We start from the raw sequence: 57,671 nt of genomic DNA, 5'->3' as shown, positions 1-57,671 counted from the left end.
TTATCCTGAAGAAGTTGAATCTATTTTATCCCGAATACCCAATGTGAATGTGGCTACGGTTGTTGGTTTTTCTTTCCATGAAAATGGTGTTGCTATTGATCAACCGGTTGCCTGCATGAGTGGCGAGATATCGAAGAAATCATTACCTGAAATTGAAGATATTATTTCATCATTTTTAAGTCGTAAACTCAGTAGAGAAAAATGGCCGGATTGGTTCTATGTTACTGATGAATACTTTCCAAAAAGCCATAATGATAAGATATTGAAAGCAGAGTTAATTAAGTCAATCGATCCTAAAAAACTATTTACATTGAGGAATCAATAATGAATTATGTAGAATCACATTCAATTATTTGTAATGCTCAGATAGAAGATGTATATGAAATTATTATTAATTCTGATAAATGGCCAGGAATGTTTGAACCTTGCCAGGAAGTAAAAACTCTCTTTAGGGATAAAGAAGGTGAAAAAATAGAAATTAAAGCCTTAATTAACGGTATATTAATGCAGTGGGAATCAAATCGTAAATTTTATCCAGAAACATTCAGTATAAAATCAAAACTGAATCCCCCAATGACATTAGTTAAAGAAATGGAAACGTCATGGCGCGTAATTAAAATCAATTCTCAGCAATGTGTACTGTTGTTGGAGCATTTATATGATCTTGAGTCTGAAGTAGCCGGGTTAATTGATGGTGTTGAAACAATAGAGCAGGCGCACCAATTTATTAGTAAAGCTATTGATACCAATTCAGTTAAAGAGCTCAATAATATAAAAAATATCGTCGAATCAACGGAGGGATCGGAAAAAGTATTAACAGGAACGATTACTCATTCAGTCGTATGTGAGGCGCCGGCACAGCAGGTTTATACTTTAGTTAAAGATGTCTCTTGTTGGACAGATATTTTTTCATTCTGTGATGGTGCAGAAGTTTTAAAGAGATCAGGTAATGAAGAATTAGTTGAAATCAAAGCAAAACAAAATAATAAAGCAGTAAGTTGGCAAACACAGCGATATTATTTTGATACTATTTACCGGGTTGATTATGTTATGCCTACACCGATGCCATTATTAAAAACAATGAATGGCAGATGGCAAATTATTCCTATTAATGATCAACGCTGTATTCTAACGGTACAAAGGAACTGGGGTTTATTAGAAGATGTCAGTGGTATCGTTGATGGTATTGATAATCATGACCAGGCTAATTCCTTTATTATCTCATTTATCAATGATAATACTCGAATGGAGATGGATAGTATAAAGAGCCAGGTAGAAAGTCATAAAAAATCAAATTTATTAACTTTCTCAGCGGGATATTATATTCCTCATCAGGTTGATGATGTTTATAAGATCTTTTTAAATATCGATGACTGGAGCAAGATATTACCGCATTGTGATTCAGTAAAAGTCATTTATAATGATGATAAACATCAAGAATTTAATATGGAAGTATCAACACCAAATGGAAATGAGACTTTCCGTAGTATACGATTCTGTGATGTGGATAATTTATTGATTGAATATTTTCAACCAGAGCCGCCTTTAGTATTAAAGTCTCATAGTGGTTCATGGCAGATATTGAGTAAAGGGAGTGGTTCGTACATTGTTTCTAGCCATGATGTTGAGTTAAATCATGAATTATGTGCAGTTAAATTTGGTACGGAAGATAAAGAAAAACAACGAGAGATAGTAAAAAATGCTATTTCAGAAAATAGTAAGAAAATGGTTTTTGCTTGCAAAGAGTGGTTAGACACTCGTATTTAGTAACTTAAAGGAAAATAAGATGAATAATAAAAATAAACCCAATAGAATTTCGCCAGAACTTCTTGCTACTTGTGGTTATTTTATGCCAAGAATATTCTTCTTAAATTCTCAATATGCTCCCCAAGTTCATTGGGGAGATGTTGTTGCGGCATTGAGTCATTTTCCGGCGGGAAACTTAGACTTATCCTCTGAAGAGTTTTGGTATGAATGGATGATTAATTGGTCAAAAGTGGGTGATAGCTATATTAATATCGCTAACTCGGCTAAGAGTGAAGTTAGTCATGTTCGTGCTTTGAGGAGTGCCGCTGCCTGTTATCATTGGGCAGAATTTATGTATTTTAGTGATAGGAGTAGAAAGATACAGCTCAGAGAGTATATTCGTTCATGTTTTTTATCTAGTATAAAATATAGTGATTTGCTGGTTGACCACCAATATATTGTCGTCGATAAATTTCATATGCCGTTCTTCCTTATATTCCCTAAAGGGTATAAAGAAGAAGAGAATCATCCTTTGCCTTGTGTTATTTTATCCAATGGATTGGATTCAATGACTGAAATTGAAATATTATCTTTGGCCGAGTTTTTCTTAGGGAAAAATATGGCGGTAGCTATATTTGATGGACCAGGGCAGGGAATAAATCTTGGGAAATCACCAATAGCTATTGATATGGAATTATATGTTAGCTCTATAGTTAAATTATTAGAAGATGATGCCCGAATTAATAGTAATCTTCTTTGTTTCTTAGGAATTAGTTTTGGTGGTTATTTTGCTCTACGCGTTGCGCAAAGAATTGGCGATAAATTTTGTTGTATCGTCAATTTATCCGGTGGGCCTGAAATAGCAGAGTTTGATAAGTTGCCAAGAAGGCTTAAAGAAGATTTCCAGTTTGCATTTATGCAAGATAATAGTCATATGCAGTCTATTTTTGACGAAATTAAATTGGACATCTCTTTACCTTGTAAAACTAAGGTTTTTACTGTTCATGGTGAATTAGATGATATATTTCAGATCGATAAAGTGAAAAAATTAGATCAACTATGGGGTGATAATCACCAGTTATTATGTTATGAATCAGAGGCTCATGTTTGCTTAAATAAAATAAACGAATATATGATACAAGTTTCAGATTGGGTTAGTGAACAATTTTGGCTAAATGGCTATAAAAAAGGTTAATTGATTTTATACCCAATGGATTTCAATATACATCGCGATGGTAAGGGAGCGAATCCCCGGGAGCATAGCAAACTATGTGACCGGGGTGAGAGAGTGCAGCCAACAAAGAGGCAACTTGAATGATAACGGGTATAGATCATAAAGTTATTAACCAATTGAGATATTGTTATTCGATATTAAAAATAAATTAAAGATAAGCTAAGGATTATTCATCTTGTCTAAAGAAATTTATTTTTTCAACAGAAGTTAAGGTTAAACCTATTTGGGTATGCCTTTTAGTTCCACTGCTATTTTACATTAGTAATAAAATCAAAACATCTTCCCAGGCATTACGAAGCGATATGTCAGAATAATAAAGCCATAATTTTTCTGCTGAGGTATTAACTGGCAGTATGAAAATTGACTTTAATATTTGTGTTTTCTTATATCATTAATACATAGTAAATTTACTTATGATAAGTTATCTTGTTGAGTGTAAGTTTTATTTTTTGTATTAATTAGCAGTATATTAAAATTTTAAATATTTGCGCTATGTTTGATGTTCGATATTTACTTTAACCTTGTTTCGGCGTAATGCATTGAACATTTACTCTTGACAGAGTTTGGTAATTATGTAAGACGGCAATAGCATTTTCGTCAATCCTGACAATTGAGGTCTATATTAAGTATAGGATTTCGAGTTGATGGTTTTATAGAGAAATCTCGATATTGTTCCATAATAGATAATTAAGAATAGATAGTTATACCCTATGGATTTCAAGATGGATTGCGACGGCAAGGGAGCGAATCCCCGGGAGCATAGATAACGATGTGAGCGGGGTGAGTGAGTGCAGCCAACAAAGAGGCAACTTGAAAGATGACGGGTATATATACCCTATGGATTTCAAGATGCATCGCGGCGGCAAGGGAGCGAATCCCCGGGAGCATAGAGAACTATGTGACCGGGGTGAGAGAGTGCAGCCAACAAAGAGGCAACTTGAAAGATGACGGATATATTGGGTAACTAGCTAGTAACGCAATATTATTTATTCAGTAAAACCTTATCCTATTTAATTTTTATTAAAATGAGGAGTTCGGAAATGTCAAGAACCGAAAGACTTATCGTATTATTGCAATACTTGAGACAGAGAAGGTACCCTGTCAGTGGTAAATTACTCGCTAGTGATTTAAATGTAAGCTTGCGCACACTTTATCGAGATATTGCTTTACTAAACAGTCAGGGGGCAAATATAGAGGGTGAGCCAGGTTTGGGCTATATATTACGGCCGGGCTTCATGTTACCTCCTTTAATGTTTACGATGGATGAAATTGATGCCTTAGTTTTGGGCAATAAATGGGTTATTGAACAAAATGATGTTGTTTTGGCTAAATCTGCTCATAGCTTTATATCTAAGATTGCCGCAGTGTTGCCTGAAGAACAGCGTGATCAGCTATATTATTCGCCAATGTTTGTAAAAACAGAAGGTTACAGCAAAGTTACAAATAATAACTTAATGTTATCTGATATCAGAAGGGCGATATACCATAAATCAAAAATAGTGATAACTTTTATTGATTTAAATAATACACATATTGTGAAGACGACCTGCCCACTGTCGATCTTTTTCAATAATGAATTCTTTTTAGTTTCTTGGTGTGAATTCAGTCATAATTTTCTTAAGTTACAAGTAGGGAAAATAGAGAAACTGGAAGTATTGTCTGAAAAATATATCCAAGATAGAATATTATTACTAAAAAAATGGAGTGAGAAAGAGGGATTGTCTGATAATAATTTATCCTAAATAAATGATTACGGATGAGTAATTTATGTGAGTATTTATCCTATTCATGTTTAATTGTTCTTTCTATTAAGTATAGAGTTGCAAATATAGAGTAAATTCTGATGGTTATCTGAACTTTCTACTTTTATTTATACTGAGGGTTCGAAAAGTTTAGTGATTTTATTAGGTTTGCTAAGATTCGGTTTTATTTGCTAAAAATTAGGGACGAGATCCCTTAAAGGATCGAGTGGACAAGAATAATTATTAGGAAAAAGCCCTAGAGTACCGATTGTGAATGGTAGTATATACCCTATGGATTTCAAGATGGATTGCGACGGCAAGGGAGCGAATCCCCGGGCGCATAGATAACTATGTGACCGGGGTGAGTGAGTGCAGCCAACAAAGAGGCAATTTGAAAGATAACGGGTATAAATCACTTAATTTGGTAATCTGGGGTAATGAACAACATAGGGTGGGTTTGAGATTGTGGATAATAAAGTTCAAGAATTTTTTCAGGGTAAGATTTTAATTCGATTAAACAAAGATCGTGATGCCATCACGATCTTTGTTTTGTCGACTTGCGAGCTTGTCTTTATGTAAGAGTGCTATTAATATTTTCTACATGATGCATGTTTCTTACATAAATAATGAAGTGGAAGAAAAGCTACCATTTCCATGCATCCGGGCTGGTGCCAGTGGGTAATACACTAATGCCAAAATCGCTAATTACAACAGCGACATAGATATCATTGTCATAACAATTTAATTGATATCTCCTCCCTTTTGCCGTCCATTGCCAATAATCATTTTTCCAACTTTCTGGATAGAATTCTTGGATAAGTGAAGCGGTTGCTGGATTTAATCCATCAACATTGAGAGTGCTCGTATTTCCAGAGCTGCTCCAAATCACATCACCGATTAAGTTTTCATTGGTAAGATTAATGACGAAAAAATAATGATTATTAATTTCAAGCATTTCCCCTTTTTCTTTTTCCTCAGATTCTCTCATCTTTAACTCCTGGTTAATGGGTAAAATGGGTGATTTTTATTGATCTATTAGTCACAGTATTTTATTACTATTCTGGATGGTTTGTTGTCTATGGGTTAATTTCATTTATGATGAGTAATAGTCAGAAATTATATATAATATGTTTTTATATTAGTGTAAAAATACAGAATATAAAGTATATCATCATGAATGTTTTACATGAATATTAAATGAAGGTTAATTGTGAATCGGAAAATGGTTTGAATAGCTATTTTATTGGGTTGGTATCTCAGGCAGGAAAAATAGGCCATTATGAGATGAATTTTTATAATATGTTGATTTTAATGATTTAATTAATTTTTCGTCTTTAGGGGGAGGAAAAATTTTGTGATATTTATCACGATTTATGTTAAAAAACGCGCACAAGTAACCATATTGAACTAAAAATAAAAAGCAATGTGATAATTTTGTATGGTGATTATTTTGAGTTGTTAAACGTAATGGAAATACAAATAGAGGGCATGTGGCAGAGTTATTTGAGAGGTTATGTTTTTAATTATGTGGCCTGAATATAGGTTAGAACGGTTTTATTTTTTATACCCGTTATCTTTCAAGTTGCTTCTTTGTTGGCTGCACTCACTCATCCCGGTCACATCGTTATCTATGCTCCCGGGGATTCGCTCCCTTGCCGTCGCGATGCATCTCGAAATCCATAGGGTATATATAAGAATAAGAGGTGAGTTTATATCAGTGTGAGGTCAGCCATTAATGGTAAAAAAGGTCTCTTGATTATAAATGGATTAACAGACTAAAAATAATAGCCGGTGAAATATCTTATGGTTTTTATACCCGTCATCTTTCAAGTTGCCTCTTGGTTGGCTGCACTCACTCACCCCGGTCACCTCGTTATCTATGCTCCCGGGGATTCGCGCCCTTGCCGTCGCGATGCATCTTGAAATCCATAGGGTATAGATGGCAATAAATATATTTATTGTCAAATAGCGTGAGAATTTATAACTCAAAGAGATGAAATTTACATAGGCGCATCTGTGATGAATGTTTTAATAAATGAATATAAGAAGAAAATGGATAGTGTAAGATTAGGTGATCCTGAGAGAAAGGGTTTTTTTTACGATGCAAAGCAAGCAATATGGCATTGCTATTCATATGATATTTGCTCTTATTTTCTGAACTCGGATTATGTGACTAAAAAGAAGTTGAGCATTCCGCTGGAAATATTTTCTGCGTCAGATCAGAGTAGAGTTGCCAGATTCATTCTTTATCTTAATAATTCTCTCATTTTTAATGATGATAAATATAATACTGATGCAGTAAGTTTTATACGTGGAAAATTTAATGAGATGAATTTTGAAGTCATCGCTAATGATCTTTTATCTCCTTTAAAACAGTGTGATTTTTTGACTGCAAAACATCTAAGGGGAGTGAATAACTTATTGGCTGCTTCTTTAGTGGGGTTGAAAGCTTCGGCGTTTTTTTCTGCTCATGCCCTGAATGTCGGTATGTTCTTTGATGGTAGCATGAGTGGGAGAGCGCATTGTGTATCGATTGCGGAATCTTTTATTGCTATATATCAGCAAGTTTTACGGCAAATAACCATCAACGGTGGGGCAGAGGATGTGATCCATATTGAAAAATTTGTGGCTGATCTATCGGTAACATTTATTGCCGCTCATGAAACGACGATGCAATTGATCATTGCCACATTTCTTTATATTAAAAGCCATGCAATCACGGTGACGGAAAATAATATTAAAAGTATTGTTACTGAAACCTATCGTATATCTAGCCCAGTTCTTGCGGTAGATAGAGTATTTAAAGAGAGATTGATATATAAAAATAGCTGTTTCAATAAGGGCGATCGAGTCCTGTTTTATACCGGATTAGCCAATTTTGATGCCACGGTTTTTGACCATCCTTACCAATTTCAGCTTGATCGTGAAGGCAGCCCACTTTCATTTGGTGTAGGCGTGAAAAAGTGTGTTGGTATGAATATCGCCATACATTTTACCTGCCAGTTGATAACCAAAATACTCTCTTGTTATCAACTTGATGATGTTGAAATTCATGAAGTCACTGTTGGCTCGTTAGCCATCGGTTGTTCAAAGTTTACATTGAAAATATCGAAGAAATAAAAGATTTTATAGAAAATAAGAATTTCACCTCTTTTTTCTTTCTCACTATTTTTCACTTAGTTTTCAGTCAGCTATTCCCAAGAAGTGGCAGAATTTTATATCTGGGTTTGAATTGGAGCATTGATGTTGGTTTATTCTACTTATTACTTTACAGTGTTGTCGTCTCAGGACGGCAACACTGTGTTATATCCGTTATCTATGCTCCCGGGGATTCGCTCCCTTACCGTCGCGCTCCATCTTGAAATCCATAGGGTATATGTTTAATATCCTTTCCCTGGATAAAGTTATTACGCTACAGAGTGTCTACGTGTCATTCTTCTGTAATTTTCTACTTTTCCTGTCATGACATTTTCTATACCGGACAATATTCCAGAACAATTATGACAAGCAGGGAAGTCTTGATTTGTTGCACCAACGAGTCGTTGTGTGAATATGTAGGTCTGACTCAAATGACTTGATAGATTTCCTCCATTTTTAGAAAATTCAGTGACCATATAATTTAAGGCTTGTACTTCAGCATGCAGGCCAGCAATACCTGCCATTTTAGGTAAAATGTTTTTGTTTTCCTTAATATGTGCTTTGATCCTCTGTTCAATCAGTGGGTGTAATGCAGTGCCTGATTCTTGATACGCTTTTTGTATACCCGCGATAAATTCTTTTTCATTAGCAACACGATAGCTGCCAAGATCCATATTTGGCCTCCAACGTTTGGATGTTTGAAGTTTATCGGGGTGGTACTGTTCGAAACCGGGTTTCGCTTTTTCGCTGATGAGTTGCACTCCAGGGAAGGTGTTTTTTGCACCTAAGCTACCACTCAGATTTAAAAATTTATCTTTATAGGTAGTATCATGCATAATACCTGCATGGGCAGCATATCCTTTTAGTTTTGCGTTTGTGAACGTCATTTCTTGGGATGTTTTTATTCTCTGTTTTTGTTTCTGTTTTACTTCCTTTGGTGTTTTCGCATCTTGCTCTTGTTGTTTCATTCCCTCTATTTTTTGCTCATTTCTTTCTGTTTCTTTTAATATTTCACCGGTGCTTTTAGTAAAATATTTGTATCTCTGCTCAACTCTTGGATTTTGTTTATACAAAAGTGGCGAAATGTCAGGTTTGTTTTGCGCAATGGCTAGATCAAGCCAGTCTAAACTTGAGAGCCCCATATTATCCGCAAGCGTAACTGGGTTATTCATCACCATACAATAGAGATTTAATCCATCAATAGTACCGGCCGGGTCCGCACTTAGCCATCTTCCCACCCACGGCTGATAATACCGATAGCCGTAATAATACAGTCCGGTGGCATCCCGCTCTTTACCAGAATACCGGATCGTTTTGTAACTGGCTTCTATCTGGTTTCTTGCGGCCCAGATCGCCGTACCGCCAAATGGATAGTACTCTTCTTGACTGATAATTTGCCCATCACTATCTAGCTCAAGCTGGCTGGAGCCAATGAGATTGTCATAACTGTAACGTACCTGATTATTGTTGATGTTTTCCGGTTTGCCGCTTTCCCAATGTAGAACTCGCACTTGCGCACGACCCGCTTCACCCACTGTAATAATCTGCAACTCTTCCTTCGTGATATCACCGTTTTGTGTTGTACGTAGTTCTAATCCTGACAGGTAAACGACTCGTCGTTGCTGGAGGATATTCTGCATTTGCTGTTTACTGACTTTTAACAGCCGCATTCCGTCGTTGCCATAGCGATACCACTCTATGTCGCTGTCACGGTCAGTGAGGTTATCCCGTTTTACCGGTGTCATCTGTTGTAGTTCACCTCGTGCATTCCAGTTTAGGTTTTGTCCCGGTAGTAATGTCTCCTGATGACCACCTGCCTGAAACAATGCATCCACTTTGGTCGGGTCAGTGGTCAAGGTACTCAGTACCGCGCGGTTGCTGCGGTTCGAGACGGTTATGTCTGTGGTGTAGTTGTTTTGGCTCGCGGGTGAGCTATGCCGGATTTGGGTCAGGTTGCCACCACGGTCATAGGAATAAGTGCGGGTGTAATTGGTATAAGTGTTGTTATCGGAAGGGAGTGCTGTAGAGGGGAGATTCTGATTCTGCTGGCCGATATTCGCCATTTCGCGCCCTGTTGCGCTTATAAGCTGATACAGGGAATCGTAGGTATAGATATTCTCTGGCACCATTTTCTGATTGCGCCAGAAGCGGGTCGTTTCTGCATCGTTACGGAGACTGATTATGTTGCCAACCGGATCATATTCATAACGTAAGTCTTGTAAAGCCTTGCTATCGGTTGAACGACGGGTTGTAATGCCAATCAGTCGCTGGGTTTCCGGCTCGTAACTATATTCGGTGATGATACCGTTACCGTGCTCTTCGCGTAGTTTTTGTCCTGTGGCTGAATAGGTTAGGGATTTAATGATAATCTGCTCTTTTTGGCCTTTTACTGTTAGCCAACTCCCTTTTAACTGACCGGCTACATCATAAGCCAGACGCTGGATATTTCCTTTGGCATCGGTTTGCGTCAACATAGCTCCGGTGGCATCCGTTTTGTTTTCGGTGGTGTATACATCGTTACTTAATTTCTTATCCCAGATCTTTTTATCATCGCCGAACCAATCCGCTTCTTGGCCATCAACCAGTAGCTGACGGGATTGTGATAAAGCCGCTCCGGTTAGGGAAAGGCGATTCAGTTGGGTCGCTCCTGCTGTATCGTAGTGATGTGCACACTGACCAGCAAGATTTTGCTCTTTTTCTGCCGGCGTGTTTCCAGCCCAGATGAGACGTTCGGTGATATGGGATGCCCTTTCGCCAGGCTCTTGTTCGGTTACGGATAGCAGACGACCGGGCAGAGAATTATCTTCATATTGCCGGGTCTGCTTGACACCCGTTGCCGTTACAGTCAGGACCAGACGGTTTTCAATATCATGAAGAGTGACAGTATTACCCGCATCGGCACTCTCTGTACGTAGGACGCTGCCCGTTAAATCATACTGCCAGAGAAAATTGGGTTTTACCGAGCTATCTTTCTGCCAGGCGTCATACAGGCGTGGGTCAATACTTTGGTGCAGGTGTCCGAGAACATCATACTGATGACGGGTGATACGGATATCACTATTTTTTTCTGCGGTAGCTCGGTGATAATGGATTTCACGGACATCCAGCCCACGGTTATCGTGAACAGTGATAGTGGGAGTGTGTTGGTAAATTTTGGGGTCAAAGTTGTTCATAATTTCCCTCTTTGTGGTGTTAACTCATTGTGGTGTTAAATAATTTTTTATCTGCACAGCAGCGAATGAATGTTAAGTTCCATTTCTCCATATAATGAGGATAACCTTTCTATTGAGATACTAGCGGTATGCAAGATTTCAGGGGATAAGCAGGAATATACCCGTTATCCTTCAAGTTGCCTCTTTGTTGGCTGCACTCGCTCACCCCGGTCACATAGTTATCTATGCTCCCGGGGATTCACTCCCTTGCCGTCGCGATGCATCTTGAAATCCATAGGGTATAATCTCATTCAGAAGTATGCTGCTCAACGGCGCTGCTGTAACCGAGCAACAGTAGCAAGTATAGGTAGACGTACACAAGTATCGTAGAAAACAGCGTTGGGATTTTTTGCTATCGCTTATGGCTGTTTTTTCTGTTAATAGGTGAATTTAACAAAATGAAAAGCAATTTATCTTTATTTAACATTTAGTTGTGTGTTGGGAATATTAACTAGAAATATAGTTATCTGTTGTAAATATGAGTTATTTTATTGGCTAAATAATTTTTGATATTCGTCCATATTCGAAACTCGGATGAGTTTGTCTGGCAGATATTTTAATCAGTATCACTGATTTAAACCTTTGCTTGGAATATACCCGTTATCTTTCAAGTTGCTTCTTTGTTGGCTGCACTCATTCATTCCGGTCACATTGTTATCTATGCTCCCGGGGATTCGCTCCCTTGCCCTCGCGATCCATCTTGAAATCCATAGGGTATAAATAATGTGATTATTTCATCGGGTTAATATTGAAATACATTATGAGTCAGATATTAGTTAATTTTATTTTGTTATCTTGACAAAATAAATAATATTTTATTGTAATTATTGGTTAAATTGTAAAGCAATGCATGGATATCGGCAATTATAAATATAAATGTTATATTTATAGTGTTATAAATGGAGGTTGCGGCTAAAATTAAGTGTTATATTTTGTGTATTTTAGATATTTGCAAAATAAAAACTTTTGGTTTTTTATTGAAATATCATTATATATAATATTGCTTATTGGCAATTCTTATTTTGGTTGTTATTGAAATATTTTATTCTTTCCGGGAGTTATAATGGTTGATAAAGAAATATTAACATGAATGATTAGTAAGATAGGTAAATTAATTATATAAAAGCAAATTTCTATCATAGGTATAGAAATGTGTTTTTTATTTTTAACTTTTTGATGGTTTTACTTCAAGTTTAGAGACTTTACCTGTTGGGAAATTGACGAGAATAAAGAAATAACGTTGTTGATTATTATACTAAATATTAATTTCGTAAATATCATGGAGATCTCAGCATCCTATTTGTTTTTCAAATGTTAAATATTGACTATAAATTCATATTTGATGAGTGATTATAGACTTTTTTCACCTGTTATTTACGCATAAATAATGATGTCCAAATTCGTTGATAAGGTTATTAAATATAAAATTTTTTATTACATTAGTGTTTATTAATTCATAATTGTTATGTTTTTATTATTTTTCTTACAAGGAATTAACAAATTTAAATGTTAGTTTTACCAGAACGGTGACCTGTTTTTATTTGGTTAAGGCGTTGTATTCAACATGTCATTATTTTTTCTTCGGCGGAATTGATTTGCCGGAGGTTGAAATAACGTACCTATTATTTTAAGGGAGTAAATGCCCTTTTTTCTTTAATTTCTGGAGACGACTTTTGACCTCTCTTGCTTATGTTGACGCCCTTTGCGCGCTTGATCATCCTTATCGGGTCGATAGCGTTTGCGACCAATTATTTGATGCTGCCATGCGTGAGTTGACGCTGTACCACTGTGAAAATACTCCCGGTTATTCTCAGTGGTTGAAGGCTAACGGTCTGGAAGTGGAAAGACTGGAGAAACTGGACGATTGGTCGCGTTTGCCGCCTATTTTCGCTAATTATTTCAAACGCCAGTTGTTGCTCAGTACCACGGGTAGGAATGCATTGGAACTGACCTCTTCTGGGACAACCGGCCAAAAGAGCCGTATGCGTTACGATGCACGTAGTATGCGTGCAGCTCAAAATATGGTTGAACGGATTTTCGAGTATTACGGTTGGAATACGCCGCAGCAGCCTTGTAATTACTTGCTGCTAAGCTATGAGCCTGCCGGTATGGTGACGTTGGGAACCGCGTATACCGATCAATATCTGTGCAAATATGCACCGGTAAACCAAGCCTGTTATGCACTGCGTCACAATGGAAAAAGCAATGAGTTTGATCCTTTTGGTGTGATCCGATCCTTACAAGAATTTGCTGCACAAGGGCTGCCGGTGCGGATCTTGGGCTTTCCTGCATTTTTGTGGTTCACGCTGGAACGGATGCAGGACATGGGGTTGCCGCCGGTGCAGTTGCATCCTGAATCACTGGTCTTTTTAGGTGGCGGTTGGAAAACGCACGCGGATAAAGCTATTCCAAAATCCTTACTGTATCAGCGTTTAGGGGAACAACTGGGTATTCCTGACGAGCGGTGCCGGGATGGTTACGGTTCGGTGGAGCATCCGGTGCCTTATGTTGAATGCCGAAATCACCATTTTCATGTGCCGGTCTATGCCCGAACCTATGTTCGCGATACCGCTAACATGGCGGTTCAACCCTATGGTAAGCCAGGTTTTCTGCATCTGGTATCACCTTATATCACTTCCAGCCCGGCACACAGTATTGTGGTGAGCGATTTGGCGGTGCTGCATCCCGCTGCTGAATGTGGTTGTGAGTTAGCTACCGATTGGTTTGAGTTACTGGGTCGTGCCGGTACCAGTAAAAGCCGCAGTTGTGCGATTGCCGCTTCTGAGTTGATAAAGGAGTCCTGAAATGTATTTAGTGAATGGTAAGGTTATCTCTGACTTGGAGCCCGCTAGCGTATTGGCGGAACTGAAAGGTAATTTGGCTGAGACGCTGGCTTGTCCCCCAAGTGTACAACAGGTATTGGCGTGTGCTGAGCGCTTCGTTGATGATCTCGATAATGTTGCTGTTAAGCTTGCGCTGGATACCGCCGCCCTCACTGCGTTACGTCACTTCTGCCATCGCGATTCTTTAGAAGCAAAATTGCGGCACGAATTGGGAGAACAGCCCTTTTCTCTGCGTCGCTTTGACTATACACAGCCCCGTTTTGAAACTTGGCAACCATTGGGATTGGTGGTGCATATTACGCCGGCCAACGCGCCTTTACTGCCATTTATGGCCGTGTTAGAGAGCTTGCTAGTGGGTAATGTCAACTGGTTACGTCCTAGTAGCAGCGACCACGGCCTTAATGCGCAGATACTGGCTGAATTCCTACGTCATGACCTGAGCGGCACGTTGGCACCTTATATCTCTGTGTTGCCTTTGCCGTCTGATCAATTATCAGAATTACTGGCGTGTGCTGATGCCGTATCCGCCTGGGGCAGTAATAGCGCCCTGACCGCTATCCGTAGCCAATTGCGGCCCGGTTGCCGTTGGATAGATTGGGGACATCGTATCAGTTTTGCTTATTTTGACCCGATGGCTGCCAGTGATGCTGATTACGATGCATTGGCTGATGATGTTTGCCGTTTTGACCAACAAGCGTGTTCCAGTCCACAGTGTTTGTTGGTCGATAGCGCTGACGAGAACGTTTTACGGGAAGTCGTTAGTGCTGTGGCCGCCGCATTGGCACGACGCGCGACAATATGGCCTGCCTTACAGACAGACATACAGGAAGCGGCGGAAATCAGCAGTCAGATGGCATTTTTGAAGTTGGATCACACTTTTGCTGAACTCTGCGGTTCGGTAGAAGAGGGCAATGGCTGGCGAGTAGCCTGGATACAGCGTCAAGAGCTTGCTCCATCACCGTTGTACCGTACTTTGCAAGTCCGTCCGGCACCGCGTGCACAATTGGTTGAGATTTTGTTGCCGTGGCGCCCCTATTTGCAAAGCTGCGCTCTGATAGCGAAAGAAAAAGAGCTGCCGATGTTGAGTCGTCAGTTGTTGGCCGCCGGTGTTAGCCGGATATGTCAGGCCGGAGTTATGCATGATGGCTATGAGGGTGAGCCACATGATGGTGTTTACGCATTGACTCGGCTGGCGCGACGTGTCTCCGTCAGCTTAAAACCTGATCAACTGCCGGGACATGTCGCATTAGATAAAGGGTCGGCCAATCCGCCGGAACTGGCAGGGATTCCAGTGATGGATAAAGCAAAGTTTCAGAACGGCGGCGTGACGGCAAAAGCACAGGTGTTTTTCCGCAGCGGTGGTAGTAGCGGTGAGCCAAAGCTGGCGGGTTTCAGCCATCGAGATTATCACAGTCAAATGCAGGCCGCGGCAGATGGTTTGTTCGCTGCTGGTCTGGAGCCATCCCAAGACCGGGTAATGAATTTGTTTTATGGCAGTAACTTGTATGGCGGTTTGATGAGTTTCTTCACTGTGCTGGATAAATTATCCGTGCCGCATTACCCGATGGGCGGCCCGATAGACGATGATTTTAGCCAAATCAGGCACTTTATTGTCACTCAGGGAATCAATACGCTGGCAGGAATGTCAAGCACTATCCACCGATTGTTTGAATGTGAAGAGGCTGCGTTGCGCGCCTATGGTGGGATACGCAAAATTTTTACTGGCGGTGAGCATATTGGTGAAGAGCGGTGTCGGTTTCTGTCCAGTTTTGGTGTACAGATAATTCGCTCGGCGATTTACGGTTCCGTGGATGCCGGTCCGTTAGGTCATGCTTGTGCTTGTTGCCAAGAAGGGGAGTTCCATCTGTTATCTGATATTCAATGGCTGGAAATCTTGGCTCTTGATAGTGATCAGCCTGTTCCGACAGGGGAAAGCGGTCGACTGGTGTTTACCCCTCTGGCGCGGGAAGGGCAGGTGGTCCAGCGTTATGATATAGGCGACTTAGGTTATTGGCTGCCAGATCTCTGCGACTGCGGGTTACCAACGCCGCGGTTTAAACTGGGAGGCCGTCATGGGGTGTTGACGCGGGTAGGTTCTATTTTTCTGAACCCAACCGAATTATCCGCCGGGTTGCCGTTTCCGGTGCAGTGGTTGGTAGGGAACAACTCCAGTGGTTGTGATTATATCCATATATTAGCCGACGGGGATGCTGAGCAGGTACGTATGCATCTGTTGCAACATAGGATGCTGAACCAGGTTGTCAGTGGTGGATTGCTTCAATTGGAAGTTATCCCGACACCTGTTGGACAGTTCCATCGTCACCCGCAAAGTGGCAAAACGCCGCTGGTGCTGGATAGCCGATTCTGAGACCAATAATACTACTTTTTGGGTAAATCATGACACTATCATTACACGATCTGGTTGAATACGCCCGCAATCATGCACCTTTTTTTAAGGATCTTTATCGTGATCTGCCTCGATCCGGTTGGGCGCTAACTGATCTACCATTGATCAATCCTGATGACTATTGGCAGCAATCGCAATCGCTGGAAAACTGGCCGGTATTAACCGGCCCGGTTAACGGTGGTCATGTTTTTAAAACCGGTGGCTCTACCAGTGATGGTCGATTGTCGGTATTCAGTTGTAGCGAATGGCGTGCTTTCGTGCGCGCATTTGGTCAAGGGCTTGCACAGCAATTACAGCCTGGTGATCGCGTTGCTAATCTGTTTGTGGCTGGTGATTTGTATACCAGTTTATTGTTTATTCACGGTGCGTTGTCCTATTCACCAGTGCCGGTAGTGGAGTATCCGTTTACCTGGTCAGTTGATGATCGGGCACTGGCCGATGCGATTGTCAGCTTGAGGATTAATGTTTTGGCCGGCGTGACGGCGCAGCTATTACGTTTTGCCAGTACCTTGCAGCAGTGCGGCCAGTCTATTCCCGGCATTGATCGTCTGTTGTACGGCGGTGAAAGCCTGTTTCCAGAGCAATTGACACTCTTGAGTCAGGTATTTCCTAATGCGCGTATTGGTTCAGTTGGTTGTGCCAGCGTTGATGCGGGCCTCATTGGGGCGGCGTCTCCCGATTGCTGTTACGGCGAACATCGGGTTTTTGATACGGATACCATTGTTGAAATTATTGACGAATCCAATGGTCAGCCGATTACGGTGCCCGGCCAAAATGGCCTGTTGGTTGTGACCAATCTGCAGCGACGCTTGATGCCAGTTATCCGCTATCCTACCGGTGACATGGCCTGTTGGTGTGAAGAGTCAGGGCAGCCGAGTCGCAAATTCGCTTTGCAGGGGCGAGCGGGCAGCGCTCACCGAGTGCGAGTTTTCTCGCTGTCCATTTTTCCTGACCATATTGCGCGTTTACTGCAACAGCAAGAGGGCATACTGGCTTGGCAGTTATTGCTGAGCCGTCAGGGTGGCATGGATAAGATAGAACTCTTGTTAGCGGGCGATTCATCACTGGCGTCATCGACAACATCAGTGCATCAGACATTGTTGGCGGCACAACCCGCGATGGCAAAGTTATGTGATCAGGGATTTTTGCATGTGGAAGTCACTTACTGCGCTTTGGAAAATATGGTCACTCATCCACGCTCCGGTAAATTAATGCGGGTGGTTGATCATCGTGGTTATGGTGCTGAAGAGAAGGCAGCATGAGCATGAATCTAGGAATACCATTAGTTCGATTATTCCGGGAAGAGGATTCTACCGGTATTAGTGCGTTATTTCGGGTTGTTTACGGCGAAGATTATGTCTACCCGGAAGTCTATTTACCTACCATGCTTGGCCGTTATAACGCGGCAAAACAGTGGTATTCCGCTGTTGCGGTACAGGATGGACACGTGTTGGGGCATGCCGCACTGTGGCGGGATGAACACTGCTCATTAAGCGCTGAACTGGCGTTGATCGCAGTACATCCACAGGCACGTGGGCAGGGTATTGCTACCGCGCTTGGACGATACTTGTGTGATCAGGCTAAGAAAATGGGGTTAAGTATCCTCACAATTAAGCAAGTGTCGTCGCATAACCATAGTCAGCGTCTGGCCCAAAATCTGGGGTTTCACACCACGGGATTGCTGCCGGACTATGTAACATCACCGTTTGATCAGGCACGCCCGGAAAGCATAGTACTGGGTTGTTTACCTTTACAAAGCTGGCCGTTTCCAGAGGTACATTGGCCTTCCGGTTGGCAACTGTGGTTGACATCGGTGACTCAAGTGTTTGGTCAAGAGCCTCTGCAACCGGAGGAGTTGGTTGATGCAGATATCCGTATAACCAATCATGGACGTCGGTTGGAAGTGTGGATAGAAAAGCAGACAACCGAGCGGGTAAAAGAGGTGGCAGAGTTACCGGCACACAAACTGATATATGTGAGACTGCCGGTAGGGGAAGGGACGCTTCAGGCAATGGAAATTTTGCAGCAGGCGGGATTTGCCTGTACAGGGTTTGTGCCCGGTCATCATCACCATTGGGAAGCTTTACTGGTTCGAGGACATAGTAGGAAAGAGTTGACCTTAGATTGTCAGTTTGCTCGTCGTTTGCACCAACAAAGCATGTTTGCTTGTGCAGGCGCATAGCCCACCTGCGATTATCAGAGGTAATCTGGTAAAGCCCATCAAAGCTTGAATAGTTTTGCAGATTTTTGACAAAGTGTTGGTCTTTTGGTCAGCACTTTGGACGGATAGCGGTTAACCGTCTGACCATAATTTGAAAAAATCTGCGGTGTACTTCTGCCAATTCGTCACTGCTGCTTGAATTCTCACTTTTGATAATTAATTGTAATAAAAGTGTTGTAAAATATGATGAATTACAAGCATCAATCGACATTATTTCTCTAACTTTCAGAATATTCCTATATATTTTTAAGTGAAATTCATTGCACTATTGAACATTTATTAATCCATAAATGGCAAAAGCATGATGATGATTTCAGTTAGATTCACTCTTCATGTTGTAACTCATTGGAGAAGTGAATAAATGGCAATAGGGTATTTCCTGCTCGTTGGTGATAAAACAACCTGTGGTGGTCAGATTATTACCGGTGACCACACCATGACATTTAATGGGCGAGCAACCGCTCGTGAAGGGGATAAGGTTACCTGTGGCAAACATCCCGGTACTTACGTGATTGTTGGTGGTGTATCCGATGTGTTTGACATGGGGCGCAAGTTGGCTGGCACGTTGGATAGTGTCAGTACTTGTCCCTGTCGGGCTCGGTTTATCAATTCGGAGATGGACAGTTATGAGAAGCAAGATAAGACTGCTGACCGGGTTGCCGCTCCCACGAATATGGCGCAACAGCATTTCTCTTCTCCGGTAAAGGATGTGGGAAGCCCGCCTGCAACGCAGGTACCTCCGCCGCCGATACCGGTGTTTACGAAGTCCTGCCAGCGGGGTAAAGGGTGTACTGACGCTGGAACTGAGCCTGAATCGGCAAATAACTTTGGCAGAATGGTGGTATATCAGGTGCCGTCATCTCCTGCGCCAGCCACGGCGCAAAAGCCTGAACCACCCCCGCAGGACAAGAAACACCCGCCGGAACCGGGTAAGCCGCGGGATAAAAAATTACCGTGGTATAAGCGGTGGTTTCGTAGTGGAAAAGATAATGCCGAAGCGGCGGCTACCGCTGTGGCCGCTACTACCCGCAGCGCGGTAGCGGAAGGGGAAACGCTGGTGATGCGTTACATTGGTGGCGGTGCTATCAGTGCTGGACGTTGGCTGGCGGCACCGAATCCGGTAACGGTTGGGTTGATGGGGCTGTTTTATTCACCGTCGTTGAATCAGGGGGAAGAGGATTACTTAGATCCGTATCGCCTGAGACAGATAGCGGAACAGTATGGAAAAGCACCAACTCGTGTACGTTTTCGCTGGATCAGAGATGAAAAAAGCGGCAGGATGACGGTTCAGGGATATCACGTCAGCCCGGAAAGCGGCTTGGATAAAGTGCCGGTTCGCATGATGACGCTCAATCGGACCACCGGTAATTACGAGTTCTGGGAACCGGGAGAAACCCGGCCGACGATTTTATGGACGCCGAATGAACAGGAATTCAAGGCTCCAGCCCATACCGGGAATGAAGAACAGCCGTTTATTCCGTCGCAAATAACCGTGTTGCCGATCCCGGATAAAGTGGGCAGCGATATTGAATCGTTGCCGATGCCGGAAGAGAAGGATTTCCGCGATTATATTCTGGTATTCCCCATTCCGAATATGCCGCCGGTGTATGTGTATCTGAGTAAACCGCCGGTGAAATTGTTTGAAGTGGATTTGTACAGAAACTTTGCTGGGCGACCGAGGAATGGAACACATGCGGATCATATGCCTTCGGCTGCTGCGGTTAAGGCTTATTTTAGGCGGCTATATTCATTATTCGATGAAGGTGAATTCAAGGAATTATCTGATGATGTAGCTTCTATCATTATACCCGCAGAGGTACATCAGAAGCTAAGTGCTACCTATGGAGGGAGAAATACTCCTACTCAGATAGAGCAGGATTCGAAGGATTTACGGTCAGCGCTTGATCGGGATTTTAATACGATAAAACCAGCATTGAAGGAATATGGTGCAACAGAAGCACAACTTGAAGATGCCAGAACTAAGATGCATAAACTGAACCAAGAACGGGGGTTATACAAATAATGACAATCAATGTTGAAGCGTTAATAAATAGCCTAGGAAAATCTTATCAGGAAATTTTTGATGAAGGATTAATCCCTTATAAAACCAAGCCAACAGGTTCTTCTGGTGACGAGGTGATATGCTTGGATATGGTAAAAGAAGGGGTGTTTCTAGCTTTTTATCGGGAGGGAAAGCGTTTAAAAGAGATTACGTTGACTTTGCTTGATGAAAAGAAACCTCTATATCAGTTTCCTAATGAGCTTCCCTCTCCTTTGGTGCCTCTGATGTCTCGACAGTGGGTCCATGAACAGTTTGGTGAACCTAAGAAATCACAGCAACCCCAAATGGTTATGAAACGTCAGTTTGGATGGAAAGAGTTATACACATTGCTTGATTTCCACATTCCTACAGGTATGAAGATTTCTTATGACATGATGGAACGAGTAAAATCGGTAACGTTTTTACTTACCTCAGAAGTACGTTGGTAATCAACAATAGATGGGAGGTTATTTTTAAAAGCCAATTCATTTGCGGGTAGTTTGAAAAATAGAGTCGTAGGTGAATTGGCTAAATCAAGAGCGGAGGTGATATAAATAATGACTATCAACGTTGAAGCCCTAATTAATAGCTTGGGGAAAACCTATCAGGAAATTTTTGATGAAGGATTAATCCCTTATAAAACCAAGCCAACAGGATATCCAGGAGATCCAGATATTACTCTGAATATGGCTAAAGAGGGTATGCATTTAGCTTTTAAAAGAAATGGTAAGATTTTATTTGCTGTAGAGCTTTTTCTGCTTGATCAGAAGAAACCTTTATACCAATTCCCTAATGAATTACCTTCGCCCTTGAAGCCTTTAATGACTAGGGTATGGGTTCATGAGCAGTTTGGTAAGCCAGAAAAGGCCCTTCCGCCGAGAAAATTTCTCAAGAAAGATGTTGGTTGGACGGAACTGTATACGCTACTGGATTTTCGGATACCAACCAGTATGCAGGTTGATTACAATCTGTTGGAACAAGTGGAGTCAATTGCGTTCTTATCCATATCAGAAGTTCGTTGGTAATCAACAATAGATGGGCGGTTATTTTTAAAAACTAATTCATTTGTGAATGGTTTGAAAAGTCAAATCTCCAATGAATTAGCTGAATCAAGAATAGAGGTGATATAAATAATGGCTATCAACGTTGAAGCCCTAATTAATAGCTTGGGGAAAGCTTATCAGGAAATTTTTGATGAGGGATTAATTCCCGATAAAACGAAACCAAAAGGTTTTCCTGGTGATGAAGTGATATGTTTGGATATGGTAAGGGAAGGGGTTTTTTTGTCTTTTTATAGGAAAGATAAAAAATTAAAGGAGATTACATTAACTTTAGTTAATGATAAACCTGCTTATTTATTCCCTAGTGAATTGCCATCACCATTAAACCCTAAAATGTCACGTAAATGGATTCATGAACAGTTTGGTGAGCCTGAGAAATTTCACCCTCCCGAGATGGTAATGAGGCACCAGTTTGGTTGGACAGAATTATATACATTACTTGATTTTCGTATTCCCACAAGTATGCAGATTTCCTATGATATCACTGAACAGGTTGAATCTTTGACGTTCTTACCCACATCAGAAGTGCGTTGGTAATCAATATATATGATAGGTTCTTTTTAAAAGCCAATTCATTTGCGAACAGTTTGGAAAGTTAAATCTCAGATGAATTGGCTAAATCAAGAGTAGAGGTGATATAAATAATGGCTATCAACGTTGAAGCCCTAATTAATAGTTTAGGAAAGTCTTATCAGGAAATTTTTGATGAAGGGCTAATTCCTTATAAAACCAAGCCATCTGGTTATCCCGGAGACTCTGATATATCTCTTGATATGGCTAAAGAAGGGACTTTCTTATCATTTGATCGAGAAACTAAGACATTCATAGAGATGACTTTAACTTTACTTATACCTGAGCGTCCCAGTTTTGTTTTTCCGAACAACATGCCATATCCCTTAATTAAGGAAATGAACCGCCAATGGGTAGATAAGAATTTAGGTAAACCAATTAAATCAGCACCTCCATTTGAAGCATTGACATATAAATTTGGTTGGATATATCTTTATTACTATCAGGGTAAGTCGGAAATTAGTATGCAAGTATCGCACGATGTTCTAGATCGAGTCAGTCGAGTTACATTTCTACCTACAAGTGAAGTGCGTTGATAGTTAGCAGAAAGGGAAGGTTCTTTTGAGAGCTAATTCATTAATCAACAGCTTGAAAAGTTAAATCTCAGATGAGTTGGTTTAACCAAGAATAGAGGTCATGTAAATAATGATAGATGTTATTGAAATTATTAATAGTTTGGGGAAGACCGCAGATATGTTAGTTGAAAATAAACTTATTCCAGCGGGAAAGTTTGAGTTTACTTTCGAAGGCTCTTCCAGATTTAGTGTTGAACCAGAGGCGGGTCTTACTTTAGTTTTCGATGCTATATCAAAAGTGTTGATTTCTGTTCAATTCACATTAATCAACACTGTTGATGATACTGGTACATATAGTGGTGATATGCCTGCTCCATTCCTTCACCAAATGGATAAGGTTACAGTCAGAGCATTTATGGGAGAACCCGATTCCAGTAGTGGACCGGAGAGAATTCCGGTAATTGGCTTAATAGGCGGATTTGATGCCTATACTCGTAAACTAAATGATCAGTACCCAAATACAGAAATTCGCTTCCTTTATCAAACTGATCTTCGTGTGGATGCACTGTTATTTGAACAGTCGGTAAATAATGATTGATGTTCTTGCAATCATAAATAGTTTAGGACAGACAACCGATATGTTGGTTGAAAAACAATTTATCCCAGATAATAGATCATGAGTATGAATAATGAAAGTCAACGTAGATGCACTAATAAACAGTCTAGGAAAGTCTTATCAGGAAATTTTTGATGAAGAGTTAATCCCTTATAGAAGCAAACCAAATGGTCCTCCGGGGGTACTTAATATTGGTATTGATATGGTGAAAGAGGGGATTTTTTTATCGTTTGAACGGAGTAGTAAAATATTAAACGAAATTACTTTAAGGCTGCTTCGAGACGATAAAGTCTCTTTTGTATTCCCAAATGAATTGCCATCACCATTGAAGCATTCTATGGATAGGGAGTGGATTAAAGAAAACTTAGGTAGTCCGATTAAATCAATACCGCCAAGGCAAATTTTGAAAAGGCAGTTTGGTTGGAAAGATTTATATCGTTTTACAGACGAGATCAGTATGCAGATTTCTTATGATTTACGTGAACAGGTTAGCTCAGTGACTTTCTTGCCCACATCAGAAGTTCGTTGGTAATCAATATGTAGATGAGAGGCTCTTTCTTAAAGCCAATTCATTTGCGGGTAGTGTGAAAAATAAAGTCGTAGGTGAATTGGCTAAATCAAGAACAGAGGTGATATAAATAATGAATATCAACGTTAAAGCCCTAATTAATAGTTTGGGAAAAAACTATCAGGAAATTTTTAATAAAGGGTTGAACCCTTATAAAATTAAACTAAGTGGTTTTTCGGGTGATGAGGTTATTTGCTTGGAAATGGTAAAAGAGGGGGGGCTGGCGTTTTATCGTGAGGGGATGAATTTAAAATAAATTACATTAACCCCTTGGATTCACATAATAAATGCAACTTTTCAAATGGAAGAATTAATTGCATTTAATCGAAAATCATTAACCATTAATAGCGAATTGAAAAGAAATCCGCGCGTAAAATAATACTATCCGAACAGATAGGTATTAAATCGCTTTCTCGCCGGTTATTTTACGAAGAAAACGATAAAAATAACCCAATAAAAGCAGGAATAAAACGGTTAATCTGGTAGGATTTAAGCCCTGGAAAAAAGGGGGATGATTATCGGAAAAAACAGAAGTTGCCAATCCCGGAAAAAGTGGGTAGCGATATTGCATCGTTGCCGATGCCGAAAGAAAAGGATTTCCGCGATTATATTTTGATCTTCCCGATTCTGAATATGCCACCGGTGTATGTGTATTTGAGCACCTTGTATAAATATTCTTTCCCGCTTTCTACTTTCAGCACATAGTAGCTAACAAATATTTATTCTTGTTTAATGGGTATTTTGTTCCACGGTACAGCATATTAAAGAAATAACATTCTTACTAGAATTAGAGTCTCAGACTTGGCTATTCAGGTGTAAAATATATTTTTGACTAATTCATTTTTAATTTTTCTTTCGGTAGGCTATATTGCTTAAAAAATAATGGATATATACCCGTTATCCTTCAAGTTGCCTCTTTGTTGTCTGCACTCTCACCCCGGTCACATCGTTATCTATGCTCCCGGGGATTCGCTCCCTTGCCGCCGCGATGCATCTTGAAATCCATAGGGTATATGTCAGTAATCTTTTTCATATTGATGTGAAATACTGTTTTTACGGAATTGTCACTATCATTCACCAATATTCCGGCACACTGGTATTACCTTATTCAAGACGTGATATTACGATCTGTTATTGTTTGTTAGGTTAATCATAAACATCAGTAAATATTTATTTTATAAATTTATATAAAGGTAAAGTTATTTTATTGTTTGTATTTTATTTTTTAATGTAAGCAAGTTTTGTGATTTATTATATTTTTCATCACACATCATCATTGTGTGTAGCGTCTTTGGAAGGTCAGACGACCTGATGTTCTAAATGCACGTGTTTAATTTTATATCTTTTTTACACATAACGATGGTGGTTGTTTTTTGCACGAAAAAACCTGTTTCTCATGATAAACCTCAATTCAGGAGTCCGTATGAATCAACTCGTTAGTCCCCTGATTTCCCGCACCGAAGAGATTTACAACCTGCCCGGTAAATTGACTGACCTTGGTTATGCCTCAGTGTTTGATGTGGTACGTATGCCGCGTGAGCGCTTTATTCGTGAGCATCGTGCTGATCTTGGGCGCAGTGCTGAAAAAATGTATGACCTGGCGGTGGGCTATGCTCATCAGGTGTTACACCATTTTCGCCGTAATTCTCTTAGTGAAGCGGTTCAGTTTAGCTTAAGAAGTCCATTCTCTGTGTCAGGTCCCGATTACGCCAATCAGTTTCTTGATGCAAACACTGGCTGGAAAGATAAAGCACCTAGTGGGTCACCAGAAGCGAATGATGCTCCGGTAGCTTATCTGACTCATATTTATCAATTGGCCCTTGATCAGGAAAAGAGTGGTGCTAGTGCCATTATGAATACGCTGGTGGAGCGCCGACCCGATATCGGGGCTTTGTTGATTAATGATAAAGCGATCAATGAGGTGATACCGCAATTACAATTGGTCAATGAAATTCTGTCCAAAGCCATTCAGAAGAAACTGAGTTTGACTGATTTGGAAGCGGTAAACGCCAAACTCTCCACCACCCGTTACCCGAATAATTTGCCATATCATTATGGTCACCAGCAGATTCAGACGGCTCAGTCGGTATTAGGTACCACGTTACAAGATATCACTTTGCCACAGACGTTGGATCTGCCGCAAAACTTCTGGGCAACAGCAAAAGGAAAACTGAGTGATGCGACTGCCGGTGCTTTGACTCGCCTGCAAATCATGGCGAGTCAGCTTTCGCCAGAGCAGCAGAAAATCATGGTGGAAACCGTCGGTCAGGATTTCTATCAGCTAAATTATGGTGACAGTTTGCTGACGGCGAACAGTTTCAGCGACATGACCGTACTGACTGATAGAACAAGTTTGACTGTACCTCAGGTAGAGCTGATGTTGTGTTCAACGGTTGGCGGTTCTACGGTGGTTAAGTCTGATAATGTCAGTTCTGGTGACACGACAGCGACGCCATTTGCTTACGGCGCTCGCTTTATTCATGCCGGTAAGCCGGAGGCGATTACCCTGAGTCGCAGTGGCGCGGAGGCGCATTTTGCTCTGACGGTTAACAATCTGACTGATGACAAGTTGGACCGCATTAACCGCATCGTGCGCCTGCAAAAATGGCTGAATCTGCCCTATGAGGATATTGACCTGCTGGTGACTTCTGCTATGGATGCGGAAGCAGGAAATACTGCGCTGTTGATGAATGATAATACGTTACGTATGTTGGGGGTGTTCAAACATTATCAGGCGAAGTACGGTGTTAGCGCCAAACAATTTGCTGGCTGGCTGCGCGTGGTGACTCCGTTTGCCATTACACCGGCAACGCCGTTTTTAGACCAAGTGTTTAACTCCGTCGGCACTTTTGATACACCGTTTGTGATAGATAATCAGGATTTTGTCTATACATTAACCACCGGGGGAGATGGGGCGCGTGTTAAGCATATCAGCACGGCACTGGGCCTTAATCATCGTCAGTTCCTGTTATTGGCGGATAATATTGCCCGTCAACAGGGAAATGTCACACAAAGTACACTTAACTGTAATCTGTTTGTGGTGTCAGCTTTCTACCGTCTGGCTAATCTGGCGCGCGCATTAGGGATGAACCCAGAGTCTTTCTGTGCCTTGGCTGATCGATTAGATGCAGGTACAGGCATCGTCTGGCAGCAATTGGCAGGAAAGCCCATCATCACTGCACCGAAAAAAGATTCTCCGCTAGCGGCGGATATTCTCAGCCTGTTACAGGTACTAAGTGCACTGGCGCAGTGGGGACAGCAACATGATTTGCCATTTAGCACTCAACAATTGCTATTGTCAGATGAGAGTTCATTGGTGCCGCTTGAAGCGGGTAGTTATGGCACGATTTCTGATCCAGGTCAGATGGAACGTGTCTCCATTGGCTGGAAAGATCTGGCCTATGACGCTAAATCCGGTGAGTTGTTTCTGACGCAGCAGATAGTATTTCGCGGAGGGAGTAAAAATAGTGGGATTTCAGAGTTCCATTATCCTCTGCCATCAGGCTTAAGCTTAAATGGTAAAATGAGTTGGACGGGGGACGCACCAAAGGATGTTACGCTCAATAATAATTATGGTATCTCTTCGGATACTCCTTTCACTTGGTCGGGTTGGCTATATCTCGGCACGGTTAACACCTACATTCTGAATATTCCGCTTAAAGGGATTTTTAAAGATCTATCGGTGCTGAATACTTTGATCTCAGAAGTCAGAATTCATCCTTATGATCATAATACGATCCTGACTTTTTCCCAAGGTGCCATCCTGGTTAATAACTCTGTCTCTATCGCTCAAGGCACTGACGATCAATTGAATTTTATCCGTCAGGTGTGGCAGAACCTGGGCAGTACATTGGTGGATGCAACATTGTTATCCCGTAGTGGTGCGCCATTAATTGATACCAGCGGTCACGCTATTGACTGGTTTTCTCTGTTCTCGGCAGGTAATAGCCCGCTTATCGATAAGGTTGGTCTGGTGACCGATGCCGACATAGAAAGTGTTATCGCAACGGTGGTTAATACACAAAGCTTGTCTGATGCAGATAAAAAACTGGCAATCACTACTCTGACGAATACGCTGAATCAAGCGCAGCAAACTCAGCAAGGTGTGGCCGTCAGTCTGTTGGCGCAAACTCTGAACGTGATTCAATCATTGCCCGCATTGCTGCTGCGTTGGAGTGGAAAAACTGTTTATCAGTGGCTAAGTGCGACTTGGGCATTGAAGGAGACCGTTAAGACCGCCGCCGATATTCCCGCTGACTATCTGCGGCAATTACGTGAAGTGGTACGCCGCTCCTTGTTAACCCAACAATTCACGTTGAGTCCAGCGATGGTGCAAACCTTGCTGGGCTATCCTTTCTGGTTTGGCGCTTCCGTAGAAACAGTGACCGATATCAATTTGTGGATGCTCTATACCTTAAGCCGTTACAGCGATCTACTGCTCCAGGTGGGTAAAGCTGGTGGTACCGAAGATAATGTACTGGCCTACCTGTGCGCGGCTAATGCTGCGACGCCGTTGAGTCAATCTGATGCTGCACAAACGTTAGCAACTCTGTTGGGTTGGGAGGCTAATGAGTTGCAAGCCGCTTGGTCAGTATTAGGTGGAATTGCTAAAACCACTCCGCAACTGGATACGCTTCTGCGTTTGCAACAGGCGCAGAACCAGACGGGTCTTGGCGTTACACAGCAACAGCAAGGCTATCTCCTGAGTCGTGGCAGTGATTATACTCTTTGGCAAAGCACCGGTCAGGCGCTGGTGGCTGGCGTATCCCATGTCAAGGGTAGTCACTGAGCATGGCAGAAGCTTACTACCTGAGTGGGTTTGATTTTTCCGTATGGCCCAATGAGGCTATTTCTAAACCGCCATTTAAGTAAGGCAGATAATTATGTTATCGACAATGGAAAAACAACTGAATGAATCCCAGCGTGATGCGTTGGTGACTGGCTATATGAATTTTGTGGCGCCGACGCTAAAAGGCGTCAACAAACAACCAGTGACGGTGGAAGACTTGTACGAATACTTGCTGATTGACCCGGAAGTGGCTGATGAGGTTGAGACCAGCCGAGTAGCTCAAGCGATTGCCAGCATACAGCAATATATGACCCGTCTGGTTAACGGCTCTGAACCGGGCCGTCAAGCGATGGAACCCTCTACCGCTAACGAATGGCGTGACAATGATAGCCAATATGCTATTTGGGCTGCGGGGGCTGAGGTTGGGAATTACGCTGAAAACTATATTTCTCCCATCACCCGGCAGGGAAAAAGCCATTATTTCTCGGAGCTGGAGACGACTTTAAACCAGAACCGACTCGATCCAGACCGGGTTCAGGATGCTGTTTTGGCTTACCTCAATGAGTTTGAGGCAGTGAGTAATCTGTATGTGCTCAGTGGTTATATTAATCAGGATGAATTTGCCAAAGCCATCTATTACTTTATTGGTCGTACTACTACTGAACCGTATCGGTACTACTGGCGTCAGATGGATTTGAGTAAAAACCGTCAGTATCCGGCAGGGAAGCCGGTAACACCGAATTGCTGGAATGATTGGCAGGAAATCACCTTGCCGTTGGCCGGTGATACGGTGTTGGAGCACACGGTTCGCCCGGTGTTTTATAACAACCGGTTGTATGTGGCTTGGGTTGAACGTGACCCAGCGGTGCAAAAGGGGGATGACGGTAAAGATATCGGTAAGACCCATGCCTACAGCATAAAGTTTGGTTATAAACGCTATGATGATACTTGGACAGCGCCGAATACTACCACGCTGATGACGCGACAAAAAAAAGATAAAGATGGTGATCAGGATATATCACGCAGTAGTTTGTTGATTGATGAAAATGACATTGCACTACGAGATGTGAATTTGCTGGCTACCACTGATTTTAGTATTGACCCGACGGAAGAAACGGACAGTAACCCGTATGGCCGTTTGATGTTGGGAGTGTTTGTACGCAATTTTACGGGAAACCCATATCAGAATCGCCCTACTGTGTATGGCTACTTGTATTGTGATTCAGCCTTTAATCGCCATATTCTCAAGCCGTTAAGTAAGAACTTTTTGTTCAGTACTTATCGTGATGAAACAAATGATCAGAACTGTTTGCAATTTGCGGTATACGATAAAAAGTATGTGATTACTAAGGTTGTTCCGGGCAAGTTAGAAGATCCTGAAACGACCAATTGGGTAGGTAAAATTGATGACTTAAAACAGGATACTACCGGCGCTTATGTATATATTGATCAAGATGGCCTGACTCTCCATATCCAAACCACAACCAATGGGGATTTTATTAACCGCCATACGTTTGGGAGTGCTGACAGAGAAAACGATTCTAAATCTGGTTATGGTTTTTCTTGGTCAGGGGATGAAGGTTTTTATCTGGATTACCATGATGGCAATTATTACACCTTTCATAATGCAATAATCACCTATTATCCTGCTGGATATGGTGGTGGATCTGTTCCTAATGGAACGTGGGCGTTAGAGCAAAGGGTTAATGAAGGATGGGATATTGCCCCTCTGCTTGATACTCTCCATACTGTTACTGTGAAGGGCAGTTATATCGCTTGGGAAGGGGAGACACCTACCGGTTATAATCTGTATATTCCAGACGGTACCGTGTTGCTAGATTGGTTTGATAAAATAAATTTTGCTATTGGTCTTAATAAGCTTGAGGCTGTATTTACGTCTCCAGATTGGCCAACACTAACCACTATCAAAAATTTCAGTAAAATTGCCGATAACCGCAAATTCTATCAGGAAATCAATGCTGAGACGGCGGATGGACGCAACTTGTTTAAACGTTACAGTGATCAAACTTTCAGACTTACCAACGGTGCAACTTATTCTACAACTTATACCTTGTCTGAAGCGGATTTCTCCACTGATCCAAATAAAAACTACCTACAGGTTTGTTTGAATGTCGTGTGGTATCATTATGACCGCCCATCAGGGAGAAAAGGGGCTTATTCCTGGGTTAGTAAGTGGTTCAATGTCTATGTCGCGTTGCAGGATAGTAAAGCTCCGGATGCCATTCCTCGATTGATTTCCCGTTACGATAGCAAGCGTGGTCTGGTGCAATATTTAGACTTCTGGACCTCATCATTCCCTGCGAAAACTCGTCTTAACACCACCTTTGTGCGTACTTTGATTGAGAAGGCTAATCTGGGATTGGATAGTTTGCTGGATTACACCTTGCAGGCAGATCCTTCTCTGGAGGCTGATCTGGTCACTGATGGCAAAAGTGAGCCAATGGACTTTAATGGCTCAAATGGTCTCTATTTCTGGGAGTTATTCTTTCACCTGCCGTTTCTGGTTGCTACACGATTTGCCAACGAACAGCAGTTTTCGCCGGCACAAAAGAGTTTGCATTACATCTTTGATCCGGCGATGAAAAACAAGCCGCACAATGCCCCGGCTTACTGGAATGTACGTCCGTTGGTTGAGGGACACAGCGATCTATCACGTCATTTAGGCGATCCTATCGATCCGGATACTCAAGCTTATGCCGACCCGGTGATATACCAGAAAGCGGTGTTTATCGCTTATGTTAGTAATCTGATTGCTCAGGGAGATATGTGGTATCGCCAGTTGACTCGTGATGGTTTGACTCAGGCCCGTGTCTATTACAATCTGGCCGCTGAATTGCTAGGGCCTCGTCCGGATGTATCGCTGAGTAGCACTTGGACGCCGCAAACCTTAGATACTTTGGCAGCCGGGCAAAAAACGGTTTTACGTGATTTTGAGCACCAGTTGGCTAATAGTGATACCGCTTTACCTGCATTGCCGGGCCGCAATGTCAGCTACTTGAAACTGGCAGATAATGGCTACTTTAACGAACCGCTCAATGTTCTGATGTTGTCCCACTGGGATACGTTGGATGCACGGTTATACAACCTGCGTCATAACCTGACCGTTGATGGCAAGCCGCTTTCTCTGCCGTTGTATGCTGCGCCGGCTGATCCGGTAGCATTGTTGGCTCAGCGCGCTCAGTCCGGCACGTTGACGAATGGCGTCAGTGGTGCCATGTTGACGGTGCCGCCATACCGTTTCAGCGCTATGTTGCCGCGAGCTTACAGTGCCGTGGGTACGCTGACCAGTTTTGGTCAGAACCTGCTTAGCTTGTTGGAACGTAGTGAACGGGCCGGTCAAGAAGAGTTGGCGCAACAGCAACTGTTGGATATGTCCAGCTATGCTATTACGTTGCAGCAGCAGACGCTGGATGGATTGGCGGCGGATCGTCTGGCGCTGTTGGCTAGTCAGGCGACGGCGCAACAGCGTCATGACCATTATTACACGCTGTATCAAAATAACATCTCCAGTGCGGAACAACTGGTGATGGACACCCAAACGTCAGCACAATCCCTGATATCTTCCTCCACCGGTGTACAGACTGCCAGTGGCGCACTGAAAGTGATCCCGAATATCTTTGGTTTGGCTGATGGTGGCTCACGCTATGAAGGGGTAACGGAAGCGATTGCCATTGGGTTAATGGCTGCCGGACAAGCCACCAGCGTGGTGGCTGAGCGTTTGGCAACCACGGAGAACTACCGCCGCCGCCGTGAAGAGTGGCAAATCCAATACCAACAGGCACAGTCTGAGGTCGACGCATTACAGAAACAGTTGGATGCGCTGGCGGTGCGCGAAAAAGCGGCTCAGACTTCCCTGCAACAGGCGAAGGCACAGCAGGTGCAAATTCGAACCATGCTGACTTACCTAACGACTCGTTTCACCCAAGCGACTTTATATCAGTGGCTGAGCGGTCAATTATCCGCGTTGTACTATCAAGCGTACGACGCTGTGGTCTCTCTGTGTTTGTCCGCCCAAGCTTGCTGGCAGTATGAATTGGGTGATTACGCCACCACGTTTATTCAGACCGGTACTTGGAATGACCATTACCGTGGTTTGCAAGTGGGAGAAACTCTGCAACTCAATTTGCACCAAATGGAAGCGGCATATTTAGTTCGTCATGAGCGCCGTCTTAATGTGATCCGTACTGTGTCGCTCAAAAGCCTATTGGGTGATGATGGCTTTGGTAAGTTAAAAACTGAGGGCAAAGTTGACTTTCCATTAAGCGAAAAGCTGTTTGACAACGACTATCCGGGGCACTATTTGCGCCAGATTAAAACCGTGTCAGTGACACTGCCGACGTTGATCGGGCCGTATCAAAACGTGAAGGCAACGCTGACCCAGACCAGCAGTAGTACGCTGCTCACAGCAGATATCAATGGTGTTAAACGTCTCAATGATCCGACAGGTAAAGAGGGGGATGCGACGCATATTGTCACCAATCTGCGGGCCAGCCAGCAGGTGGCGCTCTCTTCTGGCATTAATGATGCCGGTAGCTTTGAGCTGCGTTTGGAAGATGAGCGCTATCTATCGTTTGAGGGCACGGGTGCGGTTTCCAAATGGACGCTTACCTTCCCGCGTTCGGTGGATGAACATATTGATGGCAACACATTGAAGGCGGATGAGATGCAGGCCGCACTGTTGGCGAATATGGATGATGTACTGGTGCAGGTACATTATACCGCCTGCGACGGCGGTGCCAGCTTCGCAAACCAAGTCAAGAAAACACTGTTTTAAATTAACGTTTAACTAAGACTTCCCACTCTGGTCGCCAGAGTGGGAAAGGGTCTGTCATACCTAAAATCAATCTTGCGATCTTTCTCCATTTCATTGGAAGGGAAGCTGTAAAACAAAATAGAAGGAATATGATATGAGTACGTCTGATACTGCTCTTTATACTCAAACCCCAACAGTCAGCGTGTTAGATAATCGCGGCCTGTCCATTCGTGATATCGGTTTTCACCGTGTTGTGATCGGGGGGGAAACTGACACCCGTGTCACCCGTCACCAGTATGATGCCCGTGGACACCTGAACCACAGTATTGACCCACGCTTGTATGATGCAAAGCAGGCTGATAACTCAGTAAAACCTAATTTTGTCTGGCAGTATGATCTGGCCGGTCATGCCTTGCGGACAGAGAGTGTCGATGCTGGTCGTACTGTTGCATTAAATGATATTGAAGGTCGTCCGGTAATGACGATGAATGCGCCAGGTGTTCGTCAGACTCGTCGCTATGAAGGTAATACCTTGCCCGGTCGTTTGTTATCTGTGAGTGAACAAGTTTTTGATCAGGAAACTTCTCAAGTGACAGAGCGCTTTATCTGGGCGGAGAACACCACCGCAGAGAAAGAATATAACCTCTCTGGTCTGTGTATACGCCACTACGACACGGCGGGCGTTACCCGGTTGATGAGTCAGTCACTGGCGGGTGCTATTTTATCCCAATCTCACCAATGGCTGGCAGAAGGGCAGGAGGCTAGCTGGAGCGGTGACGACGAAACTGTCTGGCAGCGGATGCTGGCAAGTGAGGTCTATACAACACAAAGTACAACCAATGCCATCGGGGCTTTACTGACCCAAACCGATGCGAAAGGCAATATTCAGCGTCTGGCTTATGACATTGCCGGTCAGTTAAAAGGGAGTTGGTTGACGGTGAAAGGCCAGCGTGAACAGGTGATTGTTAAGTCTCTGAGCTGGTCAGCCGCAGGTCATAAGCTGCGTGAAGAGCATGGTAACGGCGTGATTACCGAGTACAGTTATGAACCGGAAACTCAACGTTTGATGGGTATCACTACCCGGCGAGCCGAAGAGAGTCAATCAGGAGCGAGAGTATTACAGGATCTCCGCTATGAGTATGATCCGGTGGGGAATGTCATCAGTATCCATAATGATGCCGAAGCCACCCGCTTTTGGCGTAATCAGAAAGTGGAGCCTGAGAACCGCTATGTTTATGATTCGCTGTATCAGCTTATGAGTGCGACAGGGCGTGAAATGGCTAATATCGGCCAGCAAAGCAACCAACTTCCCTCACCTGCTATGCCTGTTCCTGCCGACAACAGCACCTATACCAATTACCAGCGTACTTATAGTTATGACCGTGGCGGTAATTTGGTTCAAATCCGACACAGTTCACCCGCGACTCAAAATAGTTACACCACGGAGATGACCGTTTCAAGCCGCAGTAACCGGACGGTATTGAGTACATTAACGACAGATCCAACCCAAGTGGATGGGCTATTTGATGCCGGCGGTCATCAGAAGACGTTAATACCGGGGCAGAATCTGGATTGGAATATGCGGGGTGAATTGCAGCGAGTAACACCGGTGAGCCGCGAAAATAGCAGTGACAGTGAATGGTATCGTTATAGCAGTGATGGCGTGCGGCTGCTAAAAGTGAGTGAACAGCAGACGGGCAACAGTACTCAAGTACAACGGGTGACTTATCTGCCGGGATTAGAGCTGCGCATAACTGGAGTGGCAGATAAAACAACTCAAAATTTGCAGGTGATTACGGTAGGTGAGGCGGGGCGCGCACAGGTAAGGGTATTGCACTGGGAAAGTGGTAAGCCGACAGATATCGACAACAATCAGGTGCGCTACAGTTACGATAATCTGCTCGGCTCCAGCCAGATTGAATTGGATAGCGAAGGGCAGATTCTTAGTCAGGAAGAGTATTATCCGTATGGCGGCACCGCGGTATGGGCAGCGAAAAATCAGACAGAAGCCAGCTACAAATTTATTCGTTACTCCGGTAAAGAGCGGGATGCCACCGGATTGTATTATTACGGCTACCGTTATTATCAGCCTTGGGTGGGCCGCTGGTTGAGTGCTGATCCGGCGGGAACCGTGGATGGGTTGAATGTGTACCGGATGGTGAGGAATAACCCCATCACATTGACTGACCATGACGGATTAGCGCCGTCTCCGAACAGAAATCGGAATACATTTTGGTTTGCTTCATTTTTGTTTCGTAAACCTGATGAGGGAATGTCTGCGTCAATGAGACGGGGACAAAAAATTGGCAGAGCCATTGCCGGCGGGCTTGCGATTGGCGGTCTTGCGGCTGCCATTGCTGGTACGGCTGGCGCGGCTCTCCCTGTCATTCTGGGGGTTGCGGCCGTAGGTGCAGGGATTGGTGCGTTGATGGGGTATAACGTCGGTAGCTTGCTGGAAAAAGGTGGGGCATTACTCGCTCGACTCGTACAGGGGAAATCGACGTTAGTACAGTCAGCGGCGGGCGCTGCTGCTGGGGCGAGTTCAGCCGCGGCTTATGGTGCGCGAGCACAAGGTGTAGGTGTTGCATCAGCCGCCGGTGCGGTAACGGGCGCGGTGGGATCATGGATAAATAATGCTGACCGGGGGATTGGTGGCGCTATTGGGGCCGGGAGTGCGGTAGGCACCATTGATACCATGTTGGGGACTTCCTCCACCCTTACACATGAAGTAGCCGCCGCCGCGGGGGGAGCGGCTGGTGGGATGATCACCGGTACACAGGGGAGTACCAGAGCCGGGATTCATGCCGGTATTGGCACCTATTATGGCTCCTGGATTGGTTTTGGTTTAGATGTCGCCAGTAACCCTGCCGGACATTTAGCGAATTACGCGGTGGGTTATGCCGCGGGTTTGGGGGCGGAAATGGCGATCAACAGAGTAATAGGTGGCGGATTCTTGGGGAGGTTATTAGGCCGGGCTGTCAGCCCATATGCCGCCGGTTTAGCCAGACAATTAGTGCATTTCAGTATAGCCAGACCTGTCTTTGAGCCGATATTTAGTGTTCTCGGCGGGCTTGCCGGTGGCATTGGAACTGGTCTGCACAGAGTGATGGGAAGAGACAGTTGGGTTTCCAGAGGGCTAAGTGCTGCTGGTAGTGGTATAGATCATCTTGCTGGCATGATTGGTAATCAGATCAGAGGCAGGGTTCTGACCACAACCGGGATCGCCAATGCGATAGATTATGGAACCAGTGCGATAGGTGCCGCACGACGGGTTATCTCTTTGTAGTCAACATTGTCGGAAATCTCCGTCCAATATTGGGCGGAGATTTCGAGGCGGGATGCGGCTGCTTTAATATCAAAAACAATTTAATTTTTTAGTGCGCTCATAATACTCATGGCTTGCTCTTTATCTTTTACCCCCATTCTGAATGAAGGATTTAAAGAAGTTTGAATAGTCGCTGTGACAAGATGAGTACCTTTAAATGATATTGTCATTTGGGTGCCGATGTTTTTATTGATTAAAGCATCAAAGTGAGCAAAGCATTGTTTATCGTTTTTTATCGCTATTTCTATCTGGTCATTCCCCCCTTCGTCTGGCCCTAAATAATCGATTTTATCGGTACAAGCGTGAGTTAAGATAAAATTGCCGCCGGATGAAAATGCAAATTTCAATCCCTCTTCTGCTTGTGTTTGTCTGTTTGGGTTATTTTTACCGGAGCACCCGGTTATTACGGAGAGAAGTAACATAATAACAAACAAATTTTTCATGATTCTAACCCTGTTATATTGAATAATCACCTTCAATATAATCTATACCCGTCATCTTTCAAGTTGCCTCTTTGTTGGCTGCTCTCGCTCACCCCGGTCACATAGTTACCTATGCTCCCGGGGATTCACTCCCTTGCCGCCGCGATGTATCTTGAAATCCATAGGGTATATACCCGTAGTCATTGAAGATGCTTGATTTTATCCGAAATGGAGATCATTCAAGTTGCCTCTTTGTTGGCTGCACTCACTCACCCCGGTCACATAGTTATCTATGCTCCCGGGGATTCGTTCCCTTGCCGTCGCGATGCATCTTGAAATCTATAGGGTATATGCGCTGGTTTTATTGACATATTTTTATTTACTATAATCCAAAACTCGCTTAGGAGTAATTATTACAATAATACCGATAATAATGTGAATTAAATAATTTAAGTTTTTCTTCTACGTTAATGAAGGAAATTCGCTGAAATCTGTTCATTAGATGAGTTTGACAAAAATATCGTTGTTGAATAACTCCTGCCTGGTTAGGGAGCGTTACGTATTCGGTACAATTAAGGTTACCTAATTAGCTTACAACGCGGGTTTATGCAGGTATTTTTCGCTAATGTTTAATATTTACAGGCAGGTTAGAAAGTAGAATTTGTTTTAAACACATCGTAGACGCTATATGATAATTCCTTATTTTCCACGCAATTAATTTTATCGATTCAGCTAACAGGGTTATGTTATGAGTACTAAAGTTACACCTATCCCATCATTTGGTCGTGATATGGCTATCAACGAGTCAACTGTTCTGATTGATCAGGAGCACATCAACACGCTAATAGAAAAGATCGATATTTCGCAACCTGCGGCGGTGATCGGCTATGGTGCTCAGCCTATGGGAGGGATTGCCCGTTTTGCTGATACGTTATTGGAGAATGTAAAAACCAAAGAAGCTGATGAGGTAGGCCAAAAACTCTCGGATTTGGTCATGTTTATTCGTGAGCATGATGCGCTGTCCCCAGAAGAGAAAAGTAGTCGCTTTCTGAGAAAATTACCGTTGATCGGCGGGATTTTTAAGAAAGTTGAACGCACTATGATTGATCAAAAGACGCTAACACAACAGGTCGATACCATTGCCACTCATTTGGATAGTGCAATGCTTAATTTGCTGCGTGATACCACGGTGTTAGATCAACTCTACGATCGCAATCTAGGTTTTTATAAAGAAATATCGCTCTATGTTGAAGCGGGCAAACAGAAGTTGCGGCAGATTAAAACGGTGGAGTTGCCCTCATTGCAGAGAAAGGCTGAGACGTCTCAAGATATGATGGATGCGCAGAGTGTTAAAGATCTGCTGGAGAATATTAATCGTTTTGAACGCCGTCTTCACGATCTGGAACTGTCAAAGACCATTGCTATACAGACTGCCCCACAGATCCGGATTGTACAAAATAATAACCAGCAACTGGCGGAAAAGATCCAAAGTAGCATCCTTTCTACATTACCAATCTGGAAAAGTCAGATGGTACTCAATCTGTCACTGAAAGCTCAGAGTCGAGCGGCTAAATTGCAAAAAGAGGTGGCCGATACGACCAACGAATTATTACGCAAAAATGCTGAAATCCTGCAACAGAGCAGCATTGCAACGGCTACTGAAGTGGAACGCTCTATCGTTGACATTGAAACCTTGCGCGATGTGCAGAGCCGTTTAGTCAATACGATTGAGGATACAATGCGCATTGCGTCAGAAGCGCGCATTAAGCGGACTGAAATTGAGAAAGAGCTCTCCTCAATGGAAGGTAATTTACGTCAGCGTTTAACTGCGGCGGCTAATGCACAATATTAGCGACCTTATCAGGTGCTTTCCTGACAGTAATGGATAATAGTAAGAGGAGTAAAATACCCTATGCCTACACCTCAATCATCGTCTGACCGTGATGCGGCACAACAGCAGGAACAGGGAGTAATATCTCTGTTCGGTAGCATCAAGCGGTCTCTATCACGTGTACTGTTTCATATCAAAATCTTTGTCCTCGCTTTTATACTGGCTTGTGTTGTTCTGTATACTCCTTGGTCTTTTTTGGTCTTGCCTGCGGGTGATGGTCATATTTCCAGCATAGTGGTGTTATCAGTCTATATTGGATTATTGGCTCTCTATCCGTCACGTCCACATAGGCCCGCGACTTTGGCCGGTTGGTTGGTGGTGGTGTTGAGCCCGCTGGCGGGGCTGTGGGCTGCCGCACTATTGTTTGGCGGGCTGGCGGCTTTGCTCATCACGATTATCAGACAACGTAAACTAGAGGTAAGCAGGTTCCCATTATTACTGATGACAGCGAGTACTATTGTCGCGTTGTTTAGAATTGATGCCCATGCGATTCCTGTTTGGTTTGGTGTCGTATTTTTTGTCGTTGTGCTGGTAACGGTGTTGATTGAGCTTTGGAATAATTTTCGACGGCAGAAAGCGCTGCAACAGCAACAACAGCTTGTTGCTCGTCAACAGGCAGAGGAGCAGCGTCGGCAAGATGAGACACAGGCAGAGTTTGCTGAATACTATGAACAATTGGCTCAGATCAAACGTTATAAGTCTGGTATGGCGTATGAGATGCAGGAATTGGTTAACCTGATTGAGGAGAAAACGCAGGCGATCATTGACTGTATGCAGGCTGATGCCAGGGATGTCACTCCCGGTAAGTTATTTCTCAACCGTTATTTGCCAATGATTGTCAAAGCATTGGAGCGTTGTGTTTCGTTAGAGGAGCAAAGTGCTGATAGCGCCCAATTCGAAGAGGTGAAATCCCTGACTTATCAAGGGATAAAGGAAATGAGCGTAGTATTTAGCGAAATGCACCAGCGTCTGTTAGATAACGATATTGACGATCTATTGGTAGATCTAAAAGTAATGAATCAGTTGGTCCGTTCCCAAGGGTTTGCTGCTAAGTATGATCAAAAAGGCTGAAAAAATTTATGGGAATTATTGCATGAGCTTGTAAATATCTGAATTCTTGATAAAAAAATTGAATTAAGCGCCTGTTCCAAGATCAGAACTTTCGACCAAGAAAAAAAGATCTAAATAAGGAACAGGCATGGACAAATTAGTTGTATTAGTCGAATTTTTCTTTGATATCGACGATTTTTCTCGTGTTTTCATTCCACAATGGTTCTCTGTTTCTTCCCCTAATTTTACTCTTGGGTACCAGCGCCCAAATTGTGTTTCTAGCTCACCGTTTAATATGGCTGTTCGCGTTGCAATAAATAATGAACACCATATTGACTCCATTGCATTTGTTGCTTTTTATCCATTCGTTTAGTAATGAATTAATTGATTTTATTTATATATAATCTAACTCAAAATGGGTATTATCACTATGTCAGCCGTTGATAATGCTTGATGTTTACAATGTGTCAGGAAAAAAGAGATTGAAACACAGGGATGTTTATATAAATTATTTTTATTAATTCCACCTCAGCAACAAGCCAACAATTAAGGAGGCGCTCTCAAGATATAACCCATGCTTAACATACCGTTTGCCTTAATAGATCATTACATTGGAGCCAAATATGAATAATGAAACTTATGTGGCAATTAACGAATCTCTGTTTGAACTATCTGAACACGGATTAACAGATGCTGAACGAGGGCAGGCCCTGGCAGAGTTAGATTCGTATGTAAAGAAAACGCGAGAAAAATTTCTTGGCTATCAAGCCAACCAAGAACTCCACTATTCATCGGAATTTAGCAAGTACTTAGATGTTCAGTTAAATAATGTTGGCGACCCGTTTATGGCGGGCAATTTCAGACTTAACTCAAAGTTTGTTGAGCGTGCCGTACTGGATTATTTTGCTAAACTTTGGAACGCTCCTGGCAGAGATAGCACCACTCCGGGCGAGGCATACTGGGGCTATGTGTTGTCAATGGGAAGCACTGAGGGGAATTTATATGCACTGCGCAATGCGCGTGATTATCTAGCTGCAAAAGTTCTCTGGGTTGATTCGAATGCGAACAGCTCCCTTGAACAAGGGGAGTTCGTAGGTGGTAACGAGAACTCGCTTACACCCGTACTTTTTTATTCCGAAGATACACATTACTCAATTGATAAAGCAAAAGATATTTTGGCGCTCTCCACTTTCTCCAAACTAGGGGAGTCTCTTTATCCAGGGCAATGTCCCATCAAGACGAGTGATGGAAAATGGCCGACAAAGGTTCCGTCCCTCCCAACGGGATCTGTTGATATAGCTAAGCTTAGTGTATTGGTGGATTTTTTTGCATCACGTGGTTTCCCTATAGTGGTAAACTTCAACTATGGAACCTCTTTTAAAGGTGCGCTTGATGATGTAAGTGGCGCGATTGATCTGCTACTACCGATACTTGAGCGGCACGGCCTCAAAGAGCGGACTCTTGAAATTACCTTGGAAAATGGCAAAGTTATTAAAAGCCTTCGGAATGGCTATTGGTTCCACATTGACGGTGCTTTGGGGGCTGCGTATGGTCCGTTTTTAGAGAAAGCGAGAGAGCAGGGAATAGATATTGGTGAGGGACATCTTCCTTCATTTGATTTCAGAAACCCAGTTCATTCTATCGTGACCAGCGGACACAAGGAAATGGGTGCTCCGTGGCCTACCGGCATTTATTTAACAAAACAAAAATATCTCCTGAATTTCCTAACTGTAGATTATATAGGCGCTCAGGATTCCACATTAGCGGGCTCGCGAAATGGTTTTTCGGCCTTGATTCTTTGGCACTACCTGACTAAATACTCCCATAAAGACCAGATTGAAAAAATCGTACATCAACTCCAGATGAGTGAGAGCGCTTATCAGAAACTACAGGCATTGAATGCGGAACTTGGTCGTGATCTTTACGTCCATCGCTCGCCACTCTCTCTCAGTATCCTGTTCCTTTGTCCTAACAACGACATTGTTGAAGAGTTCTCTCTCTCTACTGAGACAAAAAATGGGATTGAGTATGCACATCTTTTCGTTATGGAACATGTGACGGATGAGATGCTTAACTTGCTCATAGATGCATTACGCCAGCCGGGTGCCTTTGACAGAACAGGAGCTCTAAATAATCTGTCGCAACTGGTCAACCCGGGAACTGGATTCCGATAACTTTATACGGGGTTCAAACCTAATTAATTCACTCCAAATAGTGAATTACCAGAAGGAAACTCAGTCCGAATTGTGCAACAAAATTTTACCAATCGGACTGAGTTTTTATTAGTGGTGCAGAGCACTACAAGGGCTTCTCCGCTGACACAAGTTCTACATCATCGGTGTTTTCCAAAATGCTTCGCTGCTTGGCAGGTGCAAGTGAGAAGGTGAAGGACTGAGGTACTACAACCGGTCATCTTAGGGGTTGAAGTCCAACGGAACGAATGTGGCGATTTTTTCGCTGCACTGTTTCATACTCTTCAATTGTGTGATTGTGATATCAGACATTTGTTACATTCTCAGATGAACTGCTCTGCCAATAAGAGTACCGCGATGATAATCATCACAGCGCCGGATACCCGGCTGACAATGTGCGCGGCCTGTGCGCGGGTTTTTAGGATTGCTCGGGAACCGTATCCGACTATCAGATAAATTACGCCACAACTTAAAATGTGAAGCAGACCCAGTGCCATAATTTGTACCGGGATCGGCCAGGCGGCTGTTGGATTGGTGAACTGCGGCAACAGTGCCAGAAATAGCAGGAAGACTTTTGGGTTCAGGCTACTGACCCAGAGTCCCTTTATCGCCCATTGGGACCTGGAACCTACCTCCCGCTCATTGCTTGCTGTAGGTACGGAAGGATGACGGATCATGTTGATGCCAAGCCACAGCAGGTAACCCGCTCCGGCTACTGTTAACACTGTCAGAGCTATTGGCGTACCAGCAACAATCGCTCCTACACCAGCTGCCACAACAATTGTCGCAATGAGGTGCCCGCACAGTAATCCCGTGACCGCGGGAAGTACTGCGCGACCGTGCATACCCGCAGAGATGGTGTAAGCCCAATCTGCACCTGGAGTGATGATAAACAGAACGGATACAATCCAGAATGCAGCAAACAGACTTAACTCCATAGTTTTACCCCCCAATCAGATTGCAGGGTTACAGCTTCTCTAGTCACAAATTTTAGCGTCTTCCAGTCTGAAAGATTCCTGCAACATGAGGATATACACATATTTTTTCCACCTTATTATTCTCACTACCGGATTACCATTTTGATGAAAAATATAAGTACATCCGGGCTGTTTACGTCAGTGGAAAGAATATCCTTCTATCGTTAAAATGTGTTTCCAACTTTGATTGTTTTGATGCAGATAAAAGAGAGATCCTTCCAAATGGATAAGATTGATCGCAAGATTCTTGCTGAGCTACAGGCGGACGGTCGTCTTTCCGTGACCGACCTTGCTGAACGGGTAGGTCTCAGCCTTTCACCATGTCATCGCCGGGTACGATCACTGGAACAAGCGGGGATTATCAGAGGCTATCGTGCCCATCTTGATCCCAGCAGCCTTGGTTTTAACTTTTCCGCGATTGTGTTCGTAACCTTGCGTGAAGGGGACAGGTTGGCAATCAGGTCATTTGAAGACGCCGTTACGGAAATACCGCAGATTATCTTGGCGCAAAGGCTTTTCGGTGATCCTGACTATCTCATGCACGTCGTTACGCATGATCTGCCAGCTTTTCAGAAGCTCTATGACGAACGGTTGTCTAGTATGCCCGGTGTTCAGCGCCTAATATCTACACTCGTCATGAAAACCGTTATCCAAGATCGCCCTCTTCCGTTGGCATACGGCATTTAATTAAAGGATGAAGAGAATAACTTGATGAGGCACTCTTCTATTTGGATTACAAGGTAAGCTGAGCTTACCTTGTAAAATTTCTTTAAAACAATTAAGGAATTAAATCAACTACAGCATATCCAGAACGTTTCGGTTTATTCTTTTGCATGACCCGGACAAAACATTGCATCCGCTGGTTTTGTTCTATGGGGCTCTGATACGTTGCTGTATATACCCTATTGATTTAAAGATGCATCACGGTGGCAAGGGAGTGAATCCCCGGGAGCATAGCAAAGACGGGTATAAACTGAGAAATCACCTTCTTCTTTGTAGCTTACATCCGTTATGCTCCCTTTCTTCGGATAAATCTCCCATAAATTACCTTCAAAATCTTCACTTTTTGTTGTAAAGGTGACTTTTTTCTGTGGAGTAATATTTAAAGCGTATGAAGGCGTCACTTTAAACTCAGCTATCGTATTTTGACTAGCCAAGCAGACAACGGCTCGCGTTTCTTCTCCTGACGGCAAACTGGCAATAATACTGACAAAATGGTAACCACCCTCGAACTTCTTCGGCGGAGTATATAATCCGCTGTCGCTGACTGTTTTTGATAATACATTAATTTATTATATTTAAAGATGTGAACTATTAGATTATGGTTAAGATTTATTGATAGTGATATAGTAGTTAATAGTTAGGTTGTTGGAATGGGTTTTCTATTTTTATAGTATATTAAGGTAGTGTTAATGTTAATATTTAATCGTTAATTGAATTTGTCGGAAGTGTTGAGTAAATCATCCGGGGGATTAAACTAAAGAGGGTTTATTTTTATCGCCTAATATTTATATTGTTGGGTGTTTTTCAGGTGGGCTATTAATTTTCTATGAATGATTTATTCATAAAATAATGTTGTATGGAGTAATGACTTAGATTTTCTGTATCTGGGATTGTTAATTTATTGATAATTAGTGGCATGGGTAGTCTCTATTTAAATTGACTGGCCACTATTTTTACTATGTTAAAACTATATTTGTTATTTAAATAGATGGAGGATGTAATGAGTAACGCAAATGATATAATTAACTCTTTAAGAATGCGTAGTGTTGCGTTGGGTTGGGATGCCGTTGTTGCTTATGATCGAAATAAAGTTAATCAATTATTGCTTCAGCAATATATAGAAAAGAGAGCTGCGGGGGTACAATATCCTCCCATAAGTTTTGAAAATGAGAAGTATGGAATAAAACTCCAGGATGTCGTTTTAGGTGTGCCACTCATTTCATTTGAGGATTCCAAAATTACGGCCAGTCAGGCCACAGCAACTATGAAATTTATTTCTGGTTCGATTGTCTATACAAACTCTAATGGTCAAGTTATTAAATGGGAAAAGATCAGTCCAGCGAATAATTATGCTATCAAGCTTAATGTAAATCTGGAATATGGTAATGGGGTTGTTGAGAATATCGGTAATGGGGTCTCTGAGAATAGTGGTAAGGTTGTCATCAAATTTGAGAAAGGTACTTTACTGGATATAGAAGGATTAAATGATGCTCCAGCAGAGATTGTGCAGTATTTTAGGCAATATATTCAGTCTAATCCTAATGAATATATTCTAGGTGTATTAAAGCCTAATAATGGTAAAAATAGACTTTATCCTAAAAAATTTATTGTTCGCACACAACCAGCCCCTAGCGGAACATTACGAGATTCTAAAAACTATGGTGATGGAGCTGTACTGCTTTTTATTGCCACTAATTATAATGCAGGTGGGGGTAACCTGCCAGGAGATAACTATCCTTACATTATTCCAGAAGGAAAATCGGCAGCTCTCATTATTGGGAACGCAACCCTATTCGGTAATATATTTGCTGAACATTTTAAAAAATATATTGATGATGCTGCTTTTACAACCATCAATTCAGGGCAGAATAGTCCTGTAACTTTGCAGTTTACTGGAGGATATACACCGACAAATGAAATTATAGATGGTTCTGTAACTTTTTTAGACTCAACGACTAGATATAAGAGCTGTGATGAGAAAGGAGAGGTGCAGGTTGCTCACCTGCCATTTAATAAATTTACTATAGCTGCTGATGTTGAAGATAATGAAAGTAAGCATGTTGTTTTACAATTCCCTGAGAACCATACTTATAATCATCGATTCTCAGCATCTTGGAGTTATTACGGCCCGGCAGGGTGGATACATCAAGATTATTTAAATGATTACACTTTTAGCTGTGATGGGAAATGCAAGGCTGAAGTTTCTCTGAAGGAAAATAATATTATTTCATTTTCAACGGTTGGCAAGATAACCGTTAAATGTATTAAGTCAGAACATAGTAGATTAAGTCTTATTGAAAGTAATGGAACAGAGAAGATGGCAAATCAGCTCACAGATAAAATTAATAAGACTGGTTTTTTCGAATTACCTGATATCAATACATTTTATATTCAGCATATTCTGTTTCCGAACTCGGAAGTTTTGGAATTTGATCAGATTGCTGTTCCTGGAGATTTGGTCTTATTCGGCGATATTAGCCCTACCTTGACAGGTCTGAAAGTTGAACCCGCAGAGATACTTCTGTCTGCCAATAAAACCCAACAATTTACTGTGACCCCAGCTAAGAATGTTAAATGGTCAATCAGCCCTGTAGATCTGGGTAGTATCAGTGCTTCAGGACTTTATACAGCCCCTTCAGTGGCCTCTATTGGTGAGTCGAAACCGTGAAAGTGACAGCATCAAACAGCGATGGCTCAATCTCTTCAACATTCATTATTCTATTTTCGATCTAAAAAAAGTTATTCCTCTTTATATTACAAATAAAGGTACTATCAACACTCAACAAATTGCAGTAAAAGGAAAATTAACAAATCCACCAGCAAGGTATAAGGAATATTCTACGGGTGTTAATGGTACGCCCGGTATGGAAAGTTGTTGTTAGTGTATTGGGATCTATTGACTATTCATCAATTATTCAAACTAGTTAGCTACGAATTTATTTTACCTCAGGTAAGAGGTGAGGCTTTAGGATAGAAATCTGTCAACGATAGTTTGAATGTAAAGGTGACTAATATATATGGGAATAGTGGGATTATTAAGTGAACTTGGGATGATGAAGAGCATTATTATATTCCCATGATTAGCTAATTGTAGTTTAGTAGGTGGCAAGAATAGTCTTGCCACTCTATTTAAAATAGAGACGATTCGAAAAAATACAAGGTGGAACCTGTGTTTAATGAATTCAATACTCAATCGTCAAATTTTAATAATTCTATACCCGTTATCTTTCAAGTTGCCTCTTTGTTGGCTACACTCTCTCACCTTGGTCACATCGTTATCTATGCTCCCGGGGATTCGCTCCCTTGCCGTCGCGATTCATCTTGGAATCCATAGGGTATAGGCAATTCTTTAAGAACGTTTGAACAACCTATAATTGAAGTAAAACCGGAGGTAGAAACTAAGATTACACACAAGCACGTGTGACCAGTTTTTTATATAAACGACATCGATACTATGACAAGGAAAAATTAACAGTTGTTTTTTCCCATATATTGACTATCGAGCTGGTAATATTTGTGTTATTAGGGGCTTAATTAGCGATGTTGTTAGTGTTGGCATAAATCAAGCGATGGGAAGAAAATCGCGACTCGCCCTTGTCAACGTGAAAACTCATTTGGGATTCTGGCTCTATAAGGTAAGAAAATAAAACGTATGACTGCAAAATTTGAACGATTACAACAGCTCGCCCGGCACGTCGATTTTTCGGCTCTTATTCCCCCTTTGTTGGCATTTCCTGCCGATAAAGCGTTTGCCATCACCGCGGTTTCTCCACATGCTGATGCTGAGCTGTTACGCACCATCTACAGCAAATATATTACGGAGCATCACGATTGGGTAAAACAAGTAGAGGAAGTATGTGGTCCACCTCCCTGGATTGTTCGTAGTGCAGGTCTGGAAGATGGTGATATTTTCGTCAATGCGGGTGGCTATGCGAGTGTCATTTGCCATCGTACAGCAGATTTTGCCGACACTGTTGCTGAGGTTACTTTCAGTGGTTTTGAACCTCAAGCTATCGCACAACAACGGTTAATCAATCCTGATTATCAGCCACAGCCAGTCACTTGTTTTGTTCAGCGGTTGATTCAAGGCACTCCACCTCAAGTGGAACTTTTACAGGCACCCTATCTGACAGCTGATGTATGTCATAGTTTGTACAAAATTATCAGGCAGTTACATCAGCACTTTTCTGAAATTGCGTTGGATACTGAGTGGGTATTGGAAACAGATCATGGATTGGTATCGGCCACCGGACTGACCTTAGCCGGTTCTAATGGCGTTCGGGGAGAAATGGCGTTTGGTTTTGGCTTTGCGGCGGCGCAATCGCCCGGTTCAAGGGTAAACTCGGTCGCCTATCATTGGCCAACATTAGCCGCTCCCTTGTGGTATGGCACACAATTACGTCAAGTGAACGTAGATAAACTTTGGTTAGTACAGGTGCGTCCTGCTCCTGGTTACACGCTTGAACGTCGTGTTCAACGGTTAACCGCCGAAGTACGCACCGAGCTGGCGCATTGTATGCGAGCAGTACCGGTGGCAGCGCTATTACCCCCTTCTTTTCCCTCTTTAGGTAGCTTCCTTTCTGCATCGACATTGAACGATGCTTGGTCTCGTTACCTGCGTCTTCCCCTGTCTGTGCAAACGGCTCTTACCGCTGTCTTCGTTGAATCTGGGGTGGGTAGTGAACATGCTGGTATCATGTTCCGACAACAAAATTTGCCGGTTTTTCTTACCCAACTAACGGATATACCCGCTGTTCCTTGGGTAGTCATTGATAGTATGGGGGAATTGGCCTACTTTAGTGCACAAAAGCCACTTATCGAATTGAAAACGGAAACAGCCGAATCGGTTAATTTGCCTATCTCAGTACAATGTGTGTTTGACGACAGTGAATCCTTGCGAATAACGGAGCTTACATCTCAACGTGTTACCGATATTCTGCAAAATGCGTTGATTGGCTTACCTGTGTTAACGGAAAAGACCTACACCACACTTAAACGACGCACGGTTTTCCCAACAGACACTTGGCTACAAAATGGTAATGCTATCCGAAGCCCCAGTTTAACAGGTTGGCTCCTCGCACAGGCAGGAGAGAGAGCTATTGAGTTTTTCCCCTCTGATTGGCCGACAACTGATGCAACGGCAGATTATCTCTGTGCTCTTACCGCTAAAAGCAATCCGCAATCTGTGTTACCGCGCTTATGCAAAGCTATCCCAACGCTTGCAGGCAGGCTCACCCGATTCAATGATCTGTGCTTAATTATGCAGTTAATTAAAACTGAAGCATGGATTGAAAAATTGCCGTCTATCCAATTAACGTCATTGGTCGATGCTGCGATAACTGCACCGTATAGCGATGCACGCTTGTTGTTAGAATGTATACTCCATGTACTTGCAGATACAGAAATTCTGTCCATTTACGAGGATACTGAACGGTTAAATATTGTATATACTCTGGTCAATGTAGCAGAATCTACGCTTTCTCCGGCCTCTCTATTAGAGATAATACATCACGGCCAACTAGCACCGACTGCACTCGCTAGTTTGGTGTGTGCCCCAAAAGCATGTGCTGCCTATCTGGCGTTTTTAACTCCTTTGAGATGTTTTAAGGCTGCCGCTGCATTAGCTGGAGCCAGCGAAGTTGCTGATTTACTGCAAGCCACCGCTAGCCTAATGGAGACTCTACATAAAGCAAACTTACCGACATTGCAGGGCCTTTGTCGCATTGACTTGGTGGATACTTATGATCAAGTGCTTAAAGCGGTATTAATCGATGTGGTCGATCGGCGTGATCCCAGTACACATCAGCGTTACTTGGATTTGCTAAGTGGTTGGATTGCATTTGCCCAACTGTCGACTCTTTCTGCCACGGAGGCGGCGGCATTACGTTCTTTCCTAAGGTGGATAGAGCATGTTCGTTATCAACCCATGCCAGACAATTTTTTGCTTGAGTTAAAAGAAGACATGGTGGAATGTTTGGGCGACGACTTCTTGCGCTGGCAAGTTTTAATACCCATTGCTGGCAATATGATGCCTGATCAACTGCCTATGGAAAATGCTCATCAACTACATAATCTTTTACATCAGTGGATGTTGGCTCACTTTCGAGCTCACTCCGGTTCTGAACTGCCTGCTCCCCTACGCAAACTGATAAATATCGCAGATGGCTTTGGTGATGCACGCTCTTGCCTGCTGAGGTTAACACGGAACATTCTAGAGATTTCACTCCCCTTTGTAGTACATAAGGCCAGCTTCCTCTTTAATGAGAAGGAATTGATCGTTGAATTTGCCGAACTACCGAACGCTCCGGAAGAGGACATTGGCCGTTTACATGTATTCGAAGCGTTGGCATTGCGTATTGTCGAATGGAAACCCATATGGCGAGTATCACCGAATCGAGTCTGCCAGTTAGGAACTTGGACGCTTTTCTTGCGCATGCAGCGTACTGATGGTGCCCGTTGGCAAGCTGAGGATCTCCATCAATTGGTGCTCTGGTTACGAGTGCTGTTCGATACAGCTTACGACTTCTCGTATGTTCCTAACGATGAAGTTTCACATGTATATGAAATGGTTGGTCATTCTCCTTGGCGTGACCTGTTTCGTGCTTATGCCGCTTACCGAGCAGCGGTTGATTTTTCTATTCAACGTATCACAGTCTATTCATTGCCCTTTGCCACAACTCTAGCAGCACTCTGTCTGAACCAGTTTGTACGTGATGAGGTAATTGGAGCTTGCATTGCCGGTTTTGAAGGTGCCTGGAAAGCTTTTCATTGTATGGCTGAAGAATTGGAGAAAACAGAAGCTGACCAAAATCAATGGCATGTCCTTCACACCACAGCAGGGCAATTGGGATTGCTGCTTTCAGCGATGTGGCCGGAGCAGACACTGTTGAGGATGGTACAAGAGCCGCTATCACCTGTTGCCGCTGAGCGAATAGGTGTAAGTCTGTTGCATCGTCGTGACTTGACTGCCACATTGCAACAGCTAATTGAAGAGCCAGAAAATGCAGCTTTGCGCGATTTGGTATTACACCATGTACCTGAAATCGCTGTGAATGCAAGCTCTGCCGCCACGATTGCAGATGAAGTTGCAGGCTGGCAAAGTAAATTTAAGCGCTGCAAGGAATACCTACTCGCTTATCATGCTAATTTACTCTCTGACAGCCAATGCCAGCAATGCGTCAAACAGCTTGGGTTGGTGCCTTATGGCATAACTGAGGAAATTGAAACCTATATTCAACGTGCTCTGATTCACACCGCAGCAGAGGAGAAAGGTCGTTTTAAACTGGATGAAGTTGACCCTATTGCTATTATTCGTGCCATAGGCACGGAGGCTTGAGTATGACTTTTCAACCTGATGTCAATATCAGCCAGCCTATCATGCAGAAAGATTTTGGGAGAAATCATGTCAATATCAGTGAATTACATTCGGCAATTAATTATCAAAGTCGCCTGCGATACGACAGGTGATAGTGTAGAAGAATTAATCGGGCGCGGGCGGCTGGAGATCCCTCCACGCGATGCAATTGAATTTATGGTACGCCTGGAAGCACTGTTCGACTGTACCTTGGGGTGTTTGCGATACGAGCCTTTGTCAATAGAGATCGATGAATTTTCGGCAATTGTGAACAATGCCCTTAACGCGCGCGTATCTACTGCATCAACATTTTGTTGCTCGTCAACAAGCAGAGGAGCTGCGTCAGTGAGATGAAGCACTGGCAGAATTTGCTGAATACTATGAACAACTGGTCCAGATCAAGCGTTATAAGCCCGGCATGATGTATGAGATACAGAGTCTGAAGGCTGAAAAATTTATGAGAATTACTGCATGAGCTTGTAAATAGATTTTGCCGCGGAAGGTTTGCGTTTATTTGCACCGGATGATAAGTCGTTTGCGGCAGTGGCTGAACAACCTATCTCTTTGCAGGAACTGGTTCAGCTCAGGCGTTTGGCAGTACGTAGCAATGGCTTCATCATAACGCCACCCGAGTTGAGTACGGTAGTGGTTGCTCCAGTGAATGAAGCAGAGTTGCGTCTCAGCACTTTGCGTATTCATCCATGTTGCCCTTTGCTGTGCATGAATCTCGGCAGCCAGCAGGCACTATTGATTAGGCGTAGAGTGATATGGGGGCGTCCTAATGAGCTCTTCGCAACCTTGTGTGAACTGTTGAATTCTGGTGAGCGAGTACCCTATGAGGTACTGGAGCGCAGTGTTGCTGGAAAGATTAGTCCCGCGGCTGTGGCTGAACTCGTCAGAATGATAGTTCGTTTGGGTGGCCTATTAATTGAGCCCTTATGAGGACCCTAATGCAATCCATTTTTCAATCGGTCTGGCGGCATAGCATTGCTCGCTTGGCCTCTTTAGATATTGCCAAGCCAAAGGCGATTCCGCTTGAACAGTCAGGTAACAGTATATATCAGTACATTCGTGCAGCAATCTTGGCTTGTGCCCCGGTAAGTACCATTATCATGATTGTCGCTACCGTGCTGGGTACTGTATGTAATGTTGGCCAATCTTATGTGCTGGGTGGGTTGACTGCGCTAGCCTTGCAAGGTCAGCAGGAACAAGTGTTGATGATGCTTGCCATTATTATCTCACTTTGGGGGGCGGCACCTCTGTTACAAGCTCTTCACAGCTTGGCCTTGTTGTACTCCAGTCAAAATCTGCGTATTGGTGTGGCAGACCATCTTACCACTCGACTGATGCATGCTAAGCCGATGGGTCTAGCGGAGAACTCTGTCGGCAATCTTGTCGAACGTGTTGAGTTAGCTTCTAATAGCCTGGAAGACGTTGTGGGTTTGGTGGCGCAGACAGTGGTCAAGTTACTCTCTGTGGCGCTTCTCACTACATTGGTGTTGGCCAGCGTATCAGCACCTATGGCAATGGCCGCTGGGATATGGATGATAACGGCATTATTACTTTCTAGTTATTTAGCCTATACCGGTATGAATATTGTTGAGGACGCCAGCGATGCTCATGCCAAAGTGATCTCAGATCTGGCGGAGATAGTGACTAACGTACCTTTGATCAGGAGCTTTGTTGCTTATCGCTCGGAGCGACACAGTTTCAGTCAGGCATTGCGACAAGATCTTTACGCCTGTCGGCAGGTACGTAGCTACTGGGTATTTGTGTTGCTGATTGAAAGTACCTACAAATGGTTATTTGGAATGGCTATCTTGCTCTATATTGGTCTGCAATATGGGCAAGGTCAACTGACACTGCCCCAGCTAATCACGACCTGTTCCCTTATCATTTCGCTATCCTGGCACTTTGAGTCCGTTGCATTTCATTTTGTTGATATTTTTGACTCTTTGGGGGTGCTGCGGTCCAGTTTACGAGAATTATCCTCAATTCCGGTGGACATTGAATCAAACGAGTCTTCACCAATATTACCGGTACCCGGACAAATTGTGTTATCCAACGTGTGTAGCAGTTATGGTGCAACATCTGTACTTCGTGATGTTAGCCTGCGTATCGAACCGGGTACCAAAGTAGGCATTGTGGGACCTTCGGGATCAGGGAAGTCTACTCTGTTAGCTGTGCTGCGTGGTGATATGGTACCGGATTCCGGTACAGTGGAACTGCATGGATTGCCTTTAGCCAAGTTTTCGATGAGCAGTTTGCATCGAGTGTCGAGTGAAGCTTTGCAATCTGCTTTGATGTTCAACCGTTCTGTACGGGAAAACGTAACCTATGGTTCTGCTGTCAGTAGCGCTGAAGAAGTCTCTCATGCGCTGACAATGGCGCAAGCTATGATGTTGGTGGAAGGGTTGCCTCAGGGGCTGGATACTTTGGTCGGAGAGCGTGGAGCATCAATTTCCACCGGTGAACGGCAGCGTCTGAGTGTTGCGCGCGCTTTGCTTAAGAAATCTCCATTACTTATTTTTGATGAAGCAACATCCTCGGTAGATACAATTTCCGAAACTCGTATCCTCAATTATTTGCTCGATAAAATGCCAGAACGTACGGTGATAGTTGTAACCCACCGTGTTGCGACATTGAGTCGCTTTGATCTGATTGTGGTCATGGAACAAGGGCAGATTGTTGATATAGGAACACCGAGTGAATTGGAGGCACGCAATGGCCTTTTTCAGCGTTTACTGCATCGTGAAGACCAATCTGTGCCGGAACTAATATCAATGGATCCTAAGAATGAGTGAAATGATATTGATGTCACCTATTTTGCTAAAAGGAGTCACTTTGGACTGGTCTGCTCACCGGCGCTGGAGTTGGGAATTCTTTGCAGGGATGCAGGAACAGAAGCTAGCACTGAGTAATGCAAATGGCGAGTTCGAGGTTGAAGTTCCTGTGTGTGAATATATTCAGGCTTTGAAAAGCGGTGAAGGGCGATTGGCTAACTTGTATGCTTCCGGGTGGCGATTCTTTGAGCATAACCCAGATATGTTGCAGGACTTTAATGAGCCTATACCTGCTATTGGTGATCTGTTACAAGGCATTCCGGAGAAGTTGTTCAAGCCTCTTCTATGGATATTCATCGGTGCTGATTGTTCGGGCACAGCTCTCCATTACGATGTATTGGAAACTCATGCTTGGCTGGCCGTGATTGAGGGCAAGAAACGATTAGCCTTACATGCGCCAGTTTGCTGGGACCATGAGTATGAGCAACAGAGAACTCAAGCCTTAAAAGTGCTCGAAACACGTTGCAATCAAGGAGAGTGGTGCTACCTGGAGGTCAACAAAGGTGATTTGTTATACATTCCTGCAACTTGGTGGCATGAGGTGGTGAATGAAGGGCCGACGATTAGCTTGACTAGGAACTTTGTATCGCCAGAGATTGCTCGCACAGTAACCAGTTGTGCACGAACCTTAGAGTTTCATCAATTACTTCCTTGGTTGGAAGGAGGGATGACCTCATGAAGGATCGCGTAAACCTTAGATACCGTGTTCACCCTGGCCTGCGCTACGATCCTGTTGAACCTGGGCGTATAGAGATCAGTATTCCCCTAGGCACTAAGCGACTGCGTGTGTCCAATAAAATAAGATCATTATTGGAACAAATAAAGTCAGAGGCTGTTCTGGTCGGAACAATTATAGTCCAGCGTCTGGGGACTTCTGTGTTTGAGGCTATGGTGAAGTACCATTTTCTGTTTCCGGAAGATGCGAGTACCGCCTTGGAAGGCGGACTTTGTATACCTGTTTCGGAACCGGCGGGACAGTCAATTAGCGTCTTTGATCTTGATGAACTCCAGGCCGATGATGCCGTGTTATTACATGCTCCTATCTTGACGACAACTGGAGGAGAGATATTGGTTGCAGGTGGTGGTCAACACGTGCGTTCCCAGTTGGTACAGTGCTTGAGACATCCTCTGGGTACAGCGGGAAAGGGTGTTTTACTGGACCTTGATTTCGGTACTCGGTTGGAGCCAGAACGTCTGTGTCTGTTCGATCTCGGTGATATCGTATACCGCCCTAGTATGGATAGTGCTACCGATGTTGGTGAACGGCTTACCTATGTGTGCCGTAATATTGTGGAGTGGGATGCATGTCCAATAATCCTAGGGGGAGATCATGCCCAAGCTTTCTACAGCATAAGTGCTTTAAGCGAGCGTTATCCACGTCTGGGGGTGTTGCAGTTTGACGCTCATCCTGATTTGTATGCTATGGGGACTCCCTGCGATTTGCAGCTTAGCCATGCTAATGTCATGCACTGGGTTCGTCGTATGCCCCATGTTGCATCAATTTGGCAGATTGGTATTCGGGATTATTTTTGTCAACCTACTGAAAACCTCCAGTTAGAAGTGGATCCTAAGTTCCATATGCTCTCGGCTTTTGAAGCAGAGACCGTGGGCTACGAGCGCCTATTCAGGAATATGGATCGTTCTTTACCTTGGTTCATTAGTTTTGACGTCGATGTGCTGTTTGGTACGGAAGTACCGCAGACAGCAACCCCTGTACTGGGTGGCCTGAATTACTATCCTCTGTTGGCTTGTTTTGAGCGGCTGTTAAGCGAGTTCCGTATTGTTGGTATGGAGTTTGTCGAGATTGGTGATGCTTCGCAAGGTGCCCACGGGGCAGCCGCAGTGGCTGCTCGGTTGCTTAGTCGCTATCTCTTCCATTTGAGTAAGGCGATGGTGGCCGACCATTGTATCTATTCACCTTTTCATCAAAGGTGATCGTTGGCGCTTTTGTTTTTGTCACGAAGAAACATAGGCGCAGGATTTTTAGCATGTGTATCTCCTTAGTTTTTGGGTCTTATATTGAAGCGTGAGTTGATTCTGTATATCGATGTTGAGCTGGAAAGAGGAGAATATTAATCAGACAATATTGATTGTCCTTGTTGCCTGAATTTGCTCTTTCTATATAAATTCCTTAATTGCAGATAGGAATTTTTTTGAGGTTATGCAAATGGTACCTCTGACGGTTTTTGATAAATAAGGAGGTATGTTACTTAAACACAGGTATCTAATCGATCAATCGTAAGACATTATATTAATTTGGGTCGCTTGACAGTTGCAGTAGAACTTTTAAATATCGCGCTCTAACGCAAAAATCAGATACAACAATTCACTAATAAATAACCTTCCTAAAATTCATTATCATTTATTCAACGTCTTATAAAAAACGCAACAATATAATTGAAAAATATTTTCATATGTAACTAATTCATATTTTTGATAATTTTAATTTAAATATACAAAAAATTAATTATATTTCAATGTCATCACTCATGTGATCAGCAATATAAACGAAAAATAAAGGGGATAATTATGACTACAACTACAGAGCAAATAAATGTTGACTATCTAATATTCACGAATATAAATAACAATGATATGTAACTATCACTTAAATAAAGTAATGCAAAATGACATCTGCCTTCGATTCGACCGTATGTGCGGGAATCCCTGCGGTAACTGAATACGTTCGTACCTAAAGTTATGGTCTTTAGGTCGGGAAGAATGTCAAATCTGTATCGACAAACAGCTTTTCGCAGCGCGAAGGGTTTCGCTTAAAAACAGGCAAAGGAGCATTGCAATGGTTTCTATATCCAAAGACTTCACGAACCTGCTCAATACCCTGATAGATGGACAGATTGAGGCAGCAAGTCGTCAGACCGAATGGTTTAACATGAGGTCTGATGAGCGTGCCGATTACATCAGGCAGGTAGACGAGCGGTTACAGGAAATGCAGCAGAGTACGCTGAGTGTGCTGGCTGCCCAGCATTTTCAGATGCAGGACAGCCCCGTTTCTGTCGGCGACCAGTTGCAGACATTGCAGCAAAGACGGCAGCAGATGAACGATGTGCCCGGCACACCTGCGATCAACGCTTACAAGCAGCAACTGGACCGCGACATCCTGTTATACAGCCGACAGCAGATGGCCATAACGCACTTTGACGGCACTTGGCGTAAAGCTTTGACCATGCTCAATCCCGGCGGCTCTAAGACCTTGAATACGACGACTCTGAGAGAGAACGCGGCAGGCAAGCAGGTTAAGCTGGATATCAAGATCAAACGTCTGGAACAGCAACTGACTATGCAGGTGGCTGCCTCCACGTTGTTCGGCCCAAAATACGTGATGCTGTTTTCCGAATTACAGGCCTACAAGGGGGTCAATGCTCGCTACAACGCCTTACTAAAAGCATCCTCTACGGA

The 57,671-nt window shown here is 43.2% G+C and carries 41 protein-coding genes and 2 pseudogenes (2 of these 43 cut by a window edge); 36 read left to right on the top strand and 7 right to left on the bottom strand.

Features of this window, described 5'->3' with window-relative positions; genetic code table 11:
- From AACQ38_RS00455 to AACQ38_RS00430, 6 genes are all read left to right on the top strand, one after another.
- Positions 1 to 325 carry the end of a class I adenylate-forming enzyme family protein gene (locus AACQ38_RS00455; protein ID WP_165577157.1) on the top strand. Its footprint begins 1,223 nt before the window's first position, so only the last 325 of its 1,548 coding nucleotides appear in the window; its start codon lies off the left edge, out of view; it ends in the stop codon at positions 323 to 325.
- Positions 325 to 1,767 (top strand): SRPBCC family protein, encoded by a 1,443-nt coding sequence (locus AACQ38_RS00450; protein ID WP_165577156.1) that lies wholly within the window; start codon positions 325 to 327, stop codon positions 1,765 to 1,767. Before AACQ38_RS00455 ends, AACQ38_RS00450 begins: the two co-directional genes overlap by 1 nt.
- Before the next feature lie 19 nt (positions 1,768 to 1,786).
- Complete coding sequence (locus AACQ38_RS00445; RefSeq protein ID WP_011148290.1) at positions 1,787 to 2,941, top strand: alpha/beta hydrolase family protein; 1,155 nt, start codon at positions 1,787 to 1,789, stop codon at positions 2,939 to 2,941.
- 856 nt (positions 2,942 to 3,797) lie between these two features.
- Positions 3,798 to 3,944 carry a hypothetical protein gene (locus AACQ38_RS00440; protein ID WP_165577155.1) on the top strand — a complete coding sequence of 49 codons (147 nt, stop codon included), beginning with the start codon at positions 3,798 to 3,800 and terminating at the stop codon, positions 3,942 to 3,944.
- 76 nt (positions 3,945 to 4,020) lie between these two features.
- Entirely contained in the window at positions 4,021 to 4,722 is a 702-nt protein-coding gene (locus AACQ38_RS00435) for a helix-turn-helix transcriptional regulator (RefSeq protein ID WP_011148289.1), read from the top strand.
- Between the two features lie 274 nt (positions 4,723 to 4,996).
- Positions 4,997 to 5,230 carry a hypothetical protein gene (locus AACQ38_RS00430; protein ID WP_165577154.1) on the top strand — a complete coding sequence of 78 codons (234 nt, stop codon included), beginning with the start codon at positions 4,997 to 4,999 and terminating at the stop codon, positions 5,228 to 5,230.
- A 135-nt stretch (positions 5,231 to 5,365) separates the two neighbouring features.
- Here AACQ38_RS00430 and AACQ38_RS00425 read toward each other — a convergent pair whose 3' ends face one another.
- Together AACQ38_RS00425 and AACQ38_RS00420 are read right to left on the bottom strand one after the other, a co-directional pair.
- Positions 5,366 to 5,710: a hypothetical protein gene (locus AACQ38_RS00425; protein WP_011148288.1), complete on the bottom strand. Its 345-nt coding sequence runs from the start codon at positions 5,708 to 5,710 to the stop codon at positions 5,366 to 5,368.
- 779 nt (positions 5,711 to 6,489) lie between these two features.
- Positions 6,490 to 6,711 carry a hypothetical protein gene (locus AACQ38_RS00420; protein ID WP_165577153.1) on the bottom strand — a complete coding sequence of 74 codons (222 nt, stop codon included), beginning with the start codon at positions 6,709 to 6,711 and terminating at the stop codon, positions 6,490 to 6,492.
- A 30-nt stretch (positions 6,712 to 6,741) separates the two neighbouring features.
- On the opposite strand from AACQ38_RS00420, the gene AACQ38_RS00415 reads away from it, so the two are divergent.
- Complete coding sequence (locus tag AACQ38_RS00415) at positions 6,742 to 7,842, top strand: cytochrome P450 (protein WP_207631743.1); 1,101 nt, start codon at positions 6,742 to 6,744, stop codon at positions 7,840 to 7,842.
- A gap of 287 nt (positions 7,843 to 8,129) precedes the next feature.
- Here AACQ38_RS00415 and AACQ38_RS00410 read toward each other — a convergent pair whose 3' ends face one another.
- Positions 8,130 to 11,033 carry an RHS repeat-associated core domain-containing protein gene (locus tag AACQ38_RS00410; RefSeq protein ID WP_165577151.1) on the bottom strand — a complete coding sequence of 968 codons (2,904 nt, stop codon included), beginning with the start codon at positions 11,031 to 11,033 and terminating at the stop codon, positions 8,130 to 8,132.
- Positions 11,034 to 12,745: 1,712 nt separating this feature from the next.
- Here AACQ38_RS00410 and AACQ38_RS00405 point away from each other — a divergent pair.
- The 16 genes and pseudogenes from AACQ38_RS00405 to tccC all read left to right on the top strand — a co-directional run bounded on the left by AACQ38_RS00405 (position 12,746) and on the right by tccC (position 36,763).
- Complete coding sequence (locus tag AACQ38_RS00405) at positions 12,746 to 13,876, top strand: LuxE/PaaK family acyltransferase (protein ID WP_011148285.1); 1,131 nt, start codon at positions 12,746 to 12,748, stop codon at positions 13,874 to 13,876.
- Position 13,877: 1 nt separating this feature from the next.
- The gene (locus AACQ38_RS00400; protein WP_165577150.1) at positions 13,878 to 16,283 is read left to right on the top strand and encodes an acyl-CoA reductase; all 2,406 of its coding nucleotides are present in this window, start codon (positions 13,878 to 13,880) and stop codon (positions 16,281 to 16,283) included.
- A 29-nt stretch (positions 16,284 to 16,312) separates the two neighbouring features.
- Complete coding sequence (locus AACQ38_RS00395) at positions 16,313 to 17,584, top strand: phenylacetate--CoA ligase family protein (protein WP_165577149.1); 1,272 nt, start codon at positions 16,313 to 16,315, stop codon at positions 17,582 to 17,584.
- A complete protein-coding gene (locus AACQ38_RS00390) occupies positions 17,581 to 18,504 on the top strand; it encodes a GNAT family N-acetyltransferase (protein WP_011148282.1) in 924 nt (307 codons plus the stop codon). The genes AACQ38_RS00395 and AACQ38_RS00390 overlap by 4 nt, the downstream gene beginning before the upstream one ends.
- Positions 18,505 to 18,904: 400 nt before the next feature.
- Positions 18,905 to 20,566, top strand: a complete 1,662-nt coding sequence (locus AACQ38_RS00385; protein WP_165577148.1) for an S-type pyocin domain-containing protein — start codon at positions 18,905 to 18,907, stop codon at positions 20,564 to 20,566.
- A complete protein-coding gene (locus AACQ38_RS00380) occupies positions 20,566 to 21,033 on the top strand; it encodes a DUF6392 family protein (RefSeq protein WP_113026772.1) in 468 nt (155 codons plus the stop codon). The genes AACQ38_RS00385 and AACQ38_RS00380 overlap by 1 nt, the downstream gene beginning before the upstream one ends.
- A gap of 108 nt (positions 21,034 to 21,141) precedes the next feature.
- Positions 21,142 to 21,609, top strand: coding sequence for a DUF6392 family protein (locus tag AACQ38_RS00375; protein WP_165577147.1), 468 nt, complete (start codon positions 21,142 to 21,144; stop codon positions 21,607 to 21,609).
- Between the two features lie 108 nt (positions 21,610 to 21,717).
- On the top strand, positions 21,718 to 22,182 hold the full coding sequence (locus tag AACQ38_RS00370; protein ID WP_165577146.1) for a DUF6392 family protein: 465 nt from the start codon (positions 21,718 to 21,720) through the stop codon (positions 22,180 to 22,182).
- Positions 22,183 to 22,289: 107 nt separating this feature from the next.
- Complete coding sequence (locus tag AACQ38_RS00365) at positions 22,290 to 22,751, top strand: DUF6392 family protein (protein WP_165577145.1); 462 nt, start codon at positions 22,290 to 22,292, stop codon at positions 22,749 to 22,751.
- 109 nt (positions 22,752 to 22,860) lie between these two features.
- Positions 22,861 to 23,328, top strand: coding sequence for a DUF6392 family protein (locus AACQ38_RS00360; protein ID WP_165577144.1), 468 nt, complete (start codon positions 22,861 to 22,863; stop codon positions 23,326 to 23,328).
- A 91-nt stretch (positions 23,329 to 23,419) separates the two neighbouring features.
- Positions 23,420 to 23,878 carry a DUF6392 family protein gene (locus tag AACQ38_RS00355; protein WP_165577143.1) on the top strand — a complete coding sequence of 153 codons (459 nt, stop codon included), beginning with the start codon at positions 23,420 to 23,422 and terminating at the stop codon, positions 23,876 to 23,878.
- A gap of 109 nt (positions 23,879 to 23,987) precedes the next feature.
- On the top strand, positions 23,988 to 24,170 hold the full coding sequence (locus AACQ38_RS00350; RefSeq protein ID WP_207631742.1) for a DUF6392 family protein: 183 nt from the start codon (positions 23,988 to 23,990) through the stop codon (positions 24,168 to 24,170).
- A gap of 278 nt (positions 24,171 to 24,448) precedes the next feature.
- Positions 24,449 to 24,619, top strand: a pseudogene (locus AACQ38_RS00345) (S-type pyocin domain-containing protein); the annotation flags it as partial.
- A gap of 718 nt (positions 24,620 to 25,337) precedes the next feature.
- Complete coding sequence (locus AACQ38_RS00340) at positions 25,338 to 28,703, top strand: Tc toxin subunit A (protein ID WP_165577141.1); 3,366 nt, start codon at positions 25,338 to 25,340, stop codon at positions 28,701 to 28,703.
- Between the two features lie 94 nt (positions 28,704 to 28,797).
- A complete protein-coding gene (gene tccB / locus AACQ38_RS00335; RefSeq protein WP_165577140.1) occupies positions 28,798 to 33,498 on the top strand; it encodes an insecticidal toxin complex protein TccB in 4,701 nt (1,566 codons plus the stop codon).
- A 133-nt stretch (positions 33,499 to 33,631) separates the two neighbouring features.
- On the top strand, positions 33,632 to 36,763 hold the full coding sequence (gene tccC / locus AACQ38_RS00330; protein ID WP_165577139.1) for an insecticidal toxin complex protein TccC: 3,132 nt from the start codon (positions 33,632 to 33,634) through the stop codon (positions 36,761 to 36,763).
- A gap of 80 nt (positions 36,764 to 36,843) precedes the next feature.
- On the opposite strand, the gene AACQ38_RS00325 is transcribed toward tccC, so the two are convergent.
- Positions 36,844 to 37,245 carry a hypothetical protein gene (locus AACQ38_RS00325; protein WP_058589461.1) on the bottom strand — a complete coding sequence of 134 codons (402 nt, stop codon included), beginning with the start codon at positions 37,243 to 37,245 and terminating at the stop codon, positions 36,844 to 36,846.
- Between the two features lie 727 nt (positions 37,246 to 37,972).
- Here AACQ38_RS00325 and AACQ38_RS00320 point away from each other — a divergent pair.
- Both AACQ38_RS00320 and AACQ38_RS00315 read left to right on the top strand, forming a co-directional pair.
- Positions 37,973 to 39,076, top strand: a complete 1,104-nt coding sequence (locus tag AACQ38_RS00320; protein WP_165577138.1) for a toxic anion resistance protein — start codon at positions 37,973 to 37,975, stop codon at positions 39,074 to 39,076.
- 60 nt (positions 39,077 to 39,136) lie between these two features.
- Positions 39,137 to 40,186, top strand: a complete 1,050-nt coding sequence (locus tag AACQ38_RS00315; protein ID WP_165577137.1) for a 5-bromo-4-chloroindolyl phosphate hydrolysis family protein — start codon at positions 39,137 to 39,139, stop codon at positions 40,184 to 40,186.
- Positions 40,187 to 40,384: 198 nt separating this feature from the next.
- On the opposite strand, the pseudogene AACQ38_RS23960 reads toward AACQ38_RS00315, so the two are convergent.
- A pseudogene (locus AACQ38_RS23960) lies at positions 40,385 to 40,542 on the bottom strand (ISKra4 family transposase); the annotation flags it as partial.
- 246 nt (positions 40,543 to 40,788) lie between these two features.
- On the opposite strand from AACQ38_RS23960, the gene AACQ38_RS00305 reads away from it, so the two are divergent.
- Positions 40,789 to 42,339: a pyridoxal-dependent decarboxylase gene (locus AACQ38_RS00305; protein WP_165577136.1), complete on the top strand. Its 1,551-nt coding sequence runs from the start codon at positions 40,789 to 40,791 to the stop codon at positions 42,337 to 42,339.
- 341 nt (positions 42,340 to 42,680) lie between these two features.
- Here AACQ38_RS00305 and AACQ38_RS00300 read toward each other — a convergent pair whose 3' ends face one another.
- The gene (locus tag AACQ38_RS00300) at positions 42,681 to 43,295 is read right to left on the bottom strand and encodes a LysE family translocator (RefSeq protein WP_165577135.1); all 615 of its coding nucleotides are present in this window, start codon (positions 43,293 to 43,295) and stop codon (positions 42,681 to 42,683) included.
- Between the two features lie 261 nt (positions 43,296 to 43,556).
- On the opposite strand from AACQ38_RS00300, the gene AACQ38_RS00295 reads away from it, so the two are divergent.
- The gene (locus tag AACQ38_RS00295; RefSeq protein ID WP_011148265.1) at positions 43,557 to 44,021 is read left to right on the top strand and encodes an Lrp/AsnC family transcriptional regulator; all 465 of its coding nucleotides are present in this window, start codon (positions 43,557 to 43,559) and stop codon (positions 44,019 to 44,021) included.
- A gap of 215 nt (positions 44,022 to 44,236) precedes the next feature.
- Here the strand turns inward: AACQ38_RS00295 and AACQ38_RS00290 are convergent, their stop codons facing one another.
- Entirely contained in the window at positions 44,237 to 44,458 is a 222-nt protein-coding gene (locus tag AACQ38_RS00290; RefSeq protein ID WP_207631741.1) for a hypothetical protein, read from the bottom strand.
- Positions 44,459 to 45,057: 599 nt separating this feature from the next.
- Here AACQ38_RS00290 and AACQ38_RS00285 point away from each other — a divergent pair.
- The 9 genes from AACQ38_RS00285 to mcf form a co-directional block, all read left to right on the top strand.
- Positions 45,058 to 46,725 (top strand): hypothetical protein, encoded by a 1,668-nt coding sequence (locus AACQ38_RS00285; RefSeq protein ID WP_165577133.1) that lies wholly within the window; start codon positions 45,058 to 45,060, stop codon positions 46,723 to 46,725.
- A gap of 984 nt (positions 46,726 to 47,709) precedes the next feature.
- Positions 47,710 to 51,393, top strand: coding sequence for a hypothetical protein (locus tag AACQ38_RS00280; RefSeq protein WP_165577132.1), 3,684 nt, complete (start codon positions 47,710 to 47,712; stop codon positions 51,391 to 51,393).
- 2 nt (positions 51,394 to 51,395) lie between these two features.
- Positions 51,396 to 51,524 carry a hypothetical protein gene (locus tag AACQ38_RS00275; protein WP_278249212.1) on the top strand — a complete coding sequence of 43 codons (129 nt, stop codon included), beginning with the start codon at positions 51,396 to 51,398 and terminating at the stop codon, positions 51,522 to 51,524.
- Entirely contained in the window at positions 51,472 to 51,765 is a 294-nt protein-coding gene (locus AACQ38_RS23955; protein ID WP_445260615.1) for a DUF6137 domain-containing protein, read from the top strand. Before AACQ38_RS00275 ends, AACQ38_RS23955 begins: the two co-directional genes overlap by 53 nt.
- A 150-nt stretch (positions 51,766 to 51,915) precedes the next feature.
- Positions 51,916 to 52,353, top strand: coding sequence for a hypothetical protein (locus AACQ38_RS00270; RefSeq protein WP_058589552.1), 438 nt, complete (start codon positions 51,916 to 51,918; stop codon positions 52,351 to 52,353).
- Between the two features lie 8 nt (positions 52,354 to 52,361).
- Complete coding sequence (locus AACQ38_RS00265; protein ID WP_165577131.1) at positions 52,362 to 54,215, top strand: ABC transporter ATP-binding protein; 1,854 nt, start codon at positions 52,362 to 52,364, stop codon at positions 54,213 to 54,215.
- Positions 54,208 to 54,933 (top strand): cupin-like domain-containing protein, encoded by a 726-nt coding sequence (locus tag AACQ38_RS00260; RefSeq protein ID WP_165577130.1) that lies wholly within the window; start codon positions 54,208 to 54,210, stop codon positions 54,931 to 54,933. The genes AACQ38_RS00265 and AACQ38_RS00260 overlap by 8 nt, the downstream gene beginning before the upstream one ends.
- Positions 54,930 to 56,189 carry an arginase family protein gene (locus AACQ38_RS00255; protein WP_165577129.1) on the top strand — a complete coding sequence of 420 codons (1,260 nt, stop codon included), beginning with the start codon at positions 54,930 to 54,932 and terminating at the stop codon, positions 56,187 to 56,189. Before AACQ38_RS00260 ends, AACQ38_RS00255 begins: the two co-directional genes overlap by 4 nt.
- Before the next feature lie 862 nt (positions 56,190 to 57,051).
- Positions 57,052 to 57,671: the start of an insecticidal toxin MCF gene (gene mcf / locus AACQ38_RS00250; protein WP_165577128.1), read on the top strand. The gene runs 8,374 nt beyond the window's last position; only the first 620 of its 8,994 coding nucleotides appear in the window; it begins with the start codon at positions 57,052 to 57,054; its stop codon lies beyond the right edge, outside the window.

Source organism: Photorhabdus sp. RW14-46 (genome assembly GCF_963887965.1).
Classification (GTDB): Bacteria; Pseudomonadota; Gammaproteobacteria; order Enterobacterales; family Enterobacteriaceae; genus Photorhabdus; species Photorhabdus laumondii.
This window is presented reverse-complemented; position numbering and strand designations above follow the sequence as displayed.

Excerpts from the sequence above, each read along its gene's own strand:
- AACQ38_RS00450 (WP_165577156.1), top strand. The coding sequence starts at position 325 with ATGAATTATGTAGAATCACATTCAATTATTTGTAATGCTCAGATAGAA.
- AACQ38_RS00445 (WP_011148290.1), top strand. The coding sequence starts at position 1,787 with ATGAATAATAAAAATAAACCCAATAGAATTTCGCCAGAACTTCTTGCT.
- AACQ38_RS00440 (WP_165577155.1), top strand. The coding sequence starts at position 3,798 with ATGACGGGTATATATACCCTATGGATTTCAAGATGCATCGCGGCGGCA.
- AACQ38_RS00435 (WP_011148289.1), top strand. The coding sequence starts at position 4,021 with ATGTCAAGAACCGAAAGACTTATCGTATTATTGCAATACTTGAGACAG.
- AACQ38_RS00430 (WP_165577154.1), top strand. The coding sequence starts at position 4,997 with ATGGTAGTATATACCCTATGGATTTCAAGATGGATTGCGACGGCAAGG.
- AACQ38_RS00425 (WP_011148288.1), bottom strand. The coding sequence starts at position 5,710 with ATGAGAGAATCTGAGGAAAAAGAAAAAGGGGAAATGCTTGAAATTAAT.
- AACQ38_RS00415 (WP_207631743.1), top strand. The coding sequence starts at position 6,742 with ATGAATGTTTTAATAAATGAATATAAGAAGAAAATGGATAGTGTAAGA.
- AACQ38_RS00410 (WP_165577151.1), bottom strand. The coding sequence starts at position 11,033 with ATGAACAACTTTGACCCCAAAATTTACCAACACACTCCCACTATCACT.
- AACQ38_RS00400 (WP_165577150.1), top strand. The coding sequence starts at position 13,878 with ATGTATTTAGTGAATGGTAAGGTTATCTCTGACTTGGAGCCCGCTAGC.
- AACQ38_RS00395 (WP_165577149.1), top strand. The coding sequence starts at position 16,313 with ATGACACTATCATTACACGATCTGGTTGAATACGCCCGCAATCATGCA.
- AACQ38_RS00390 (WP_011148282.1), top strand. The coding sequence starts at position 17,581 with ATGAGCATGAATCTAGGAATACCATTAGTTCGATTATTCCGGGAAGAG.
- AACQ38_RS00385 (WP_165577148.1), top strand. The coding sequence starts at position 18,905 with ATGGCAATAGGGTATTTCCTGCTCGTTGGTGATAAAACAACCTGTGGT.
- AACQ38_RS00380 (WP_113026772.1), top strand. The coding sequence starts at position 20,566 with ATGACAATCAATGTTGAAGCGTTAATAAATAGCCTAGGAAAATCTTAT.
- AACQ38_RS00375 (WP_165577147.1), top strand. The coding sequence starts at position 21,142 with ATGACTATCAACGTTGAAGCCCTAATTAATAGCTTGGGGAAAACCTAT.
- AACQ38_RS00370 (WP_165577146.1), top strand. The coding sequence starts at position 21,718 with ATGGCTATCAACGTTGAAGCCCTAATTAATAGCTTGGGGAAAGCTTAT.
- AACQ38_RS00365 (WP_165577145.1), top strand. The coding sequence starts at position 22,290 with ATGGCTATCAACGTTGAAGCCCTAATTAATAGTTTAGGAAAGTCTTAT.
- AACQ38_RS00360 (WP_165577144.1), top strand. The coding sequence starts at position 22,861 with ATGATAGATGTTATTGAAATTATTAATAGTTTGGGGAAGACCGCAGAT.
- AACQ38_RS00355 (WP_165577143.1), top strand. The coding sequence starts at position 23,420 with ATGAAAGTCAACGTAGATGCACTAATAAACAGTCTAGGAAAGTCTTAT.
- AACQ38_RS00350 (WP_207631742.1), top strand. The coding sequence starts at position 23,988 with ATGAATATCAACGTTAAAGCCCTAATTAATAGTTTGGGAAAAAACTAT.
- AACQ38_RS00340 (WP_165577141.1), top strand. The coding sequence starts at position 25,338 with ATGAATCAACTCGTTAGTCCCCTGATTTCCCGCACCGAAGAGATTTAC.
- tccB (WP_165577140.1), top strand. The coding sequence starts at position 28,798 with ATGTTATCGACAATGGAAAAACAACTGAATGAATCCCAGCGTGATGCG.
- tccC (WP_165577139.1), top strand. The coding sequence starts at position 33,632 with ATGAGTACGTCTGATACTGCTCTTTATACTCAAACCCCAACAGTCAGC.
- AACQ38_RS00325 (WP_058589461.1), bottom strand. The coding sequence starts at position 37,245 with ATGAAAAATTTGTTTGTTATTATGTTACTTCTCTCCGTAATAACCGGG.
- AACQ38_RS00320 (WP_165577138.1), top strand. The coding sequence starts at position 37,973 with ATGAGTACTAAAGTTACACCTATCCCATCATTTGGTCGTGATATGGCT.
- AACQ38_RS00315 (WP_165577137.1), top strand. The coding sequence starts at position 39,137 with ATGCCTACACCTCAATCATCGTCTGACCGTGATGCGGCACAACAGCAG.
- AACQ38_RS00305 (WP_165577136.1), top strand. The coding sequence starts at position 40,789 with ATGAATAATGAAACTTATGTGGCAATTAACGAATCTCTGTTTGAACTA.
- AACQ38_RS00300 (WP_165577135.1), bottom strand. The coding sequence starts at position 43,295 with ATGGAGTTAAGTCTGTTTGCTGCATTCTGGATTGTATCCGTTCTGTTT.
- AACQ38_RS00295 (WP_011148265.1), top strand. The coding sequence starts at position 43,557 with ATGGATAAGATTGATCGCAAGATTCTTGCTGAGCTACAGGCGGACGGT.
- AACQ38_RS00285 (WP_165577133.1), top strand. The coding sequence starts at position 45,058 with ATGAGTAACGCAAATGATATAATTAACTCTTTAAGAATGCGTAGTGTT.
- AACQ38_RS00280 (WP_165577132.1), top strand. The coding sequence starts at position 47,710 with ATGACTGCAAAATTTGAACGATTACAACAGCTCGCCCGGCACGTCGAT.
- AACQ38_RS00275 (WP_278249212.1), top strand. The coding sequence starts at position 51,396 with ATGACTTTTCAACCTGATGTCAATATCAGCCAGCCTATCATGCAGAAA.
- AACQ38_RS00265 (WP_165577131.1), top strand. The coding sequence starts at position 52,362 with ATGCAATCCATTTTTCAATCGGTCTGGCGGCATAGCATTGCTCGCTTG.
- AACQ38_RS00260 (WP_165577130.1), top strand. The coding sequence starts at position 54,208 with ATGAGTGAAATGATATTGATGTCACCTATTTTGCTAAAAGGAGTCACT.
- AACQ38_RS00255 (WP_165577129.1), top strand. The coding sequence starts at position 54,930 with ATGAAGGATCGCGTAAACCTTAGATACCGTGTTCACCCTGGCCTGCGC.